Origin of the sequence: Hydrogenophaga sp., from assembly GCF_051860785.1 — a bacterium.
In the GTDB taxonomy this organism is placed as follows: domain Bacteria; phylum Pseudomonadota; class Gammaproteobacteria; order Burkholderiales; family Burkholderiaceae_C; genus Hydrogenophaga.
The window spans coordinates 1-55,005 of record NZ_JBIMLB010000024.1 but is presented as its reverse complement, the minus strand read 5'-3'; the positions used below and the strand labels follow the sequence as shown (position 1 = coordinate 55,005).

The following is a 55,005-nucleotide window of genomic DNA, read 5'->3' as shown; positions in this document are numbered from 1 at the left end:
CGGCGACACCATCGAGATCGGCTTCAACGTGACCTACCTGATCGACGCGCTGCAAAACATGTCGCAAGAGATGGTGCGCGTCGAGCTTTCCGACGGCAACAGCTCTGCGCTGGTGACCAACCCCGACGACAACGCCTTCAAATACGTTGTCATGCCGATGCGGATCTGAAGCCAGCCACCCTGGTTGCTACCGCCTTCCAAACCCGCGAACACCGCGGGTTTGGCGCTTACTGAGATCGAGAAACTTCAACATGTCCGACGCCAACAAGCCCGCCGATTCCGTCAACACCGGCGCGGCCCAAGCCGAAAGCTCCAATTTCCAGCCCGTCATCGACGCCCACCAGGTCGGCGCAAGCGAGGGTTATGGCGAGGGTTCGATCCAGATCCTGGAAGGTCTGGAAGCCGTGCGCAAGCGCCCAGGCATGTACATCGGCGACACGTCCGACGGCACCGGCCTGCACCACCTGGTGTTCGAGGTGGTCGACAACTCCATCGACGAAGCGCTGGCCGGCCATTGCGACGACATCGTGGTCACCATCCACACCGACAACTCCATCAGCGTGGTGGACAACGGCCGCGGCATTCCCACCGGCGTGAAGATGGACGACAAACACGAGCCCAAGCGCTCGGCGGCCGAGATCGCGCTGACCGAGCTGCACGCCGGCGGCAAGTTCAACCAGAACAGCTACAAGGTTTCGGGCGGTCTGCACGGCGTGGGCGTGTCCTGCGTGAACGCCCTCAGCCAGTGGCTGCGCCTGACGGTGCGCCGCGAAGGCCACGTGCACCAGCTCGAGTTCGCGCGCGGCTTCGTGCAGAACCGCATCGTCGAAGCCACGCCCACCGGCGTGGAACTCTCGCCCATGCGCGTGACCGGCGCCACCGAGAAGCGCGGCACCGAGGTGCACTTCCTGCCCGACTACGAAATCTTCCGTGAGAACGCCGACTTCCACTACGAGATCCTCTCCAAGCGCCTGCGCGAACTCAGCTTCCTGAACAACGGCGTGCGCATCCGCCTGAAGGACGAGCGCAGCGGCAAGGAAGACGACTTCTCGGGCGCCGGCGGCGTCAAGGGCTTCGTCGACTTCATCAACAAGGGCAAGACCGTCCTGCACCCCAACGTGTTCCACGCACTGGGCGACCGCGCGAGCGACCAGGGCACCAACATCGGCGTGGAAGTGGCGATGCAGTGGAACAGCGGCTACAACGAACAGGTGCTGTGCTTCACCAACAACATCCCGCAGCGCGACGGCGGCACCCACCTCACCGGCCTGCGCGCGGCCATGACGCGGGTGATCAACAAGTACATCGAAGAGCACGAGCTTGCCAAGAAGGCCAAGGTGGAAGTGACCGGTGACGACATGCGCGAAGGCCTGTGCTGCGTGCTGAGCGTGAAGGTGCCCGAGCCCAAGTTCAGCAGCCAGACCAAGGACAAGCTGGTCTCCAGCGAAGTGCGCGGTCCGGTCGAAGACATCGTGAGCCGGCTGCTGACCGACTACCTGCAGGAGCGCCCGAACGACGCCAAGATCATCTGCGGCAAGATCGTGGAAGCCGCGCGCGCCCGCGAAGCCGCGCGCAAGGCCCGCGAGATGACGCGCCGCAAGGGCGTGCTTGACGGCATGGGCCTGCCCGGCAAACTGGCCGACTGCCAGGAAAAAGATCCCGCGCTGTGCGAGATCTACATCGTGGAGGGCGACTCCGCTGGTGGCTCGGCCAAACAAGGCCGCGACCGCAAGTTCCAGGCGATCCTGCCGCTGCGCGGCAAGATCCTGAACGTTGAAAAAGCGCGCTACGAGAAGCTGCTGACCAGCAACGAAATCCTGACGCTCATCACCGCGCTGGGCACCGGCATCGGCAAGGCCACGGGCGCGGGTGGCACGGCCGGCGTGGACGACTTCAACGTCGCCAAGCTGCGCTACCACCGCATCATCATCATGACCGACGCCGACGTGGACGGCGCCCACATCCGCACCCTGCTGCTCACCTTCTTCTACCGCCAGATGCCCGAGCTGGTGGAACGCGGCCACATCTACATCGCACAGCCGCCGCTGTACAAGGTGAAGGCCGGCAAGGAAGAGCTGTACCTCAAGGACGCTTCGGCGCTCGATGGCTTCCTGCTGCGCATTGCACTGAAGGACGCTTCCGTGTTCACCGGCGGCGTCACTCAGACCACACTGAACGGTGACACGCTGGGCGAACTCGCGCGCAAGCACCAGATCGCCGAGAGCGTGATCGCACGCCTCTCCAGCTTCATGGACGCCGAAGCCCTGCGCGCGATTGCCGACGGCGTGTCGCTCAACCTCGACAGCGTGGAACAGGCCGAAGCCAGTGCCATCGCGCTCCAAGCCAAGCTGCGCGAACTCAGCACCACTGGCGTGCCCGCCGAAGTGGCCTCCGAGTTCGACGTGCGCACCGACAAACCCATCCTGCGCATCAGCCGTCGGCACCACGGCAACGTCAAGAGCAGCGTGCTCACCCAGGACTTCGTGCACGGCGCCGACTACGCGGCGCTGGCCACCGCCGCCGACACCTTCCGCGGCCTGCTCGGCGAAGGCGCCAAGGTCATGCGCGGTGAAGGCGACAAGCAGCGCGAGGAAAAAGTGACCGATTTCCGCCTCGCCATGCGCTGGCTCATCAGCGAAGCCGAACGCACCACCAGCCGCCAGCGCTACAAAGGCCTCGGTGAAATGAACCCCGAGCAGCTGTGGGAAACCACCATGGACCCAACCGTGCGCCGACTCCTGCGCGTACAGATCGACGACGCCATCGAGGCCGACCGCGTGTTCACCATGCTGATGGGCGACGAGGTGGAACCACGTCGTGACTTCATCGAGACAAACGCGCTGCGGGCGGGGAACATCGACGTCTGAGCCCCGCGGCCTCTGGCCGCAGCGGATGTCGTAGTTTCGAACGACGCAGGGAGGCCGAAGCCGCCCGTACGCTGTGGTGCATGAACAGCACCAACCCCCGCGCGTACGGCGCCAGCTCGCCCCGCCACATCGCTTTCCTTGGTCTCGGCGTCATGGGCTTTCCCATGGCGGGTCACCTGGCACGCGCAGGTCACCAGGTCTGCGTGTTCAACCGGACGACCGAGAAGGCGCAGCGCTGGTGCGACGAGTTCGGAGGGCGCGCCGCACCCAGCGTGCGCGAGGCGGTGGCCGGGGCCGACCTGGTGATGAGCTGCGTGGGCAACGACGACGACCTGCGCAGCGTGACGCTGGGTGAGCAGGGCGCCTTTGCCGCCATGAAGCCCGGCGCCGTGTTCGTCGACCACACGACGGCATCCGCCGAGGTGGCGCGCGAGCTGGCACGGCAGGCCAGCGCTGGGGGCCTGCACTTCATCGATGCGCCAGTGTCGGGCGGCCAGCTGGGTGCTCGCAACGGCATGCTCACCGTGATGTGCGGCGGCGACGCGCAGGCCTTCGAACAGATGCGGGCGGTCGTGAGCGACTTCGCGCGCGCGGTCACCCTCATGGGCCCCAGTGGCGCGGGCCAATTGGCGAAGATGGTCAACCAGGTGTGTCTGGCCGGGCTGGTGCAGGCGCTCTCCGAGGGCATCGCCTTCGGCCAGCGGGCCGGGCTGGACATGGTGCAGGTGCTCGAAGCGATCGGCAAAGGCGCGGCGCAAAGCTGGCAGATGGACAACCGCGGCAAAGCCATGATCGCCGACGACCTCGGCTCCGGCTTCGCCATCGACCTGCTGCGCAAGGACCTGGGCCTGGCCCTGGGCGAAGCGCGGCGCAACGGTGCGCAGCTGCCGGTGACCGCGCTGGTGGACCAGTTCTACGCCGACCTGCAACGGCAGGGCGCGGGCAAGCGCGACAGCGCCAGCCTCATCAACCGCCTGCGCTAGATCCCCGCAAAAGCGTTTCCCTCAACACGGTCACATGCAACCGCAGGCCGTCATCCCACTGGAGGTTTTTTCATGAACCGTCGCCTTGCCCTGGCGCTCGCCGCCGCCCTGTTGCCCTTGCCGTCGTTCGCTGCGGACCCGAACTATCCGAGCCGACCCATCCGCCTGGTGGTGGGCTTCCCGCCCGGTGGCGGCGCGGACGGCATCGCGCGCCTGCTCGCCGACCACATGTCGCAAACCCTCAAGCAGCCGGTGGTGGTAGAGAACAAACCCGGCGCCAACACCACGCTGGCGCCGGCCTTCGTCGCTACAGCCCCGGCCGATGGTTACACCTTGCTGCTGGGGCCGGACTCGGTGCTGGGCACCGACAAGCTCTTGTTCGCTTCCACCGTCAAGTACGACGAGAGCAACTTCACGCCGATCAACCGCGTGGCGAGCACCTTCTTCGTGCTGGCCGCCAACAAGGACCTGGGCATCCGTCGCTTTTCGGACGTGGTGGCGAAGTCGAGCCAGCAGCCGCTGTTCCTGGCCTCGCCGGGCGGCCCTTACCTGCAGATCATCCTGTCCGAGGTGCGCCGCCAGTCGAGCGCCAAGCTCGACGAAGTGCTCTACCGCGGCGGTGCGCAAGGCGCGCTGGCCGTCATGTCGGGCGAGTCGGCCCTCACGCTGATGGGCCCAGGTGCGCTGCTGCCCCTGGTGCGCGACGGCAAGCTGGTGGCCGTGGCCACCACGAACGACCGCGTCTCCAGCCTGGCGCCGGGTGTGCCTACGCTGGCCGACGATGGCGTGACCGGCTTCAAGCTGAACTTCTGGTACGGGATCATGGGCCCGGCCGGACTGCCCGACGACGTGGTGCGCAAGATCTTCGATGCCAGCTCAGCTGCAGCCGCAGACCCGGCCGTGAAGCAGAAGCTCGCGTTGCTGGGCTACGAAGCCGTGCCAGCGGCGAGCCCCGAGGCGTTTCGCGCGTCGGCCCTGCAGGACGGTGCCACCTTGAAGAGCCGCGCGCAGGCGGCCGGCATCAAGCCGCAGTGAAGACCGGTCTGGCCTGCGCGCTCAGCCGCGCACGGCCAGGGTCGCGGTGGCGCGCGCCCACACCTGCGACAGATCGACCGGCCCCAGCTCGGCCGAGGCAAAGGCGAGGCTGCCGCCCAGGCGGTCGATGCGGGCGCGCATCGCTACCTCGCCACGCGGCGCGGGCCGCTCGAAATGCACGTTGAGCGCCACGGTCGCGGCGGACCGGGGCGGCGCCAGCACGGCCATCACCACGAAGGCCAGGCCGAAGTCCAGCAGGGTGGCGACCACGCCGCCTTGCACGACGCCGTTGCCCTGCACATGCTGCTCGCCGGGGCAGGCCGACATGCTCAGCACGCGCGCGTCGGCGTCCCAGCCGGTGAGACGCAGGCCCAGGTCAGCGGCCAGGCGGTTGCTGTCCATGGCCAGGGGCTGCGTGGCCTGCGCCAGGAAGCGGAGGATCAGCGCGTGATCGGGGTTGGTCGGCGGCTGCATGCTCAGATGCGCTTGCTGCGGCCGGCCCAGTGCGGCGCGCGCAGTTCGTTCTTGAGCACCTTGCCTGCGCCCGACAGCGGCAGGCGCTGCGCGCTGATGTGCACGCTGCGCGGCACCTTGTAGCCGGCGATCTTCTCGCGCGCCCAGGCCGTCACCGCCTCGGGCGTGAGCGTGGCGCCCTCGCGCGGCACCACGATGGCGTGCACCCGCTCGCCCCACTTGTCGTCGGGGATGCCGATCACCGCCACCTCGGCCACGCCGGGCATGAGCGACAGGGCGTTCTCGACCTCGGTGGAGTAGATGTTCTCGCCGCCACTGATGATCATGTCCTTGATGCGGTCGACGATGTAGACGTAGCCTTCCTCGTCCATCACCGCCGCGTCGCCGGTGTGCAGCCAGCCGTCGCGCAGCGCGGCCGCCGTCTCGACCGGCTTGTTCCAGTAGCCCTGCATCACCGTCGGACCCCGCACCACGATCTCGCCGGTCTGACCGCGCGGCACTTCCTGACCCGCCTCGTCCACCACGCGCACATCCAGGTTGGGCATGGCCTGACCGCAGGAGCGCAGCCGGTCGCCGGCCACGCTGGGCTTGCGCATGGACATGGGCAGCATGGTGCCGATGGGCGCGAGTTCGGTCATGCCCCAGCCGTGCAGGAACAGCATGTCGGGCCAGATCTCCACGGCGCGGCGCAGGGTGGCGTCGGGCATGGGCGCCGAGCCGAACATGAACTGGCGCAGGCTGGAGAGCTGCATGGTTTCGATGCCCGGAACCTCCAGCAGCATGGCGATCATGGTCGGCACCAGGGTGACGTTGGTCACCGCGTGCGCCTGCACCTGCGCCAGCACCTGCTGCGCGTCGAATTTCGGGATGAAGACGTGCGTGCCAGCGGCCATGGTGATGGCCACGGTGGACATGCCGTCGGTGAGGTGGCACATGGGCGCCGCGTGCAGGAAGATGCTCGAGGCGTCGTAGCCGATCATGTAGATGGCGTTGACCGCGTTGGACACCAGGTTGCCGTGCGAGAGCATCACGCCCTTGGGCCGCCCGGTGCTGCCGCCGGTGTAGAAGATGCCGGCCAGGTCCTCGCCGTGGCGGCCGGCGTCTTCCATCGGCTCGCCGCTGTCCACCAGCGCGTCCCAGGTGATGAGGCCTTCGGCGTGCGCCGCATCCTGGCCCAGGTGGATCAGGTGCTGGAGTTGCGGGCACTGCGCGCGCAGCTGCGGCAGCAGGTGGGTAAAGGCCTCGTCCACCGCGATGGCGCAGGCGCCGGCTTCGTTGAGCATGTACACCACGTCGTCGGCCGTCAGCCGCGTGTTCAGCGGCAGCACCACGGCACCGCACCAGGGCACCGCGTAGTAGGCCTCGAAGTAGCGGTCGCTGTTGTGGGCCAGGATGGCCACCCGGTCACCCGCCACCACGCCACGCGCGCGCAAGGCGCCCGCGCCCTGGGCCACGCGCCGTGCGCTCTCGCGCCAGGTGCGGCGGCGCTCGCCATCGATCGTGGCCAGGCCCTCGGGCCGCACCTGCGCGGCGCGGCGCAGACCCTGAGTCAGCCGTTCGTTCATGCTCGTTCTCCTTGCCTCTGCATGTCTGCTGCTGTTGCTCAGCGGCCGCTGAAGGCCGGTGGGCGCTTGTCCTTGAAGGCGCTCACCGCCTCCATGAAGTCCTCGGTTTGTACCAGCCGCGCCTGCGCATCGCGTTCGCAGTCGAGCTGCGCGTCGAAATCGTTGTGCAGCGCGGCCGCCATCACGCCCGGCAGTTCGGCCAGCGCGCGGGGTGCGCTGGCGGCCAGGCGCCGGGCGATGCTGCGCGCCGCGTCCGCCAGTGCCTCATCGGCCACGCATTGCCACACCAGGCCCCAGGCTTCGGCCTGCTCGCCGCTGATGCGCTCGCCCAACAGGGTGGCGCCCATGGCGCGTGCAGGGCCGAGCCGGCGCATCAGTTGCCAGCTGCCGCCCATGTCGGGCACCAGACCCAGCTGTGCGGTGAAGGGTTGCTGGAAGTAGGCCGAGCGCGCGACCAGCACGATGTCCGCCGCCAGCGCCAGCGAGGCGCCCCCACCGACGGCCGGTCCGTTCACTGCGGCCACGCGCGGCTTGCCCAGGTGGGCCAGGGCGCGCGCCAGCGCATGCACGCCCTGGTCGGCTGACTGCAGAAATCGGCGGCCCCGCTCGGTGGGCGGCAGGTCCAGGCCCATCATGGGATCGCGCAGGTCGGCGCCGGCGCAGAACGCCCGGCCACGACCGGTGAGCAGGAGCACGCGGGCGTCCGGGTTCGCCTGGATGTCGGCCAGCGCCGAGAGCAGCGCGTCGATCAGCGGGCCGCTCAGGGCATTCAATGCCTCAGGCCGGTTCAGGGCCAGCGTGGCCACGCCGTCGTCGGCGATGTCGAGTTCAAGCATCGCGTCGGGCTCAGCCCATCTCCACACAAACCTTGCCGAACTGCTGACCGCTCTCCACGTGCTTCAGCGCGGCGCCCAGATCGGCGAGCGGGAAGCTGCGGTCGATCACCGGCCGAATGGCATTGGTGGCGCAGGCGGCGAGCACCTGCTCCAGGTGCTCGCGGTTGCCGACCGCGATGCCGTGCACGCGCAGACTGCCCATGGCCACCAGCGGCAGGTTCACCTCGGCCGTGGGGCCACTGACCATGCCGATCATGGCGATCATGCCGCCCAGGCGCGCGGCCCGGATCGATTGCTTGAGCGTGGCTGCACCCGCGGTCTCCACCACCAGGTCCACGCCGCGGCCTGCAGTGAGCTTGCGCGCCGCCTTGCCCCATTCCGCGTCTTCGCGGTAGTTGATGCCGTGCTGCGCACCCAGCTCGCCCAGGCGCGCCAGCCGCTCGGCCGTGGACGAGATGGCGATCACGCGCGCACCGGCCGCGCGCGCGAACTGCAAAGCGAACAAGGCGACGCCGCCCGAGCCCTGCGTGAGCACCACGTGCTCAGGGCCGGTGGCGGCATGGGCGCGCACCGCGTTCCACGCCGTCACGGCGGCGCAGGGCAGGGTGGCGGCTTCGAGAAAGCTCATGCTGGCGGGGATGGGCAACACCGCGTCTTCGGAGAACACGCGCAGCTCGCAGGCCACGCCGTCCTCCATGCCGCCCAGGTCCTGCTGCAGGAAACGTTCGTCGGGCGGGCCGCTCAGCCAGCCGGGAAAGAAGGTGTTCACCACGCGATCGCCCGCCTTGAAGCGGCGCACGCCGGCACCCACCTCGACGACCTCGCCAGCGCCGTCGGACAGCGGAATCAGGCCCGCCTGCTTCTGCCGCGAGCCGTAGCCGCCGCGCAGCGCCAGCACGTCGCGGAAATTCAGCGAGGCCGCGCGCAGGCGCACCAGCACCTGGCCCGGGCCGGGTGTCGGGTCGGGCAGTTCCTTCAGGCGCAGGTTGTCGGTGCCCAGCGCTTCCATGACCATGGCTTTCATTGCCGGTCTCCTCTCTTGTGCGGTTGTCGTTCAGTCGTAGAAAGTCTCGCCTTGCGCGGCCATGCGGCGCAGGCGATCGGGTGGGGTGAAGCGCGCGCCGAAGCGCTGCGCGAGCGCGTCGCACTCGGCCACGAAGCGGGCCGCGCCGATGCGGTCGACGTAGGCAAACGGCCCGCCGAGGTGGCTGGGGTAACCCCAGCCCAGCACGGCGGCCACGTCGCCGTCGATGGGGTCGGCCAGCACGCCTTCGTCCAGGCAGCGCACGGCCTCCAGCGATTGCACGTGAAACAGCCGCTGCCGCAAGGTCTCCACGTCCGGTTGCCCGGTGGTGGGGAAGGCCTCGGCCAGGCCGGGCCAGAGATCGCGGCCTTCCGGCACGTAGTCGTAGAGGCCCTTGCCGGCCGCCTTGCCCACGCGACCGAGTTCCAGCAGCCGCGCCACCGTGGGCTCGGCAATGTTGCCGGCGTTGGCGATGCGCTGGCCGTCGCCGCGCATGGACTTCAGGATGTCCTGCAGCAGCGGCAGCGTGGTCAACTCGATCAGCGAGGCGCCGCCGATGGCGAAACCACCACCCACCGCAGCGTTGTCGATCCATTGCGGTGAGACGCCTTCGCCGATCAGGTTGATCGTCTCGCTGGTGTAGGTGGTGACGATGCGGCTGGTGAAGAAGCCCAGGCCGTCGTTGACCACCACCGGTGTCTTGCCCAGCTGCTTCATGAAGTCCAGCGCCCGTGCCAGCGTGGCGTCGTCCGTGCCACGGGCGCGGATCACCTCCACCAGCGGCATGCGATCCACCGGCGAGAAGAAGTGCAGCCCGATCACGCGCTGCGGGTTCGGCACCGCCTCGGCCAGACCACCGATCGGCATGGTGGAGGTGTTGCTGGCCATGGGCACATCGGCGCCCAGCACCGCGGCGGCACGCGTCAGCACCTCGCGCTTCACGTCGGCCTGCTCGAACACCGCCTCCAGCACGAAGTCGGCGGCGCGGATGGCCTCGTAGTCGCTGGTGGGCTGGATGCGCGCCATCAGCTGGTCCACCGTGCCCTTGAGGCGGCCCTTTCCGGCCTCCTTCTCCGCGTAGGCACGGATCGCCCCGACGCTCTTGTGCGCGGCCTCGTCGCTGACATCGATCAGTGTGACCTGGATACCGGCCTGCGCCGCGACCTGCGCGATGCCGCGGCCCATCACACCGCCGCCCAGCACCGCGAGGTGGCGCACGCTGGAGGACGGCTGGCCGGCCGGGCGCATCTTCATCGAGCGCGCCCGGTTCACGCCGTTGAAGAGCGTGCGGATGCGGTTCTTGGCTGCGTTGCTGCTGGCCAGGCGCGCGAAGTGGCGCGTCTCGATGGCGATGCCGGCGTCGAGACCGCGCTCCAGGCCCTGTTGCAGCACCTGCAGGATGGTCTCGGCCGCCGCGTTGTGGCCGCCTGCGGCTTTTTTCACGCGCGCCCAGGAGCCGAGAAAGAAGTGCCGGCCCTGCTGCGACTGCACCGCGAAGCCGGGCAGCACATAGCCCTTGCGGTCCCAGGGCTGCGAGGCCTCGGGATGCGCCAGCGCCCAGGCCTTGGCCGCCGCCATCAGTTCGGCGGCCGGCACCACGGCGTCGATGAGGCCGAGCGCTTGCGCGTCCTTCAGCGCCAGCCGCTTGCCCTCGAGCAGCAACGGCGTGGCGGCGGCGATGCCCACCAGGCGCGGCAGGCGCTGGGTACCCCCGGCACCGGGCATCAGGCCCAGCGTGGCTTCCGGGAAGCCAAAGCGCGCCTGTGGGTTGTCGGCCGCGATGCGGTGATGGCACGCCAGGGCGAGCTCCAGCCCGCCCCCGAGGGCGCTGCCGGGCAACGCGGCCACCACGGGCTTGCCGCCCTTCTCGAGCTGGCGCAAAGCCTTGAGGAACGGCGCCACGATGGCCTGCACCGCCTGCGGATCGCGTGCGTTCTGCAGCTCCTTGAGGTCGCCGCCGGCGATGAAGTCGCTCTTCGCGGAGCCGATGACGATGCCGCGCACCGTCGGGTCCGAGAGAAGGGTGGTCATGCGTTCGCCGAGCTCGCGGTTGAGCGCGCCATCCAGTGTGTTCACTGCGCCTTCGCTGGCGTAGATGAGGGCGGCGATGCCGTCGCCCAGGTCCTGCTGTCGAATCATGTTGTGTTGCCGTTGCCGTTGTTCAGATCCGTTCGACCAGCGTGGCCACGCCCATGCCCAGGCCCACGCACAGCGTCACGATGCCGCGGCGCGCGTCGCGCCGCTCCAGTTCGTCGAGCAGCGTGCCGACCAGCATGCCGCCGGTGGCACCGATGGGGTGCCCCATGGCGATGGCGCCGCCGTTGACGTTGATGCGCTCGTGCCCCACGCCGGTGTCGCTCATGAAGCGCAGCACCACCGAGGCAAAGGCCTCGTTGACCTCGAACAGATCGATGTCATCGAGTGAATAGCCGCCGCGTGCGGCAGCGGCGCGTGCGGCGTCGGCCGGTGCCACCAGCATCAGGCAGGGGTCGCAGGCGGCGGTGGCGGTGGCGGTGATGCGAGCGCGCGGCTTCAGGCGGAGCCGCTCGCCCGCCGCGGCGGAGCCGATCAGCAACGCGCTCGCCCCATCCACCACGCCAGAGGAATTGCCGCCGGTGTGCAGGTGGCGCAGGCGGTCGATCTGCGGGTAGCGATGTTTCACCGTCTCCCCGAAGCCGCCCTTGATGGCCATGTCGGCGAACGCCGGCTTGAGCTTGCCAAGCGCCTCGGTCGTCGTGCCCGGGCGCATGTGCTCATCGCGATCCAGGCACAAGGCGCCATTGAAATCGTGCACCGGCACCACCGAGCGAGCAAAGCGGCCTTCGTTCCAGGCGCGCTCGGCGCGCGCCTGCGATTCGGCGGCAAAGGCGTCCACCTGCTCGCGCGAGTGGCCTTCCAGCGTGCCCAGCAGGTCGGCCGCCACGCCCAGCGGCGTGAAGTTGCTGGTGGTGTTGAACCCCGCGTCGCTGCCCCAGGGACCGCCCGTACCCGCGATGGGAATGAGCGACATCATCTCCACGCCACCGGCGATCATCAGTTCGCCATGGCCAGCCGCGACCTTGGCCGCAGCGAGGTTGACCGCGTCCAGGCCCGAGGCGCAGAAGCGGCTGATGACCGAGCCCGGCGTGGCCACGTCCAGGCCGGCGTGCAGCACGGACGAGCGCGCCAGGTTGGCACCCTGGTCGTCCACCGCGTCACCGACGCCGAAGATGACGTCCTCGACCGGCAGGCGGTCGAAACCGGTGCGCTCGCGCAGGGCCAGCAGCACCGTGGCGCCGAGGTCGATGGGTGAAAGGGTGTGGAGTGAGCCGCTCGGGCGGCCCGCGCCGCGCGGTGTGCGCACGGCGTCGTAGATGTATGCGTCAGCCATGCGGCAAGCTTAGGCAGATGGGGCGTTGCAGGCTGTCATCCACAACTACGACACCCCTCGCGCGGCACGCGCGCTTGTCCTGCTTGTGCACGACAACGCAGGTCGATGCGTCTGCGCAAAATCGGGGTGGCAGAGGTGGAGCCGTGCATCCACCCACACTCCTAGGAGACAAGACATGAAATCGATCTGGATCAAGGCGCTGGGTCTGGGCCTGGCCACGTGCACGGCCTTCGCCGCCGCGCAGGATGCGTATCCCTCGCGGGCGGTCCGCCTGGTCGTCGGCTTTCCGCCCGGCGGCGGCGGTGATGGTGTGGCGCGCATCATGGGCGAGCACATGGCGCGCACGCTCAAGCAGCCCGTCATTGTCGACAACCGGCCCGGCGCGGGCACCACACTGGCGCCCGGCTTCGTCGCCACGGCCCCGGCCGACGGCTACACGCTGCTGCTGGCGCCCGACTCGGTGTTCGGCGCCGACAAGGCCATGTACCAGCCCAACGTGAAGTACGACGAGACCAGCTTCACGCCCATCAGCAAGTGGGTCAGCACCTTCTTCGTGATGGCGGCCAACAAGAACTTCGGCGTGAAGAACCTGGCCGAGCTCAAGGCCAAGGCCGCGGCCACGAACGGCCCGATCCTGGTCGGTTCGACGCAGGGCCCGTACCCGGCCATGATCTTCGAGAACTTCAACCGCCTCGCCGGCTTCAAGCTCGAAATGGTTCCCTACAAGGGTGGCGCACCGGCCGTCATGGCCGCCGTGGGCGGCGAGGTGCCGCTGACCTTCTCGGTCCCCAGTTCCATCATGCCCATGGCCAAGGACGGCAAGCTGGTGGCCATTGCCACCACCAGCCCGAAGCGTTCGACGCTGGCCGATGGCGTGCCGACCCTGGCCGACGAAGGCCTCAAGGGCTTCGACGTTGGTTACTGGTTCGGGCTGGCCGCCCCGGCGGGCCTGCCGGCCGACGTGGCGCAGAAGCTGTTCGACGCCAGTGCCAGGGCATTGGCCGACCCCGAGGTACAAAACAAGCTGCACGCGCTGGGCTACGAACTGGCGCCATCGAAATCCCTGGCCGAGTTCCGCACGCAAGCGGTCGAAGAAGGCACGGTGCTGCGCAAGACGGTCGAGCGCCTGGGCATCAAGGGCAACTGAAGCGGAAGGGCTCCTGCCGAACGGCCGGGGCCCCTTGCCGTTCAGATCTGCAGGGCTGAAAGATCGCTGGCCGTGTGCAGCCCAGCGATGGCGGTGGCGGCGCGGCGCGCCGCATCGGGCGCCATGGCTTGCACGCCGTAGCGCGCACAGTCCACAAACTTGTCGAGCAAGGCCTCGTCGGACAGCGGGCGCTCCGGATCGCCCAGCGGCTGCGACACCGAGTGTGTCCATTGGCGGCCATCGCGCAGCGTGAGCGTGAGTCTGCCTTTCAAGGCGTCGGCGATCGGGCCCGGTGGCCGCACGCGGCACTGCACGCGGCGCGCCACGGCCCGCACCGCCTCGTCGCCCAGGGCCTCGGGCAGGAACTCGGCGAGCCCCAGCCGGCCGCGCACCAACGCCATGGCGGTGGTGAACGGCAGGCTGAACTTGGCGTCGTTGGCGGTCTGCGGCGCGCACTTCTGTTCGAAGGGCTGGCACAGCACACCGAACATGTCGCTGACGTCAAGTTCCACGCGCTCGATGCCGTCGGGCGTGAAGCCCGCTTCGCCGCGCACCACCAGCGCGGCTTCCACGAACGGGTGCGTGCCACGGCACGAGGGCCAGGGCTTGAAGCTCAACCGCTCGCCCTCAAAGACCTCACCCAGGCCCGCCAGCAGACGCTGCGCGTCGTACTCGCCGCCGGCGTACAGCGCGTACACGCCGTGTCGACCTTCGATCGGCTGGTCATAGCAGCGCACGCCGCGCTGCGCCAGCAGGGCCGCCGTGACCGCCGCCTGCGCGCCAAACGCATCGCGCACCTCGCGCATGTGCGAGGGTGCATAGCTGAAGAAACCGGCGCTGCAGGTCGCCTGGTTGAAGGCCAGCGCGAAGGCTTCCACCATCTGCGCCGCATCAAGACCGAGCAGACGGCCCGCCGCGGCGGTGGCGCCGTAGGTGCCCAGCAGCGGCCGGATCGACCAGCCGCGCGGCGTGTCGACATTGCCCATGGCCACGCCCAGGCGGCAGGTGATGTCGGCGGCCACCGCCATGGCGGTGATGAACTCGGGCCCCGTCACGCCACCGCGCAACTGGGCGATGGCCAGCGCGGCGGGCAGCGCCGTGCCATTGGGGTGCACCAGGCCAGCGTCGTGCGTGTCCTCGTAGTCCAGCGCGTGGGACAGCGCGCCGTTGGCCAGTGCAGCGACCGGGGGCGCGGCCGTGAGGTCCAGGCCGATCAGTTTGCAGGGGCCGGGGCCGCAGGCGCGTGCCATGTCGACGAAGGCGGCGGCCGCCTGGCCGAGACCGCCGCCGGCCAGGGCCACGCCGAAGGCATCGACCAGGCAACGGCGCACCGCGTGGATGGCGGCGGGCGGCAGGGATTCGTAACGCGCACCGACCGCGTGCGCGGCCAGCGTGTGGGAGAGGCCCATCGCTGGTGGCTCAGCTCAGAAGCTGTTTCAGGATGCGCATCAGCGTGGCGCGGTCCGCGTCGTCCAGTGAGGCGCAGATGCGCGCCTCGTGCGCCACCACCGCGCGCTCGTACGCCTTGAGCTTCTCTTCCCCCTTGGCCGACAGTGCCAGGGCGCCGATGCGCTTGTCGCTCGGGATGGGGTGGGCCTCCACCAGGCCGAGCGAGATGAGCTGGTTGACCACCTTGAGCGCCGCAGGCCGCGCCACCTCGAGCGCGCGCGCGATGTCGACCTGTCGCACGCCGGGGTTGGCGCCGATGATGGACAGGGCCGTGAAGCGCGCGGGCGTGATTTCCTCGTCGGCCAGCACGGCGATGAAGCCGGAGCAGATGCGGTTGTCCAGTCGGCGCACCAGGTAGCCCACGTAGTCGTCCATGTGCGCGGTGTGCAGCACGTCGGGTGCCATGTAGGCGTGCAGGTCGATCACGCCGCCGTGGCCGACCATCTCTCGTTCGGGCGCCTCGACGGCGGCCTTGTCGTCGGCGGGCTGGCGAGCGGCGTTGCTGGGGTTCATGTCGGCACAGATGTGAAGGATGAAAGGCGGCCTCAGGCCGTGTGGAGCGCGGGCATCGGCTGCGGGACATTGTGGCGGCGCGGGGACGCCGACGCCATCATGCCCGGCGAGGGATCGTTGCTGGCGCGGTTGCGCAGCACGGTGGCAAACAGTTCCTGGCGCGACGCCACCCCAAGCTTCTCATAGGCACGCAGCCGGTAGGTGGCCACCGTGGTGGGACGCAGCTTGAGGTCTTCGGCGATGCGGTTGACGGTGACGCCGTCGAGGATGCGGGTCAGCACCTCGCGTTCCCGCTCGGTCAGGCGCGGGCCGAGGTCCAGCACGCCTTCGGTGACGACGCTGCGCAGCGAGGCGACGCCATCCACGTCGCAGGCGTAGTGGCGAACGGTGCAGCGCGCAATCAGGCGCGCCACGCCGGCCAGGGCCTCGATCGCGTCCATCTCGAACGGGCCCTGTGCGGCGCCGCGGTAGAGATGCACGGCCAGCCAGCTCGACTCGCCGCTGCGCGCCAGCACCGTCAGCCGATCGACCAGCCCCGTGTCCAGGCAGTCGCTGCGCAGGCTGCCCTCGGCCATGTCGGCCACGCGCTGGCGGCAGACCAGGATCGCACCCACCGGGCCCGCAGCCGGGCGGCGCTCCAGCACATCGCGCAGGGCATCCTGGGCCGCGAACTCGCGGGCGTGCAGCGCCCCGGTGCGAAAGGCAATCCATGGGCCGTCGACCGAGGCGCCGGACAGCAGGCGCGGGTTGCGCTGGGATTCGTGGGCGAACACCGTGCACTGCTGCGCGCCCACCAGGGGCCGCACCGCGTTCAGGATGCACGCGGCCAGCGTCTCGGGTTCGCGCGTCCCGATGGCATCCACCAGGCCAGCAACCGCGGCGGCATCGATCAGCCGGTGGGGGGTTGAATTCTCGACAAGCCAAGTCTGCATGCGATGTCTCCTGGTGTTCTGGGGTCGCTCTCGATCGTTAACGAGGATTACAGTTAACTTGGTTAACAATATCGCCATTCCCCTGTTCATCGATCAGGAAAAACCCTTGGTCGACGAAAAAAGCCGCTGCCCCGCGTGCCGGCCAGATCGGCCCCGCGGCATGTCCTACTGCCACAGGACGCGAGGTCGCGCGGTCCCGGCCTAGCATCGGCGCATGCTTGTCCCCGACCGATCCGAAGCCGCCGCGGCGCCGCACCGGCGCATCCCGCTGGGCAGCACCGACGTCCACCTCGAGCGCCGCCCCGACGGCAGCCTGCTCCTGCACTCCCGCGAAGCCTTGCAGCCTTACCCGCGCCTGCTCACGCAGCACCTGCGTGACGCTGCCGGGCAGCACCCGCAACGCGTGTTCCTGGCCGAGCGCGGACCGGCGCCCGAGGGGGCGTGGCGCGAGCTGCGCTATGGCGAAGCCTGGGCGCGGGTGCAGCGCATCGCGCAGAGCTTGCTGGCGCGCGGCCTGTCGGCAGAGCGGCCGGTGGCCATCCTCTCGGGCAGCGGCATCGAGCACGCGCTGCTGGCCCTGGCCTGCCTGCACGTGGGCATTCCGCACTGCGCGGTGACGCCGGCCTATTCGCTGCTGTCGGATGACCACGCCAAGCTGCGCCATGTGCTGGGCCTGTTGCGTCCCGGCCTGGTGTTCGCCGACGATGCCGCCGCCTTCGAGACTGCGCTCGAGCGCGCGGTGCCGGCGGACGTGGAACTGGTGTACACGCGCTCGCCCGCGGCCCGCCGCGCGGGCACACCGTTCGGCGCGCTGGAGGCTGCCGAGGCCAGCACCGCCGTGCAGGCCGCCAGCGATGCGGTGGCTCCGGACAGCGTGGCCAGGGTGCTCTTCACGTCGGGTTCCACCGGCCTGCCCAAGGGCGTCATCAACACGCAGCGCATGCTGGCCTGCAACCAGCAGATGATGGTGCAGGCCATTCCCGCCATCGCGGCGCAGCCCCTGGTCATCCTGAGCTGGCTGCCCTGGCACCACACCTCGGGCGGCAACCAGATGCTGGGCCTGACCCTGCGCTGTGCCGGCAGCTTCTACATCGACGACGGCAAACCCGCCCCGGGCGAGGTCGAGAAGACGGTGCGAAACCTGCGCGAGATCGCGCCCACCGTCTACTTCAGCGTGCCGCGCGGCTTCGCCATGCTGATTCCCTACCTGCGCGCCGACGCGGCGCTGCGCGAGCGCTTCTTCTCTCGCCTGTCGCTGCTTTACTACTCAGGCTCGGCCCTGGGCCGCTCGCTCGTGCAGTCGCTCGACGCCCTGGCCGTGCAGGCCTGTGGCGAACGCATTCCCATGATGTCGGGCTACGGCGCCACGGAGTCGGCGCCGGCCGCGGTGGCCGCCAACTGGGTGGGCGGCGAAAGCGGCCTGGCCGGCCTGCCCATTCCCGGTTGCGAGCTCAAGCTGGCGCCCCTGGGCAACGGCAAATACGAGGCGCGCCTGCGCGGCCCGAATGTCACACCAGGCTACTGGGCCCAACCCGAGTTGAGCGCGGCCCTGTTCGACGAGGAAGGTTTTGCCCGGATGGGCGACGCCCTGAGCTTCGTCGACCCGAACGACCTCTCGCAAGGGCTCGCCTTCGATGGACGGGTGGCGGAAGACTTCAAGCTCAGCACAGGCACCTGGGTGGGCGTGGGCACACTGCGCGCACGCCTGATCCAGGAGAGCGACGGCCTCTTCCTCGACGCCGTGATCGCCGGCGAAAGCCAGGACGCGGTAGGTGCCTTCGTCGTCGTCGATCGAACGGCCGCCACGCTCGCCTGCGGCCTGCCGCCCGAGACGCCACTGCCCACGCTGGTGGCGAACCCGAAGCTCGTGGCACGCGCCCAGGCGGTGCTCGACGCGCTGGCGCAGCGCGGCACCGGCAGTTCCACCTTCATTGCGCGCGCGATGTTGCTGAGTGAACCGCCCGACGCGGCGGCGGGCGAACTGACCGACAAGGGCTCGATCAACCAGCGCGCCTTCCTGACGAACCGCGCGCCCTTGCTGGCGCAGCTCTACGCGACGCCTGCGGACGCCGCAGTGCTGGTGGCCTCGACGACCGCGTGAGCTCGCGCCCACGGGCTGGTGGGCGCCACCGCCCTCAGACGACCTGCCAGAAACGGAAGATGGAGTGGTCCGCCTGGCGGTTGGCGGTGCCGACGAACACGGTGCGGTTCATCCAGTCGTGCGGGCCTGCGGGTGCTTCGAAGAAGGGCGACAGGCGCATGTAGTACTCGCTCGGGTCCACCGGGTCCAGCCGCTCCATGCGCGCCGTGACCTCGGGCGAGGCGAAGCGAAAGCCCCGGTTCTTGATGACGATGTGCGTGCCGTCGTCGGCCTTGAGGATGTACTGCGCGCTGAACTCCACCGCGCCGTTGGGCCAGTAGGCCGGCCAGTCGCCGCCGCTGTGGGGCACCACCGTGCCATTGAGCTTGGGACCGCTCACCTCGCCACCCGTGACGCCGGTGTAGCCGCGCATGAAGCCGCTGGGCTGCACGCCCATTTTCATGCGTTGGCCGAAAGAGAGGCGCATGGCGAAGGCGAACTCGAGTTGGGGGGCGGGTTGAAGCTCGGGGTTGAAACCCATGGTGATGTCCTTTGCGATGAAACAGGGGAGAGAAAAAGATGGCGACTACAGCACCGTGTAGTAGCGGATGACGTTGCCGGTTTCGAGCCGCGCGCCAACGCCGATGAAGAGGTGGCGCGTGAGCCAGTCGTGTTTGCCCGGCGGCGTCTCGAAGGTCGGCGAGCAGCGGAAGTAGTAGCTGGCCGGGTCCACCTGCATGCCGGGCGCGAGCTTGTAGAGTTTTTCCATCACCTCGGGCGGACCGTGGCGATAGCCGCGGTTCTGCAGGTAGATGAGCGTGCCATCGTCCTCCTGCATGAAGTAGCGCGCATCGAAGCAGAACACGCCGTCGGTGCGCAGGTGCGGGAATTCGCCGCCGTGGTCGAGCACGCGGCCCTTCAGGCGCGGGCCCTCGAAGTGCCCCCCGCCCACCGGCACCGAGAGGCGGCTGCCGCCCATCGGAGGATCGTCCAGGCGCAGCCGGGGGGCCAGCACCAGCCGGGTTTCGAAAGCGAACTCGAGCCGGGGAAACAGCGCATCGTGCGGTGGGGTGGGAGCAGCGTTCATGAAGCCAGCGTACCGGCAAGCGCCCGCCGTGCCTGTCCTACGCTGCAACGACAGCGGCTGTCGTCTTTGCATAGGACACGACCGCGCGCCGGGGGTCGTTATGGTGGCGTGAAGAATACCCGTTGGAGACACGCCATGCCCCTGCACCGCCGCGCCTTGCTGGCGCTTGCCATTGCCACTGCGATCACCGCGCCCGCCAAGGCGCAGAAGCTGCCCGCGGGCAAGCCGATCCGCATCGTCGTGCCCTATGCGGCGGGCGGCACCACCGACGTGCTGGCGCGCGTCGTCGCGACGCGCCTGGCCGAGGTGCTCGGCCAAGCCGTGATCGTGGAGAACAAGCCGGGCGGTGGCGGCACCATCGCCGGAGCCCAGGTCGCGGCGGCGCCCGCCGATGGCCTCACCCTGTTGCTGGGCGGCATGGAGCTGGCCACCGCGCCCAGCCTGGTGGCGCAGAAAAATTTCGTGCCGACCCGGGACCTGGCTGCGGTGGCGTCGCTGTCGCTGGGGCCGCTGGTGCTGGTGGTCAACCCGCAGCACACACCCGTGAACTCGCTGGCCGAACTGATCGCGCTGGCCAGGTCCAGGCCCGACGGCCTGACCTTCGCTTCTGCCGGCAACGGCAACGTGACCCACCTCTTTGGCGAGATCTTCAAGCGCAGCGCGCGGCTCGACATGCGCCACGTGCCCTACCGCGGCGCGGCACCCGCGTTGACGGATCTGCAAGGCGGGCAGGTGACGATGATGGTCGCCGGCACCGCAGGTGTGCGCCAGCTGGTGGCGGCGGGCACCTTGCGCGCGCTGGCCGTCACGGGGCGCGACGCCGCGGGCGCGGGGGTGCCGGGCGTGCCCACCTTCCTGGAAGCCGGGCTGGCCATGCCCGAGACCGACGCGGGCGCATGGACCGCGCTGTTCGCGCCCAAGGACACGCCGCGTGAGACCATCACCCAGCTCAGCGAGGCCGTGCGCACGGTGCTCTCGCTGCCGGAACTGCGCACCCAGTTCGCGGGCGCCGGCCTGGTGCCGCAGGCCATGACGCCGCAGGCACTGCAGGCGCACCTGGTGGCCCAGACTGCGGTGTGGACCCAGGTGATCACGCAAGCTGGCATCAAGACGGAATAAGGACGGGACATGGGCCAAGTCAACCTGCACATCGAAGCCGGCATCGCGCACCTGGTGCTGGACGCACCGCCCATGAACGCGCTGGACCGCGCGATGATCCAGCAACTGGAGGCCCACCTGCAGGCCTGCCGGCTCGACGACGCGGTGCGTGTGGTCTTGCTGCACGGCAACGGACCGCGTGCGTTCAGCGCCGGTTCCCATCTCGGCGAAGTGCGCAGCCTCATCGCTGCGGGGCGCGATGCCCTGCAGGGCAAGTTCGATCAGGACCAGCGGGTGTTCGGCGCGCTCGCGCACTTTCCCAAGCCCACGCTGGCGGCGATTGAAGGCACCGCGATGGGCGGCGGACTCGAGCTCGCGGTGTGCTGCGACGTCATCGTCGCCGCGAGGGGCGCGCGGCTGGCGCTGCCGGAGATCCTCCTCGGCGTGTTCCCCGGCAGTGGTGGCACGGTGCGCGTGACACGGCGCATCGGTGCCGCACGGGCGCGGCGCATGATGCTGCTCGGCGATCCGCTGGACGTCGCCACGGCCTTGCAATGGGGACTGGTCGACGACATGTGCGACGACGGTGCCGCGGTCGCGACGGCGCAGGCCCTGGCGCAGCGGCTGGTCCAGGGCCCGCAACAGGCGCAGCAGGCCTGCAAGGCCTGCATCGCGGCAGCCATCGACGAAGACGAAGCCACGGCGCTCGCGCTGTCGAACCACCACGCCGTCGAACTCGGTTTCTCCGCGGACCTGGCCGAGGGCCTGGCCGCCTTCGATGCCAGACGCAAGCCGGTGTTTGGTGCGGGGAAGACGCCCGCGCCCTGAGGCTCGCGCGGCGCTGCAAGGCGCGGCTGTCGTACTGCGACACGACAGACCTCCGCGTTCACAAGGCCTAACTTCAGCATGCCAGGACAACCTGGCCGCACCGCGCGGTGCATTCCCGCGCGGACGCCCTTTCACAAGAACAACGGAGACTTCATGACGGTACCCGCTTCCACGTCACTCGACCTGAAAGGCCAGGTCGCCTTGATCACCGGCGCTGCAGGCGCCCTGGGCAGCATGGCGGCCCGCACGTTTGCCAAGGCCGGCGCGAAGCTGGTGCTGGTGGACCTGGACCCGGCCCGCCTGAACGCGTGCGCGCAAGCCCTGCGCGACGAGACCGGTGCGGATGTGCTGGCATGCCCCGCCAGCGTGACCGACCCCGAGGCCATTGCCGCCGTGGTGGCTCAAGCGGTCACGGCCTTCGGCACCGTGAGCATCCTGCTCAACAACGCCGGTATCGGCATGTCCAAGACCTTGATGGAATCCACGCCCGACGACTGGCGCCGCGTGTACGAGGTCAACGTGATCGGCACCGTGGTGCCGACCCAGGCCTGCGCGCCCGTGATGATGAAGCAGCGCTACGGCCGCATCGTCAACGTGTCTTCCGTCACCGCGCGCACCTCGGTGCCCCAGCGCTGCGCGTACGGCGCGACCAAGGCGGCGGTGTCGAACCTGACCCAGAGCTTCGCCGTCGAGCTCGGGCCCCACGGCATCAACGTCAACGCCATCGCGCCCAGCGCGGTGGTGACCGACATGAACCGCGAACTCCTGGTGACGCAGCCCCACATCTACCGCGACCTGATGGAACACACGCCCGTGGGCCGCATGTGCGACGCCGACGACCTCGCGGGCGTGCTCACGTTGCTGGCCTCGCCGGCCGCCGGCTTCATCACCGCGCAGACCATCTTCATCGATGGCGGCTTCACGGTGATGTGAACACAACTCTGGAGACACCGATGAGCGACCCCTATCAGAACGGCGACTTCCTGCGCATCCAGGCCTTGATGTCGCGCTACGTCTGGACCCTGGACATGGGCGACATGGACGCCCTCATGGCCCTGTTCGACGACCCCTCCGTCTTCCAGGACACGGCGGGCAACGAGTACACCACGAAGGCGGCGATCCGCGGCTACTTCAGCGCGCTCACCGCGTCCGAGCCATTTCGCGGGCGACAGCACCACATCGACAGCATGCTGCTGAGCGCCACCGCCGACGGCTACGCGCTGCAGTCCTACTGGACCGTCACCAAGTGGCGCGCCAGCGATGGGCAGAAGTTCGTCGACGTGGTAGGCCGTGCCTACGACCGCTTCCGCGCCACGCCGCAGGGCTTTCTGATCGCAGAGCGGCGCGTCTACCACTGGCGCACCGCCGACTGCCCGTGGGCGCCGGCCGGCACCGCTGTGCCGATCTGAGCTGCCGCTTTTCGAATCGGAGGGCCCTCCCGTGTTCACGAAAAGGTTCATCTTCTCGGTCGAGACCGTGGCGGCCCTGCTGCTCGGCCTCGTCGTGCTCGTGACGATCGCCGAAGCGGTGCTGCGCTACGCGTTCGACACCTCGATACCCGATGCCTTCACACTGAGTGGCTATGCGCAGGGCATTGCCATTGCGTGGGGCATCGGCAGCGCGACCTACAGCAACCGCCACATCAATGTCGACATCGTCGCGGACGCGCTCGGCGACACCGGCCGGCGCCGCATGGACATCGTGGCCACCACGCTGTCCACCATGCTGCTTGCCCTGATGGCCTGGATGCTGGTGCGCCGCACGCTGCGGGCCCATGGGTCCTTCGAGATGACCAACGACCTGCAATGGCCCGTGTGGTGGTTTCTTTCGGTGGCGGCCGCCGGCCTGATCGCCGCCACGGTGTTCGGTCTGCTGCGGCTCGTCCGCCTGATCCGTCGCCAGCCCATCGACGCCGCGCCCTGAGGATTTTTCATGTCGAGCACACTCATTCCAGTCGGCGGTTTCGTCCTGCTGTTCGTTCTGATGCTGGCGCGCGTGCCGATCGGCTTCGCCATGGCCATTGCCGGTGTGGCCGGCTTCTGGGTGCTCAACGGCACCTGGCCGGCGCTCAACCTCTTGATGAACTCGCCTTTCGCGACGATGAGCGACTACTCGCTGTCGGTGATCCCGCTGTTCATCCTGATGGGCGTCTTCGCCAGCCGCGGCGGCATGAGCCAGGAGCTGTTCCGCGCCGGCAAGGCCTGGCTGGGTCACCTGCCTGGCGGTGCCGCCGTCTCCACCATCGCCGCCTGCGGCGGCTTCGCGGCCATCAACGGCTCCTCCGTGGCCACCGCCGCGACCATGTCCACCGTCGCCCTGCCCGAGATGCGCAAGCAGGGCTACGCGCCCGGCCTCGCGGCGGGCACCATCGCGGTCGGCGGCACCCTGGGCATCATGATCCCGCCTTCGGGCGCCATGCTGATCTACGCCATCCTCACCGAACAGGACGTCGGCCAGCTCTTCGCCGCCGGCATCCTGCCCGGCTTGCTCGGCATGCTGATGTACGTGGTGGTCATCGCGATCATCGCGCGCCGTTCGCCAGCGCTCTTCCCGCAGGGCAACCGCGCTTCCTGGTCGGAGCGCTTCGCTTCGCTGCGCGGCATCTGGGCCGTCTTCGCGCTTTTCGGGCTGGTGGTCGCAACGCTTTACGGTGGCTTCGTGACGGTGACCGAAGCAGCTTCCGTGGGTTGCCTGGGTGCCCTGCTGATTGGCGTTCTGCGCAAGCGCCTGAGCGCGGCGGACACGCTGGCCTGTCTGATCGAAGCCCTGCGCACCTCGTCGGCCATCTTCGTGGTCGCGATCGGCTCCTTCATCTTCGGCTACTTCCTCACCGTGACGCAGGCGGCGCAGGCGATGACGGACTGGCTGGTGCACCTGCCCATCGGCCCCTACGGCGTGCTCACGCTCATCCTGGTCGCCTACATCATCATGGGCGCGCTCATGGACGAGCTGGCCATGATCCTGTTGACCGTGCCCATCGTGTTTCCCGCGATCGTGCAGCTCGGCTTCGACCCGATCTGGTTCGGCGTGATCATCGTGATGGTCATGACCCTGGGCATGGTCATGCCCCCGGTCGGCATCAACGTCTTCGTCATCAACTCGATCGCGCGGGACATACCGCTGACCCACATCTACCGCGGCGTGATGCCCTTCGTGCTCGCCGACCTGTTGCGCCTGGCCCTGCTGGTCGCCTTCCCGGTGATCTCGCTGGCACTGCCCCAGATGATCAAGTAGCAGGCGCCCGTGCCCGATGTTCCGTCCCTGCCCAGCGCAGGTTTTCCCAGTCGTCGTTCCACAAAACCAGGAGACAGCTCATGCGCATCCAACGACCCAAGACCTTGCTCGCCGCCGCCCTGCTGGCGTGCGCGTCGATCGCCAGTGCCCAGCAGGCACCGGCGAAGACGCTGAAGCTTTCGTTCTTCCCGCCCGCCACCCACCCCATGGTCCCGGCCCTGGAGGCCTGGGGCAAGTCCTTGCAGCAGGCCTCTGGTGGCACGATCACCACGCAGCTCTACACCTCGGAGCAGCTGGGCCGCGCGGTCGACCACTACGACATGGTCAAGGACGGCATCGCCGAGATGGTGATGGCCGGGCCGGGCTTCTCGCCGGGGCGCTTCCCCATCATCACGCTGGTGGAGTTGCCGTTCTCGGTCCCGGCGAAAGCGGTCGGCACCGGTGCATTCCACCGCTGGTACCAGAAGTACGCGGGTGTGGAGATGGCCGACGTGAAGCTGTGCATGGCCATCCTCCACGATCCAGGCACGCTGCACAACTCGGCGCGCGAGGTCAAGACCCCTGCCGACGTCAAGGGCCTGAAGCTGCGTCCGCCAAATGGCACCATGGCCAACTACGTGGTGAGCATGGGCGCCACCACCTTGCGCGCCTCCATCGGCGAAGTGCGCGAACTGGTCGACCGCGGCGTCATGAACTCCATCCTCTGGCCGTGGCACACCCTGTTCCTGACGAAGGCCGAGGACAAGATCATCTACCACCTCGACGCCGACATGTACACGGCGTCAAACGTCTTCGCCATCAACAAGCGTTTCTACGACGGCCTGAGCGCGACGCAGAAACAGGCGGTCGATTCGCATTGCACACCCGAGTGGTCCGGCAAGATCGAGACGGCGTGGGCGGCGTGGGAACGCGAAGGCCGGACCAAGGTCGCCGCGATGCCCAACCACAAGATCCACAAGATGACGGACGCCGAGCGCGCGCAGTGGCTCAAGGCCGCAGAGCCGCAGGCAGAGAAGCTCTATGAAGGTGTCAAGCGCTTCCAGCTCGATGGCGCCACGTTGATGGGCGAACTGCGCCAGGAACTGGCCAAGTAAGGCACCGGCCCGATGCCCAAACCCGCAAGCGGATCCAACACCCGCTTGCGAATCTGAGCCTACGCTGCCAGCCGATCGGCTGCCGCCTGCAAACCTTCCAGTACGCTGCTGGCCAGCGCTGCTGGGAACTCCGCTGGCAAGCGTTCGCGCACCTGCTCGATGACGCATGGAGTCTGCGCCACCAGCGCATCGACCACGAACGATGCAGGTCGCCCATCGGGCGTCACGACGCCGTGGCGCGAGCCCACTTCCAGCCAGTGGCGGCGCAGGATTTCCTTCATCTTCCAGTGCGGATTGGTGGCGCGCACGGCCATGGCCATTCGCGCCTTGTGGGGGGACAGCTTTCCCGGCCCCGCGCCCAGGATCGGGTAAGCCGAAAGCACGTCGTACAGCGGCGTGAGGCGGTAGCTGCCATGCGGACCGATGAACAGGCTGAAGTTCTTGGCGTGTCCGTCGGTGGCACACAGCATCCAGAACAGCACTTGCGCCTGGAAGCACGTGCGCTTGTCCTGATCGCGGTCCGCCGAGCCATTCAGTATCGTCATGATGGCGTCCATACCAGGGCCTCCGTCCGACTCGTATTTCAGGTGCGGCGGCATGCCGGTGGCCTGGCACATGTCTTCCTGAGGCAAGCGCAAGAGCCCGGTTTTTTCGCTTCCTTCGATCCACCGGCGGTCGAAGCGCTCCACGACCAGCACCTTCATGTCCTCGAACGTCTGCACGTCGCATGAGGCCACCGGTAGTCCATACGCCTGCAGGATCACCGAGCACAGCCACTCGTTCTCAACCGACTCGCGCAAGTCGTATTGCAGGTTCCCCACCAAGCCCAGGGGCAGCTTGAAGATGTGCGTCGTAGGCGTTTCGCCTCGGGGCTTGCACCACTGGCCATCCAGGTTCAGGAGCGCAGTCTTTTCCTGCGCGCCGGCAATCGAGATTCGGAAGTCATCGTTGTCGTCGTCGCGGTCCAGCGCGTTCAGCGGGGCCACCGTGCCGCGCAGAAGCCTGGCCACCTCGACATCGGTCAGCGGCGTGCCCTCGGCTCTCAGGGTGCCACCGGGGCTTGCGCCGGCCGGCAACAGCTGAAGCGCGCCCACGCAATCGCGGCCGATCTGCTCGAGCAGGTCGAAGGCATCGGTGGAGCCGGCCTTGTACCGGCGTGCCACCCGCTCGCGAATCTCCTTGCTGTCGGGCAGCAGGTTCTCGAACCAGGCCTCCACGGCGGCGCCCCGGTGGGGCTGGTTGCCAGGCGTGAACGGCAGCGAGAGCGACAGCGGGCGACCGAATTCGGAACCCGACCAGGCGTCGTCGTATTGCAGGGTCTCGCCCTGGGGAGAAAGGGTCCAGGTGCCGACGAACTGGTGGTTCATCCACAGGCCGAGCGCGCGGGAATGTGAGCGACGTCCCATGGCGTCACCAGTTCGCGTCGGACGGGTCGTTTTGCGTGGCGACAGGTCTGGGTGAGCCCGTCTTGCGCAGCACCAGGTCCACACCGAGGATGCCGAGCAGCCGCAGCAGGCGCGCCGCACCCACCGTGTCCGCGTTGCGCTCCAGTGCCGAATAGGTTTGCTGCGTCACACCCAGGCGCATCGCCACTTCCTTCTGCGTCAGGCCGGCTTCCTTGCGAAAGGCCTGGAGCAAGATCGGTAGCTGGTCTGCCGTGCGGGTCGTGAATTCATTCATACACATGAAAGGCTGTTTATCGGGTTTACGCATTGTAATATGTAAACCCGATAAACATACTAAAGGCTGTGAGAAAACAGCCTCAGGGCAGTAAAAGCAAAAAACAGCTTGTGAGCTGTTTAAAGGGTCTCGCGCTGTTCCTCCGGCAAATCAATCCGTTCGACCGCCGCGTCGACAGACCCCGCGCGCAGCGCACTCCACCGTGCGCGCGCGCTGGCCACGCTCGCCGCCTTCACATGTCCGTAGCCGCGGATCGACTCGGGCACGCGCGCCACGGCCAGAGCACGGTCCATGCTCGCCTCGCTCAGGGCCTTGATCTCACCTTCGACCAGGCCGATGTACTCCGCGATCAAGGCACGCTCCATGCGCCGCTCCTGCGTGCGACCAAAGGGATCGAAGGGCGTGTTTCGCAAGAACTTCAGGCGCGCGAGCAGGGGAAACACCGAACCCATCCAGGCCCCGAATCGCCGCTTGCGCGGCGCCCCACCGGCGGCATCCAGCGTGGGCGGTGCGAGGTGGTAGGTCAGCTTCGGTGAACCCTGGAACGCCGCGTCCATCTGCGCCTTGAACGCTGGCGTGCTGAAGAGGCGTGCCACCTCGTACTCGTCCTTGTAGGCCATGAGTTTGTAGAGGTTGCTGGCCACCACCTTGCTCAGCCGATCGCCTCCGACGGCCTTGTCTTCGGCTTCCCGCACGCGTTCGACAAAGGCCGCGTAGCGCGCCGCGTACGCTTCGTTCTGGTAGGCGGTGAGCAGCCCGACGCGATGCTCGACCAGTTTCCGCAGGCTCTGCGGCAGATGCACCGCGACCGCTTGTGTGGGTTGGGCCAGACGCTGCACGCGCTCAGGATCGATGGCGGCCAGTCGTCCCCATTGAAAGGCCTGCACATTCGCGGCCACGGCCACGCCGTTGAGTTCGATCGCGCGCAGCAGCGCATCCAGCGACAGGGGCAAGGCCCCGCGCTGGAACGCCAGACCCAGCAGGAACAGGTTGGCGCCGATGGCATCGCCCAGCAAAGCGGTGGCCAGGGCGGTGGCATCGTGGAACTCGGCGCGTTGGCCGGTGGCATCGCGGATCAGCTCTTGCAGGTCTCCTGCGGGAAACTGCCAGTCGGGGTTGCGTGCGAACGGGCCTGCAGGTTGTTCGTGGCTGTTCACCAGCGCCAGGGTGCGGCCGGGTCGCATCTTGCTCACCGCATCGGCGGCGCCGGCGGTGAGCATGTCGCAGGCGAGGATCAGGTCGGCCTCGCCGGTAGCGATGCGCTGCGCGTGCAACTGGCTGGCTCGCGTGGCCAGGCGCACGTGCGAGGTAACGGCGCCGTTCTTCTGGCTCATGCCGGTCATGTCGAGCACGCTCGCGCCCTTGCGTTCCAGGTGCGCCGCCATGCCCAGCATCGCACCGATGGTGATGACGCCCGTGCCACCGATGCCGGTGATGAGAATGTTGAAGGGTTGTGCAAGCGCTGGCGCACTGGGCAGCGGCAGCGCTGAAAAGTCCGGTACTTCCCGCTCTGGCTTGTTCGCCGCCGCGCGGCGCGGGTTCGCACCCGTCACGGTGACAAAACTGGGGCAGAAGCCCTTCAGACAGGACAGGTCGACGTTGCAGGACGACTGGTCGATCACGCGCTTTCGCCCCAGCGGCGTTTCCCTGGGCAGGATCGCCGTGCAGTTCGACTGCTGGCCGCAGTCACCGCAACCTTCGCACACCGCTTCGTTGATGAACACGCGCTCGGTGGCCTGTGGCATTTCCTTCTTCTTGCGCCGACGCCGCTTCTCGGCCGCGCAGGTCTGGTCGTAGATGATCACGCTCACCCCTGGCTCTTCGCGCAGCGCGCGCTGCACCGCGTCGAGCTCGGCGCGGTCGTGCAGCGTGGCCTGGGGTGGCAGGCCGTCGCGGTGGTCGTAGCGGCCGAGCTCTTCGGTCACGATGGCAATGCGGCCCACGCCCTCGGCGCTCAATTGCCGCGCGATCTCGCGCACGCCGATCGGGCCGTCCACCGGTTGGCCGCCGGTCATGGCCACGGCGTCGTTGTAGAGAATCTTGTAGGTCATGCGCACCGGCATCGTGCGGTTGGCCGCCACCGCGGCGCGGATCGCCAGGCTGCCCGAGTGGTAGTAGGTGCCGTCGCCGAGGTTGGCAAACACGTGCGGCACCTTGCTGAAGGCCGATGCGCCGATCCACGGCGTGCCCTCGCCACCCATCTGCGTGGTGAGCTTGTTGAACTCCGGGTAGATGGCGGTGGCCATCACGTGGCAGCCAATGCCGGCGAGCGCGAAGCTGCCTTCAGGCACGCGTGTGCTGGTGTTGTGGGGACAACCCGAGCAGTACCAGGCCGGCCGCGTCGGGGTGGACACGGTGCGCAGCAGCAACCGGTCCTTGTCCTCCAGAAAATCCAGCCGGGACTGGATCAGGCCTTCGGTGTGGGTCTCGAGTCCGAGCCGGCGGATGCGCGCCGCGATCACGCGCGCCACCTGCGCCACAGAGAAATCGGTTTTCGTCGACAGCAGCCAGTCACCACGGCCCTGGGCGTTGTGCACGTCCCATTCACCGCGCTCGTCGAACTTGCCGATCACGCGCGGCCGCACGTCTTCGCGCCAGTTGTAGAGCTGCTCCTTCAGCTGGTACTCCACCACCTGACGCTTTTCCTCGACCACCAGGATTTCCTCCAGACCGCGCGCGAACTCGCGAATGCCTTCGGGCTCCAGCGGCCAGGGCATGGACACCTTGAACAGGCGGATGCCGATGTCGGCAGCCAGCGCTTCGTCGATACCGAGTTCTTCCAGCGCTTCAAGCACATCGAGGTAACTCTTGCCCGAGGCCACGATGCCCAACCGCGCCTGCGGGGCGTCGATGGTCACGCGGTTGAGCCGGTTCTCGCGCGCGTAGGCCATGGCGGCGTAGATCTTGTGGTCCTGCATCAGCGCTTCCTGCTTGCGCGCCTGCACACCCAGCGTGTCGGTGGAAAGCCGGTTGTTCAAGCCGCCCTCGGGCAGGACGAACTCCCTGGGCAGGCGCGTCTGCACCGCGAACGGATCGGCGCTGATGGATGCGCTGGACTCCACCGTGTCGGCCAGCGCCTTGAAACCCACGGCACAGCCGGAGAAGCGCGACATGGCCCAGCCGTGCAGGCCAAGCTCGATGTACTCCTGCACGTTGCAGGGGTAGAGCACCGGGATCATGGAGGCGGCGAACACATGGTCGCTCTGGTGCGGCAGGGTGGACGAGTAGGCGCCGTGGTCGTCGCCCGCCACCAGCAGCACACCGCCGTGGCGCGAGCTGCCCGCGTGGTTCATGTGCTTGAACACGTCGATGCTGCGGTCCACGCCCGGGCCTTTGCCGTACCAGAGGCCGAACACGCCGTCGTACTCGCTTTCGCCGAGCAGGTGCACCTGCTGGCTGCCCCACACCGACGTCGCGGCAAGTTCCTCGTTCACGCCGGGCACGAAGCGCACATGGTGTGCGTCCAGCTGCGGCCGTGCCTTCCACAATGCTTCGTCCAGCCCGCCCAGTGGCGATCCCCGGTAGCCGGAAATGAACCCTCCCGTGTGCAGGCCGGCGGCCTGGTCGCGCAGGCGCTGCATGAGCGGCAGTCTCACCAGGGCCTGGATGCCACTGAGGTAGATCTCGCCCGTGGTGGCGGTGTATTTGTCGTCCAGTGACACCTGGCGCAAGGCAGGTTCGCTGGGGGCAGGGGCGTGCAGCGCATCGACGCGAGCGTTCATCGTGGGTCTCTCTCCGTCCTCGTGGGATCGGCTTGGGCAGTGGCAGACAGCGGTGGCGGGATCGCCGCCTCGCGCCGTCGGAACGGTGCACGCGCGGCGGGTGGGCCGTGCGTGCACCTCGGAATTATCGATCGTCGCAATACCAGCGGTCGTCGGCGAGCATCACTTCGTGATGGCCACGTCCGGCGGGCATCATGGGGTAGCAGTTCTCCTGCGCGGCAACGCGCACATCCAGAAAGAAGGGACCGTCATGGGCCAGGCACTGGGCCAGTGCCGCGTCCAGTTCGTGCGGCTGGTCCACGCGCAGCGCCCCCCAGCCGAAGGCGGCTGCCAGCGCCACGAAGTCGGGCAGTGCCGCGTTCCAGCTGTGGCTCAGGCGATTGCCATGGATGAGTTGCTGCCACTGGCGCACCATGCCCATGTAGCCGTTGTTGCACAGCACCAGCTTCACCGGTGTGGCGTGCTGCACGGCGGTGGACAGTTCTTGGATGTTCATGAGCACGGAAGCGTCGCCGCTCACACAGACCACCGTCTTGTCGGGGTGCGCGATCTGCGCACCGATCGCGGCAGGCAGTCCATACCCCATCGTGCCCGCGCCGCCCGAGGTCAGCCAGCGCCGTGGCTTCTCGATGCGCAGGTGCTGGGCGGCCCACATCTGGTGCTGGCCCACATCGGTCGACACGATGGCATCGCGACCTTGCAGTTGCCGTTGCAGGGCGCACATCAATTGCTGCGGCAGGATGGTGGTGTCCCCAGGGGTGAAGGCCAGGCAATCCGCGGCGCGCCAATGCCGGATGCGTGCCCACCAGGGGTCCAGCGTGTCCGCTGGCGGGGGCGGCGGCAGCAGTGCGGCCAGCGCTTCGAGCACCGCACCGCAGTCGCCCGCCAGCGCCACGTCCACCGGGATCACCCGACCGATGTTGGCAGGATGAATGTCGATGTGGATCTTGCGCGCACCGGGTGCGAAGTCGCTCAGGCGCCCGGTGATGCGGTCGTCGAAGCGCGCGCCCACGCAGACGATCAGGTCGGCGTTGTGCATGGCCAGGTTGGCCTCCACCGTGCCGTGCATGCCCAGCATGCCGAGGAAGTTCGGGTCCGACGCCGGCATCGCGCCCAGGCCCATGAGCGTGAGCGTGGTGGGCAGATGCCACTGGCGCGCCAGCGTGGTGAAACGGTCGCAGGCGGGTTCGCCCGCGTTGATCAGACCCCCGCCGCCATACAGCACGGGCCGCTTCGCCTGCGCGATCAACGTGGCAGCGGCTTGCAAGGCGTCGTGTGCGGGCAGTGCCGGCGCACTGGCCACCACTGCGGCGGTCGGTGATGTCTTCGCGTCGACGCGCTGCAACTGCACGTCCTTGGGCAGGTCCAGCAACACCGGGCCGGGCCGCCCGCCCAGCGCGATGCGCACGGCTTCGCGCACCGCTTCGGCGATGTCGTTCGCATCGCGCGGCTGGTGGTTCCACTTGGTCACCGGCCGCGTGAGGCTGAGGGCATCGCACTCCTGAAACGCCTGCGTGCCGATCACGTTGCTGGCCACCTGGCCGCTGATGCAGAGCACGGGCACCGAATCGCTGATGGCATCGAGCAGGCCGGAGATGGTGTTGCCCACGCCCGGCCCGGAGGTGACCAGCACCACGCCGAGGCGGCCGGTGGTGCGCGCATACCCTTCGGCGGCGTGCACGGCCGCCTGCTCGTGGCGCACCAGCACGTGGCGGATCGCCGGCTGGCCATGCAGCGCGTCGTACAGCGGCAATGCCGCACCGCCGGGGTAGCCAAAAATGGTGTCGACGCCACAAGCCACCAGCGTGTCCAGCAGGGTCTCTGCGCCATTGCGCGCGGTGCGGGCGTCGGCGGCAGACGGTTTTTCGATGGATGCGACATTCATGCGCAGATTTTTCTCAATTCCGGACAAAATAGGCTTCTTTGTTCGGAGGCCAAACCATGGCAAAGTCGAAAAATATTCGGGAAAGTGACCCTGAAGAAGAAAAAGCACCGGTCCAGTTCGACAAACATGATCTGGCGATCCTGCGCGAGCTGCTGGAAGACTCGCGCCGCACGCTGCAGGAGATCGGCGCGTCGGTGAAGCTCTCGCCCACCACCTGCTGGAGCCGCATCAAGCGCCTGGAAGCCGAGGGCGTGATCCGGCAGTACCGCATCGAGCTCGACCGCACCCGCCTGGGCTACCGCGACACCGTCATCGTGCAGCTCACGCTGGAGAGCCACACCGATGAGACGCTGTTCGAGTTCGGCCGCGTGCTGGCCGAGATCCCCGAGGTGCTGGAGGCCTACCTGGTCTCGGGCGACTACGACTACGTCATCCGCATCGCCGTGAAGGACACGCGCGACTACGAGCGCCTGCTGCGCGAAAAGCTCTACCGGATTCCGGGCATCCGCCACAGCAAGTCCAGCTTCGTGTTGCGTGTGCTCAAGGACGCCCAGGCGCCGGTGGGTCTGCTCTCCTAACGCTCCACGATCGACGACAGGAAGCGCAACACCTCGTTGCCCACATCCTGCTGCGGCGAACCCAGGCTCTGTACCGTCGACACGTGGTTGTGCGCGCGGCTGAACAGAAAGGGCGGGCTCTTGCCATTGGCGCGCGTGAGCGCCGCTGCCAGAAGGTAGGTGTGCTCGGCGATCCAGGCGGGGTCGAGCTCGGCCACGGCGAGCCAGACGGGGAGCGCACCCAGCGTGCGCACATGCGTGATCGGCGAGCGCTGTGGGTACAGCGAAGGGTCGTCGCCAAAGTAGGCCTTGGGGCCTGCGGGCAGCGGGGCCTCGGCACGGTACAGCCCACTCATGAGCAGCACGCCGTCCACCGCCACCGCCGGCGGCGCGCCACGGGCGACGTCGTCAAACAGCCAGGACGCCACGTGACTGGCCCCCGCAGACTGGCCCCACAGCACCAGAGGCGTGGCGTCGCCGCTCGCCTGCCGGTCCTGATGCACCCACTGCAACACCGATTGAAGGTCCTGCGTGCCGGCGGGCCAGCCATGCGATGGTGCGAGCCGGTAGTTCGGCAGCACGGCGGTGAAACCCTGGCGCGCCAGCCAGCAACCGATGTTGCGGTAGTAGACCCCGTCCCCGTTCTTGTCGCCCGCGACGAAGCCACCGCCGTGCACATACACCACGGTGGCACGGCTCTGGCCCACCGGCCGGTACACATCGAGCCGATGGCGCTCATGCGGCCCATAGACCTGATCCTTCTGTTCCTCACCCACGGGCGAGAGATCCAGCAGCGGGCGGTACAGCGCGCGCGTGGCGGCGAGCACGTCGCCATCGAAGTTGGTCCCGAAAACGGCCAGTTGCCGCTCGATATCGGCGACGGTGTCTTGTGAAGCCTTCATGAGGCGTTTCCTTTCAAGGGTGATTGGGAGGCGGCCACATCCAGGTCGCGCAAGTACTCGAGTCCGCGCCGCTCGCTCTCGGCGCCCGGCTGCGCCCAACCGTGTTCGAGTTCGACCAGGCCCGGGTAGCCGCGCTGTGCGAGCACGTTCAGAACACCCGCAAAGTCGACCTGCCCCGTGCCCGGTTCCAGGCGGCCCGGGCAGTCGGCAAGTTGCACGATCTCGATGTGATCCCATGCCACGTCGAGATGGGTGAGCACGTCGCCGTCCATGGCCTGCACGTGCGCGGTGTCGAAGATCAGCCGGACCGCAGGGTGGTCCACCGCGCGCAACACGGCCAGCGCGTCGGGCAGGTGGTGCAGCAACATGCCGGGCACGGTCTGGCTGTTCAAGGTCTCCAGGCACAGCACGAATCCGTCGCGCGCCACGCTGTCGGCGGCGCGGCGCAGGTTCTGCACGAAGGCCTCGCGCTGCGGGCCGATCGGCTGTTGCGCGTACGCCCCACCGAGCACGGCCAGTTGCCGGGCGCCCACGCGCCGCGCCGCGGCCGTGGCCTGTGCCAGCTCGGCCGCGATCCAGCGGCGGGCGTCTTCGCTGTCGGTGGCCCAACTGGTGTTCTTCAACTGGTCGAAGGTGGTGTAGAGCAGGCAACCGGCTTGCAGTCCGTGTTGCGCAATGGCCTGGCCCACGCGTGCCTGTTCTTCGGGTGGGCGTGCACGCGCTGCGGCGTAGAGCACGCCGGCAAAGCCGTGTTCGGCAGCGAAGGCCACGTGCGCCACCGGATCGTGGCTGCCCACCAGCGCGCCGAACATGGGCTCGAAAGGGGGCCGGTATCCGATGTGGGGGGCGTAGCGCAATGTCCAGCTCATGGCCTTGTGGCGGTTTCGGCAGTCCGCATGGGAAACACATCGGGGTTGAGGCAATTCGCCGGCCGCTGCTGGTTCAGCAGGAACGCCTGCAGCGCTTCCACCGCCAGGCGGCCCATGCCGTTGCGCGCGTCGTGCGTGGCGCTGCCGATGTGCGGCAGCAGGGTGGTGCGCGGAAGTTCAAGAAAACGCGGGTCGATGGTGGGCTCGTTGCGGTACACGTCCAAGCCGGCAGCGCCCACTTGTCCGGAAGTGATCGCCTCGATCAGCGCGTCTTCATCGATCAGGTCACCACGCGCAATGTTGACGAACACCGCGCCGTGCGGCAGCAGCGCCAGCCGCTCGGCGTTGATGGCACCGCGCGTCTGCGGCGTGGAGGGCGCACAGACGCAGAACACGTCGCTGTGGGCCATGAGCGATTCGAGCGATGGGTGGTACACGAAGCCGTTGGCGTCCGGGTGAACGGTGCGGTTGTGGTACTGCACCTGCATGCCGAAGCCCAGCGCGCGTTGCGCAATGCCAAGGCCGATGCGGCCCATGCCGTAGATGCCCAGCCGCTGGCCTGTGAGCTGCCGGCCCAGAAAGCGCGTGGGCGACCAGGGGCCCCAGCGCCTTTCGCGCAGCGTGGTTTCGGCCGCGGAGGCGTCGCGCGCGGCCGAGAGCATCAGCAACAACGCGGTCTCGGCCACTGCGTCGCTCAGCACGTCGGGCGTGTTGAAGACCGGCACACCGCGCGCGGTGGCGGCGGTCAGATCGATGTGGTCGTGGCCCACGGAGTAGGTGGACACCGCCTGCACGGTGGGCGGCAGTTGTTGCCACAGGGCGGCATCCAGGCGGTCGGTGGCCATCACCAGCAGGGCGTGGCAGCCTTGCGCCCAGGGCAGCAGTTGCACACCGATGGGTTCGTCGTGCGGCCACAGCTTCACGTCGAACGCGGCTCGGGCCAACGCCAGCACCGGCTCGGGCAGGCGGCGTGTGATCAGCAGGGCCGGGTGGTTCATGGGCGCGCCTCGCGGGGCTGGAGCAGGGACGCATCGATGTCCGCAATCCTTGGCGTGCCACACAACTGCATCGCGCGGCGCAGCTCTTCGGTGAGGATCTGAAGGGCACGCTCCGCCCCGGCTTCGCCACCCGCCGCTGCGCCATACAGCGTGGCGCGACCGATGGCCACGGCCTGCGCGCCAAGCGCCAGGGCCTTGACGATGTCGGTGCCACGTCGCACGCCCGAATCCAGCAGCACCGGCACCCGGCCCTGCACGGCAGCGACCACCTCGGGAAGGGCGTCCGCCGTTGCCACTGCGCCATCGAGCTGGCGGCCCCCGTGGTTGGACACCCAGATCGCGTCCACGCCCAGCGAGGCCAGGCGAGCCGCATCGTCAGCGCGCGAAACCCCTTTGACCATGAAGCGGCCCGGCCAGAGTTCGCGCAAGCGCTGCAGCGCGGCCCAATCGAAGGACGCATCCAGGCTCTGTCCGACCTTGGCCGCGATCGACGCGCGCGGGTCGGCGTTGCCTTCGAATCCCGCCAGGTTCTTGAAGCGGGGCTGGCCGTGGCGCAGCATCTGCAGGCACCAGCGCGGGTGCGCGGCAAAGTCGAGCACGGTGCGCGGATTCGGGCGCAGCGGCACGGTGAAGCGGTTGCGCAGATCGCGCTCGCGCTTGCCCCCGGTGACGAGATCGAGCGTGACCACGAGCGCTTCGTAGCCTGCCTGCTGGGCACGCTGCAGCAAGCTTCGCGCAAAGGCCTGGTCGCGCAACACGTACAACTGGAACCACAAGCGCCCACCCACCGCCGCCACCTCTTCGATCGAAGAGGTGGCCATGGTGGACAAGGTGTACGGAATGCCCAGCCGCGCGGCCACCCGGGCGATGGCCAGGTCGGCGCCCGGCCAGCCCGCACCAATCGCCCCGGTGGGCGCGATCACCAGCGGGGCTGCGGACGCAGAGCCGGCGATGGTGGTGGACAGATCGGGTCGATGCACGTCCACCAGCACGCGCGGGCGCAGGCGCAGTCGGTCGAAGCCCTCGCGGTTGGCGCGCAGGGTGATCTCGTCGTCGGCACCGCCATCGAAGAAATCGAACACGCCGCGCGGCAGGCGCCGCCGCGCGAGGCCGCGCAGGTCCTCGATCGAGCAGGCGTTCGACAACCGTTCCTGGAGACCCGGCATCGTCAGGGAGTGGGTGTCTTCGCCGGACCGAAGGTCACATCCGGGAACGCCGCGACCGCACCCGCCCCGCCGTCCACCGCCATCACCTCGCCGGTGATGTGCGCGCTCAGGTCGGAAGCGAGGAACAGCAGCGGGCCGGCGATCTCGGCCGGGGTCGCGGGCCGGCCGATCGGGATGACCTTGCCGATGGCATTCCAGGCGTCCTCGCCCAGCCGCTGGTTCAGGCGCGGCGTGCGCACGTAACCCGGTGCCACCGCATTGATGCGCACACCGCGGCTCGCGTACTCCACGCCGGCGCAACGCACCAGGTGGTGCAATGCCGCCTTGGAGGTGGAGTAGGCGGTCTGATTGGGCACCGCACGGTTGCCGCCCAGAGACCCAACGAACGCCATGCTGCCGCCACCGTCGGCGGCCATCATCTCGCCACCGATCTGGATCGCCAGGTACGCATGGCGCAGCACGATGTCGAACTGCTGCGCCCAGCCGGCGTCGTCCACCGCCGAGAACGGCTTGATGCCCGCCACACCGATGATGTCCACCACGCCGTGCACGCGGCCGAAGGCCTGGCGCGCGGTGTCGAAGATGCGCTGCATGTCGGCGCGCGAGGTCACGTCCGCCGCGCAGGGCACGCCGCCCACGGCCCGCGCGATCTGCTGCGCGAGCGCTTCCTCTCGGTCCACGCAGAGCACGCGCGCACCGGCCTGCGACAGCGCGTGGGTCACCTGTTCGCCGATGCCCTGGCCGGCACCGAGCACGACGAAGCCGCGCCCCTTCAGACTCAGCATCGAGAGGTAGTCGGGCACGCCGTCGCGGTTCATTTCGCTCATGGGCTGGTCCTTCACGCTGCAGCGGTGGCGCGGTGCGTGGGCACCAGGTCCTGCCAGAGCGCGCCGTCGTTCAACTGCACATCGCAGGCGCTCACGCCGCGCAGGTCCAGACCCACCGCAGGCGGCGTTCCATTCTCCGCAGCGACTTTCACGGCGCTGAGCAGCGCGCGGCGCACACGCACCACGCCCTGGTCGGCCGGCACCAGGTGTTCCTTGGAGCGGTCGTAGAGCGCGCCTTGCGACAGCGCAATGGTGGCGTCCTCCACCTCCACGCCGCGCAAGCCCGTCCAGTTGTCCTTCATGAGCTCGCGATCCTGGCCGAAGTTGTCGACCCAGGTCGAGGTGTAGGCGCAGGACTTGCGGTTGTAGTAACGCGTGTCGTCCAGGCCCAGCAGCTCGATGATCTTGTCCTCGGTCACGGGTGCGTTTCCATGCACCACGATGTAGGTGGCGGTGTGCGTGTCGTCCTCCGGCACCTCGAACACGGTGAACAGGAAGGCCGGGGCCGGGATGATGCGGCCGTAGGGCACGATGAAGGGCACGACGCGCGCGTTCTTCACGCCCGGCTCGTTGGTCTTGCGCAGGGCCACGTACTGGAAGCCGAACGCCGTCTCCTCGATCTTGAGGGAGGGCTCGAGGTCGTTGGACACCAGCGCGGCGGGGTTCACCACGTCGGGGTTCGGCACGAAGCTGTCGTCGATCCAGCCGGGACGCGCCATGTTGGTGTGCAACACGCCCACGTGCGAGCTGTCCTCGCCGCCTTCCACCAGCTGCAGGTAGTTGCAGTTCACGTTCACGCGCAAGGCCACGCGGTGTTCGGGGGCCGCCTCCATGAAGGCGTACCGCGAGAACTCGGGTTGCAGTTCCTTCGGCCCCACATAGGCCCACACCAGCCCACCCGCTTCGCGCACGGGGTAGGCGGGCGCCTTCATGCGTTCGCGGTACTTCGGGTCGGCGTGGTTGGGCGTTTCCAGCACGGCGCCGGACACGTTGAATTTCCAGCCGTGGTAGAGGCAGCGCAGGCCGCCTTCTTCGACCCGTCCGAGCGCCAGCGAGGCACCCCGGTGCATGCAGAGCTCATCCAGCATGCCGACGCGGCCTTCGCTGTCGCGAAACGCCACGTAGTCTTCGCCCAGCAGGCGCACGCGCAGCGGCGGTGAATCGGGAGTGGGCAGTTGTACGGACGTGCACACCGGGTGCCAGTAGCGACGCATCAGAACGCCCATAGGGGTTCCGGGGCCGACGCGGCAGATCGTTTCGTTGTCTTTGCTGTTCAACATGGGAAAGCTCCTGTCTTGGTGCAAAAGGCCGGCGGTTCAGTGGGTTCGGCCGGTGGGTTGGGCAGCGCGGGTGGGCTTGACGATGCGGTGCTGCGGCACCAGGCTTCGCCAGTCCTCGTCCTTGCCGATTTCGGCGGAAGTGCCCACGACGTGGCTCACGTCCACGCGCAGCGAGGGCGGCTCCTGTCCTTCGCGCACAGATCGGGCACAGGCCAGCAGGACGCGGTAGAGGCGGCTGATGGCGATATCGGCCGTCGACAGCATTTCCTGCGAGCGGTCGCGGATCGGACCGCCAGAGACGCTGCAGGCAGCGTCTTCCTGCGTGAAACTGGCCAGCCCTGTGAAATGGCCGCTGCGTTGCAGGGCGCGATCCTGGTGGTAGCCGTTCTGCCACCCCATCGCGGTGGGGCCGTCGCAGGTGGCGGCGGTCATGCCGTGTTTCGTCAAGGTTTCGTCGTCCAGACCCACGAAAGACAACTGCTGCGTGCGCAGTGGCTCCTGGCCGATCGGCTTCTCGGCGTTCCACCACACGTGATAGAAGTTGCAGCGCTCGTCGTTCACGGGCACCACGGCGAACCACAGGTCACCATTCGGATTGGCGACGAAGCACGGCGCAATGAACGAAGCCACTCGCGCCATGCGGCGGCCTTCCCCGGCACCGCGCATCGCAACGTAATGGAAACCGAAATCGGTTTCGTCCGCCTCGATCTGCGGCGAGGCGTCGAACTGCATGTGTGTGGTCTTCTTCGCAAAGTCCAGGTCCACGCCTGCGGTCTTGGCCAGGCCCGACGCGTGCAGCACAGTCAGGTGCGACGAATCCACCAAGCCTTCAATGACCTGCACGAAGTTGCAGTTGACCACCGCGTAAGCGTTGATACGGTGGTCGTCGTCCAGGTCCATGAAGGGAAGCTGCGGGAAGGCCGGCTCCTGGTCTCGCGGGCCAAGGTAGGCCCAGAGGAAACCACCGGCCTCGCGCACCGGGTAGGTGCGGCCCTTGATGCGTTCCCTGAATTTCGGATCGGCCACGTTGGGCGTCTCCAGCACCTGGCCATCCACCGCGAACTTCCAGCCGTGGTAGATGCAGCGCAGGCCATCACCTTCGGCGCGCGCGAGCTGCATGGACGCACCGCGGTGCAGACAGAACTCGGCAAACAGGCCTGGACGTCCGCTTTCGTCGCGCCAGGCCACGAAGCGCTCCCCCAGGAGTTCGATCGTCTTCGGGTCGGCGCCGGAGGCGGGCATCTCGCTCAGTTGCATCGCCGGCAACCAGAAGCGTCGCATGGCATCGCCCATGGCGGTTCCGGGATGGGTTCGACACATCAGTTCGTTGTCTTGTTTGCTCAGCATGGGGCTTCCTTTCGCGGTCGGTAAAAAGGGGTCAGAGATCAAGCACCAGACAAGGCGTACGGGCACGAGAGCAGCAGGGCATGAAGCTGTCGCGATGCTCCTCTTCGGTGAGGTAGAGATCGCGGTGGTCGGGCTCACCCTCCAGCACACGGGTCAGACAGGTGCCGCACACGCCCTGCTCGCAAGACAGGGACAAGGGCACGCCCGCATCGAGCAGCGCCTGCGCCGCCGACTGGTCCGCGGCCACCCGGATTCGACGACCACTGCGCCGGAGTTCCAGCTCGAAAGGGCCATCGGAGGAATGGTCGATCGGTGCTGCGGCAAAGTACTCGCGATGCAGTTGCGCTTCCGCCCAACCCAGTTCGCGGGCGGTGGCCAGCACATGGTCCATGAAGCCTGTGGGTCCACAGACATACAGCTGGCGGTCTGAGGTCGGTGGACCGATCGCCGCCCTGGCATCCAGTCGCTGTTCTGCGGCACCATCGTCGGCATGCACCTGAACCCGGTCGGCAAAGGGTGCCTGGCGCAGTTGGTCAAGAAAGGCCATGCGCGAGGGCGTGCGACCGCAGTAATGCAGTTCGAACGAACGGCCCTCACGTGCGAGTTGTTCGGCCATGCACAGGATGGGCGTGATGCCGATGCCACCGGCAAAGAGCAATGCGTGGGCCGGACCGCTGTGCAAGGCGAAGTGGTTGCGGGGGGCAGACACCGACAGCACATCCCCTTCGTTCACTTGATCGATCAGGCGCGCCGAGCCCCCGCGCGACTGCGGATCGCGCAGCACACCGATGCGATAGCGCCGAGAACTGTCCGGCAGCTGGAGCAGCGAATACTGGCGCACCGGGCCACCGGGCACGTGGACGTCGATGTGCGCGCCGGCTTCGTAGCCCGGCAGCTCCGCACCATCCAGCGTGGCGAACTCATACGCGGTGATGTCTTCGGCCACTCGTTGCTTGGCCGCGACCCGCACTTGCAAAAGCGTTTCCATCAGAATCTCACTTCATCTTCCATGGAAGACAAGAGGTCAAAAAAAATGTCGTTCAAGCCCATTCGGCCGCAGAGCGCTTCCGTTTCTGGATCAGCACGGGCGAGCCGCCCAGCCGACGCTGGTTGAGCCAGCGCGCCAGGCCCAGATCCATCACCTCCGCGTGACGCGGAAACCAGTCGGCCAGCGCGAGCGCAAAACTTCGCACCACGTCATGCCGGCCTTGCGCGAGCGCGGCACGCACCTCGTCGAGCGATTTCAGTACGGCCGTGTGTTCATCGACATGGCACCCGGCAGAGCCGTATTCGCTCTCGCGCATGGCGTCGTCTTCCTCGCGGAAGTGGCGCACCGCATGCTCGGCAAAGGCTTCGAGCGCCACGCCTTGCTGTGCGTCCGTGGTGCACAGCAAGGCGTCCACGCAGGCGACGAACTCTCGGTGCGTGTCGTCCATTTCGCCATGACCGACCAGGAAATCTTCGTCCCAGTGGAAGCGGTGGGTGAAGGGCGCGTTCATGCGGTTTCCTTCGTTTCAGCCAGGCGCCGGGCCGGGATCAGTTCACGCCAGTCGTCGCTGCGCACAACGCCGTGGGTGCCTTGCACGCGCGACCAGTCGACATCCCGCCCAATGCCCAGCGGCAGCTTGCCCTGTTCGACGGCTTCGGCGCAGCTCAGCAAGGTGCGGTAGAGGCGGGTGATGCCCACGTCGGCGATCGACAAGGTCTCGTGAGCGCGGTCGCGCACGGCACCCGCCGAAACCGATGCCGCCACGTCCTCCTCGATGAGACCGGGCAGTCCACTCCAGCTCTCGCCACGGCGCATGGCCTCGCGGTCCTGGTGAAAGTTGTTGCGCGGGTTGGGGCGGTCGGCACGGCCCAGCGTCTCATCGGTCAATCCGAATCCGTCCAGCACTTCGGGTGTCAGGCCAATGAATTCCAGGTGGCGGCTGCGAAGGGGATCCCGGTTGAGCTCCAGGGATTCGCTCCAGAACACATGGATGAAGCTGGTGCGTCCATCGTCCAGCGGCACCACGAAGGTGGCGATGTCGCCATTGGGGTTGAGCACGCAGCAAGGCGCCACAAAGGCCGCCACGCGCGCCTCGGTGTGCCGCCCCTGCGCGTCGTCGATCTCTCGCAGTGCCGCGTAGTAGAAGCCGAAGTCGGTCTCCTGCACATCAAGGCGGGGCGCCAGGTTGCGCTGCATGGAGTTCACTTTCTGCGCGAAACCCAGGTCCACCTCGCCCGATTTCTGCAGCCCGTTCATGTGCAGCAGACCCAGGTGAGACGAGTCCACCAGCCCTTCGATGACCTGAACGAAGTTGCACTCTTCGACATGGCGGGTGATCAGGCGCTTCTCATCGGGCAGATCCATCCATGGCCAGTGCGGGAACGCAGGCTCCTGTTCGCGCGGGCCCAGGTAGGCCCACAGCAGGCCACCGGCCTCGCGCACCGGGAACGTGCGGCCCTTGATGCGGGTCTTGAAGTTCGGGTCGGCCACATTGGGCGTATCGATCACCGTGCCGTCCACCGCGAATTTCCAGCCGTGGTAGATGCAGCGCAGACCATCGCCTTCGGCGCGCGCCAGGCGCATGGAAGCGCCCCTGTGCAGGCAGGACTCGTGGAAGAGGCCGGCGCGACCACCGTCATCGCGCCAGGCGACGAAGCGCTCCCCCAGCAACTCCACCCCACGCGGTTCATCGCCCGTGGCGAGGTCGGCGGCGCTCATGAAAGGCAGCCAGTAGCGGCGCATGGTCTGGCCCATGGCGTCGTCGGGACCTACGCGGCACAGGCGTTGATTGGTTTCGTGGTTCAACATGGTTTCGCCTTTCAGTGATAGACGGAGCCACCGTCCACGGCCAGGATCTGGCCGGAGATGAACGACGCGTCACTGCTCGCCAGAAACGCCACGGCGCCGACGATGTCGACCGGCCAGCCGTCGCGCGGCACGGCACGCGTCTGGATCGCGGCCTCGCGGTAGGTGGCGAGAAATTCCTTGTTGGCCAGGTTGCCTTCGCTCAACGTGTAGCCCGGCGACACGGCGTTGACGGTGATGAAGTCCTTGCCGAGTTCGCGCGCCAGCGAACGTGTCATGGTCATCAAAGCGCCTTTGCTGGCCACGTACTCGAGCATGAACGGCGCGCCCTTGAAGGCCGTGCCCGAGGTGATGTTGACGATGCGACCCTGTTGCTGCGCGCGCATGTGCAGCGCGACCGCGCGGATGCACAGGAACGGCCCCATGGCGTTGACGTCCTGCATGCGCCGCCATTCGGCCACGGAGATCTGCTCGAAGGGCCGCAGCTCGATGGTGGCGGCGATGGCCGCGTTGTTCACCAGGATGTCGACGCGACCGAAGGCCTGCACGGTCTGCTCGACCATGTTCGCCACCGAGGCCTCGTCGGACACGTCGGTCCGCACGGCGAGCGCACGCGCACCCGTCGTGCGGATCTGCTCGGCCACAGGCTCGGCGTCGACCACATCGGCCAGGACCACGGCCGCGCCTTCGGACGCAAGCCGCTCGGCGATGGCGCGGCCGATACCGGTTTGTGCGCCGGTGACGATGGCTACTTGCTGGTCGAATCTCATGCCGTTTTCTTCCTGTTCAATGCCCAAGGCCCATGAGCGCCGCAAGTTGTGTTTCGTCGCGCGCGAGTGTTGCCGACACGCCTTCGTGCACGCAGCGGCCCCGATCCATCACGATGCAGCGGTCCGACAGGTCGAGCGCAATGTCGACGCGCTGCTCCACCAGCAGCAAGGCGATCGAGCCGGACTGCACGATCTTGCGGATGCTGTTCACCAGGTGTTCCACGATGATGGGCGCGAGGCCTTCGAACGGCTCGTCCATCAGCAAGGCGCGCGGGTTGCCCAGCAACGCGCGCGCGATCGACAGCATCTGCTGCTCGCCGCCCGAGAGCTGGTTTCCGTGGCTGCCCAGGCGCTCGCCCAGACGGGGAAACAGTTCCAGCACGCGCGCCTGCGTCCAGTGGCCCGGGCGCGCCGCAACCTGAAGGTGCTCGGCCACGGTGAGGCTGGGAAACACCTCACGGCCCTGCGGCACATAGCCCAGGCCGCTCTTCGAGCGCTGGTGCACCGCTTGTGCCGTGATGTCATTGCCATCGAGCGCGATGCCACCGCTGCGGCGCTGCGCACGGCCCACGATGAGTTCGAGCAACGTGCTCTTGCCAACGCCGTTGCGCCCGATGATGGCCACCGTCTCTCCGCTGGCCACACGCAGGCTCACATCTTCGTTGACCAGCGTGGGGCCCCAGCCACCGCTGAGTTTGTGGGTTTCAAGCATGAACCGGCGCTCCATCGAAACGTTTCTTGCCGGCGGTGCCGAGGTAGACCGATTGCACCTCGGGGTGCGACATGACATCGCCCGGTTTGCCTGTCATCAGCATCGCGCCGCTCACCAGCACCGAGACGTCGGTGGCGAAGCGACGCACCATCTCCATGTCGTGCTCGATCATGAGCACCGCGATTTCGCGAGGCAGGGTGTCGATCGCGCCGTGCAACAAGTCGAGTTCGTTGCTCGGGATGCCGGCCGCCGGTTCGTCGAGCAACAGAACGCGCGGGGTGAGCGCCAGCGCCAGTGCGATTTCCACCAGACGCTGGCGGCCATACGCGATCTCGCTCACCTTGTTGTGGCGGTCGGATTGCAGCTTGAGCTGTTCGACCAGCTTCTCCGTGCGCTCGAGCAGATCGCGTTGCCTGCCTGCGGGACGCCAGATCGAGAAGCCGCGGCCAGCCGCTTGCGCCACCGCGATGTAGATGTTCTCGAACACGGTCAGCTGCGCGAACAGGCTGGAGATCTGGAAGGTGCGCACCAGCCCCTTGCGTGTGCGCGCCGCGGCCGATGACGAAGTGACCTCTTCGCCGAAGAGGCGCAACTGACCCCGATCGGGCCGCACCACTCCCGTGAGGAGGTTCACCAGCGTGGTCTTGCCGGCGCCGTTGGGCCCGATCAGCGCGGTGCGCGCGCCCACCGGCAGCGACAGGCTCACGTCCTGCGTGACGTGCAGCGCGCCGAAGTGCTTGCACAAGCCGCTGGCCTCCAGTGCGAGCGTGGCTGTCGTGCTCATGCTGCATCCTTGCGCGCGCGGCGCATCAAAGACCTGAGCATGCCGAGCAGGCCGCCGCGCCCCATCAGCACGACCAGGATCAGCAACACGCCGATGATCAGCATCCAGTAGAAGGGATTCCATTGCGATGAAAAGTGTTTGAGCAGCATGTACACCGGTGCCCCCACGAGCGCCCCGTGCAGGCCACCGATGCCGCCGAGCACCAGCATCACGAGCGCGTCGATCGAGGTGTCGACAGCCAGAACACCCAGCCCGACAAAGGCATTGGCCTGCGTGAACAGGGCGCCCGCCATGCCGGCCACCGCACCGCTGATGACATAGGCCAGCGTCAGATGAGGCAGCACACGGTTGCCGATCAGGCGCATGCGGGCCGGGTTCTCCCTGACGCCCTGCAACATCACGCCGAAGGGCGACGACACGACCCGTTTGAGCAGTACAAAGATGACGCACAGCCACGCCAGCGTGTACAGGTAGGCCGTGGCGCCACCCAGGCCCCATTCAAAGAGGCCGAGGATGGGGGCGAACTGAATGCCCGCCAGGCCATCGTCGCCACCAGTGATGGTGGTGGCCTTGTGGGCGGCCTCGAACACCAGCACGCCAAGTGCCAGCGTCACCATCATGAGCGGCAGACCGGTGAGGCGCAGCAGAAATGGGCCGATCACCGCGGCCAGTGCAGCCGACGCGATGCCCGCCACGACCACTGCGCTCACCGGCTCAGTCCATCCCGCCAGCGAAAGCCAGCCCGCCGCGAACGCACCCAGGCCGAAGAACACCGCATGCCCGAGCGACAACACACCCGAGAAGCCGAGCAGCAGGTCGAACGAAAGCACCAGCACCACCATGACGAGGACGGAAGTGCCCAGCGCGAGATACTGCGGAAAGACGAAGTAGCAGGCCAGCGCGGCCAGCACCCACGCCACTTCGCCGACACGCCAGTGGTGGCGGCTGAGGATGGAATCTCGGGGAAGCGTGGTCATGGTCAGATCGTCTGTCGACGCACGAGAAGTCCGTTCGGACGCCACACCATCAGGCCGATGAGCAGCAGGTAGATGAAGAACGCGCCGAACTGCGGAAAGAGGTAGCGCCCCGCCGTCTCGACCACGCCCACGATGATGGCCACCGCCACCGAGGCGGTGACTTGCCCATGACCCGCCAGTGCAACGATGACCAGCATCAGCACCAGGTACTTCATGGGCCACATGGGTTCCATGGGCAGCATGGGAGCGGCCAGGATGCCACCCAGCGCTGCCAGGCCGCAGCCCAGCGCGAAGGTGGCTGCAAACAGCAGGGGCACGTTCATGCCCATGGCTTGCGCCATTCCACGGTTGTCCACCGCTGCGCGCAAGCGGGCCCCCGTGCTGGTGCGTTCAAACACCCACCAGAGCGCTCCGATGATGACGATGCAGATGCCGGAGGCGACCACGCGGTAGAGCTCGAACTCCCGGATGCCCAGGTCGATGTTCCCCCGCAGGTAGGCCGGCAGTTCCATGCGCACGATGTTCGGGCCGAACAGCATGGTGATGATGGCAATCACCACAAAGTTGAAGCCGATCGTCACCAGCACCTGGTCGAGGTGGCTGCGCTTGTAGAGGCGAACGTACAGCAGGCGCTCCGCCAGCACACCGAAGGCCGCCACCGCCATCACGGCAGCAGGCACCGCCAGCGCATAGGGCCAGCCTTGCTGCTGCATCAGGCTGATGGCGAGATAGCCACCCATGGCCGCAAACGCACCGTGACCGAGGTTGATCACATGCATGAGGCCCATGGTGATGACCAGGCCGAGCGCAATCAGGCACAGGACCAGGCCGTACGACAGGCCGTACAGAAGAATGAACGCAACAGTGGACACGGCAATCGCCTGGGTGGACTGGCAGTGGGGTCGGAAGGATGCTGGCTGGCGCTTCAGTTCAGCGGTGCAGCCTTGACCTGTTCCCAGGTCTTGATCACGCGGTTGCTCTTGACCCCGTCGGCGGACTTGACCACCTCACGCAGATAGAAGTTCTGGATCGGCTCACGCGTGACGGGGTCGATGGTGATCGGTCCGCGCGGGCTTTTCCAGGTGTAGCCGAGCATGGTCTTCATGGCGGCCTCGCCGTTGAAGGGTTTGCCGGCCTGGTCATTCAGCATCTTGTAGGCCAGGTGCATGGCGTCAAACGCGCCAATGCTGAAGGAGTTCGGGCGCACGGTGGGGCCGGCGTTCTTCTTCAACCAGTCGGAGAAGGCCAGGTTCTCGGCGTTCCTGGCGTTGGCGTCGATGTAGATGATGGACTTGAAGCCGACGATGGAGTCGTCGAACAGCGGGAGATCGCTGTCTTCGGCTTCGCCCTGGCCAATGATCAACACCTTCTGGGTCAGCCCCCGCGCCGCCAGCGCTTTGCTGAACGCCACCGAGGCCGCGCCGGGTGGAATGAACACCTGCAGCACGTCGGGGTTGGCGTTGGCGATGCGCTCGGCAAACGGCGCAAAGTCGGCGGTGTTGAGCGGAATGCGCACGTTGCCCACCATCTGCCCGCCCTCGGCGGTGAACTTGGTCATGAACGACTGCTCGACGATATGGCCTGGTCCATAGTCGCCAACGGCCACGTAGCCACGCGACTTGCCCGACTGGCGGGCGTGCATGGCGGCCAGCTCTGCAGGCAGGTTGATCGGCTGACCCATGCGGACGAAATACGGCGACATCTTCATGAGCGCAGGCGTGGCCGCGTTGACGATGAACAGCGGCACCTTGGCCGCATTCACCACCGGCGCCGTGGCCGCCACCTCGGGGCTGAGGTAGAAGCCGCCGAGCATGGACACCTTGTCCTTGACCACCAGCTCTTCGGCCAGGCGCTTGGCCAGCGTGGGGTCAGCGCCCGCGCTGTCGCGGTAGATCACCTCCACCTTGCGGCCACCGGCTTCGTTGCCGTGCAGCGCCTGATAAGCCTCCACACCATGGCGGAACGATTGCCCGGCGACGGCAAACGGCCCGGTGTAGGGGCCGACAAAGCCGACCTTGATGGAGTCCTGGGCCTGGGCGGTCGCCGCCAGTGTGGCAGCGGTGCCCATGGCCACCAGGAACCGTGTCGCGAATTTCAGCATGTTGTCTCCTTCGAATCGTCGTGGGTCGGATGTGCCTTCATCGGGCACGGAAATCACTATTCGTCTTCCGTGGAAGATAATTGCGTTGTCTAAAACTGTGCACAGGGTTACTACCTAGTCTCGAGGGAATTCGACGTCTGCCGGCCTCGTTTTGCCGATTCGACTGCTGGATTCGGCTACCATGAAAGCTTCCAGAGAAGAGGTTTTTTTATGGGCAAGAAAGAACAAACCTCCCACCGGGCGAAATCCCTTCCGGTGCCGGCAGCGAAGAGCGGCGGCAACGGGGCCAGCCTGAGCGAACTGATCACCCTCCAGTGGCAGGCCGAACGCGGCGACCTGGACCTGCGCGACTTCCTGCTGGCGATCTACTTCATGCGGCTGGGCACCATCGTCGACCGCGCCTACGACCGAATGTGCAAGACCCGCTACGGTGTGAGCGGCGGCGACATGCGGGTGCTCCTGGCGCTGCGGCGCAGCGGGCCGCCCTACGTTCGTCGTCCCACCGACCTTTTCCGCGCCTTGCTGGTCACCTCGGGCGCGATCACCAAGAAGGTGGATCGGCTGGTGGAAGCCGGCCTGGCGGAGCGACTGCCGGACCCCAGCCACAACGGCGGGTTTCTCGTCCATCTGACCAAACGAGGGCTGCAGTTTGTGGAAGAGACGGTCGAGAGCCTGGCCAGCGAGCCCATTCTTGCGCCCGCCATGCGCCAGTTCAGCAGCGCCGAGCGTGACGAAATCAACCGCTATGCGCTGCGCATCCTGTCTGCGCTGGAACACAGCGGAGGCATCGACCTCGACGCCGACGCCGACCAGTGACCCGCTAGTTCTCCACACGGCTCGGGCCCTGGTATTCGATCCGCTGCGCCGGAAATGCGTCGTCCAGATCGGGGCCACGCCAGTTCAGTTCCACCGGATGCGAGGCTTCGAAGTAGGCCAGCGCCAGCCGGTACAGGCGCCGGGTGTCGGGCGGCAAGGCGGCGATGTCGTTGGCAGGGTAGGTCTGCAGATGCTGCAGGATGGCATCCATGCGCGGGAAGATCGCGTCATAGAAATCCCGAATCTCCTCCATCGACGTACCCAGTCGCTTTGAATAACGCGCCTGCTCGGTCGGCAGCGCCCAGTCGCCCACGCGCGGCTGAAGGTCTTCGAAGCCTGCCGGCAGGGACGCCTCGTGCGGCACGGCGCTCATGGCGACACCTCAAGCATGGCCTGGCGCACGCGGAAGTGGTGGGCGAGCGCCATCTCCTGGCGCGACAGCACCACGTGTTCCATCACCCCGGTGGCCAGCGCGGCATGCTGCGCTTCCAGCAGGCTCAGGTCCTCGCGCACCACCTCTTTTTCCCGTATGCGAAACAGCTCCTGGCTGGCGCGCTCCGCCAGGTTGTCGGGCTGGTACACGAAGGTTTCGTTGATGACCACCGTGCGCGAAGCGGACACTGGAAGAAAGCGAAGCTCGATGCGGTAGTGCTGCCCGAGCAACATGACCACATTGGGGAACAGTTCGATCACATCGAACAACCAATGCTCCGCCCGAGACGGATTCACCGCAGGAGGCAAGCCATCGTTGTCGAAGCAGGCCGCCGGCAACAGCTTGCGGCCAAAGCGGTAGGCGATGGCCTCCGAGGGCGCCAGCCGGTGGTCTGGGTTGGCCGGGGCCGAGTAGCGCGTGTGCCTGCGCATGAACTGCATGAATGGGCGATGGCGCTGGGGGTTGCTGGCGCCGCCCTGGTAGTCGCCCGCGGTGTTGCGGTGGATGAACATCGTGTGGTAGCCCTCGGTGAAGGCATTCACCGCCAGGTTCCAGTTGGCTTCAATCTCGAACCGATGGCTGGACAGCCGCTGCTGACTTTGAAAGTAGTCGCCATAGCCCGGCGCGAGTTCGCCGAGCCACTCCTCCAGCGTCTCTTCCGGAAAGCGTGCGAAGTTCAGGAACACCAGGCCGTTCCATTCCTCGCAATGCACCGGCAGCAGACCCAGCTCGTCCTTGTCGATGCCGCTGAACTGCCCCTCATCGGTCACGCCCTTCAGCGCACCTTCGCACGACCAGGTCCAGCCATGGAAGCTGCATGAAAACCGCCGCTTGTTGCCCGTGCTGCCGACATCCACCAGTCGATTGCCCCGATGGCGGCAGATGTTGTGAAAGGCACGGATTCGTCCATCGGTGCCGCGCACGATCAGCACGGACGCCTTGGGCACATCGAACGAGCGCTCGACGTAATCGCCGGGCGCAGACAGATCGCTGGCATGCGCCGCCAGCAACCATGCGCGCGAAAAAATGCGCTCGCGTTCCAGTTCGAAGGATGCCGGTGAGATGTACTCCGCCAACGGCAGGACGAGGTTCGGCGGGGCAGCGTGAGCTGCCTGGATCTTGGTTTCAAGGACTGCGGCCATGGTGCGACTCTTCAGGCCATGGCGGAGGAGGCTTTGTCCGCCGGCGCAGACGCATCCTGATCCGTCATCGTCTGCCACCGGGTACCCGCCCCGATCACGCCGTTGCGCCCTTTCACCTGGCTCAGGTCGGCGCTCAGCCCCAGTGGTTCCCGGCCTTCCCGTATGGCCTTCGGCAGCGAGAGCAGGGTTCGATACAGGCGCGAGATGGCCACATCCGCCGGGGCCAGCACCTCCTTGCTCCGGTCTCGAATCTCGCCTGAAGAAGTCAACACGGCGGCGTCTTCCGGGAAGAACACATGAAGGCCGGAATACTGCCCGTTGCGCATGGCGGTCCTGTCCTGGTGGAAATTGTTCTCGCGGCTGGGCTTGCCGGGCAGGTGCCAGGTGTCCGGGTGGAGGCCGCACTTGTGCAGCGTGTCCTCGTCCAGGCCCGTGAATCGAAGCAGATCGGCGCTGTGCGGCTCCTTGGAAATCTCCTTGGTGTCGCTCCACCACACGAAGTGATGAAGCGTCCGGTGGTCGTCGATCGGCACGATCAGGCCGAGCAGGTCGCCATTGGCGTTGACGCAGTAGAACGGCGCGACATAGCCCGTCACCCGGGCCGTGACGTTGTCGCCCTCGGGCGTGGAGGCGGCGCGCAAGGCTGCGTAGTAGAAGCCGAAGTCGGTGTCCTCCACCTCCACCTTCGGGTCGGACACCGCCGCGGTGGTGCTGCTGTTGACGCTGGAGACGAAATCGATGCTGGACCCGCGCTTGAACGCGTCCTGGTGCAGGATGGTCAGGTGCGACGAATCCAGCAAGGCCTCCTGCAGCTGCACGTAGTTGCAGGGCACGACGAGTGTCACCGTCAACACGCGCTCGGGCGGCTGATCGAAGAAGCTCCAGTGGGGAAAGGCCGGCTCCAGCTCGGCAGGCCCCACATAGGCCCAGACCATCGACCCCGCTTCACGAACCGGGTAGGCCTTGGCCTTGATGCGGGAGCGGAACCGGGGGTCCGAGACATTCGGGGTTTCCAGGACCGCACCGTCCACGGAGAAATGCCAGCCGTGGAAGAGGCAGCGAATCCCCCCCTTCTCGACGCGCCCCAGCGCCAGCGAAGCCGAGCGATGGAGGCACAACTCGTCCAGCAGGCCCACGCGGCCCTCGCTGTCCCGAAACGCCACGAAGCGCTCGCCAAACAGCTCGACCTTCACCGGGTCGCAGTCGGGCGCGGGCAACTGGTAGCTCGACAGGATGGGCACCCAGTAGCGGCGCAAGGCCTCGCCCATGGGGGTACCCGGGCCGACCCGGCACATCAATTCATTGTCTTCGCGTGATAGCATCTTTTGCCTCTCATGGGGGGTGGATAAAATTCTTCCCGGGAAGAATTGCATTTCTTCCCGGGAAGATATTTCGCCCGGCATCACCTGTCCATAGGGATAACCATGAGTGCCGCCCAAAGGCGAGCGGTTTCGGCAGCCTCCCTGGAACAAGGAAACACTGAAGATGACGGTAGACACGAGTGGCCACCCCTTATCGGAACTGGTGCATCAATGGGAAGAGCAGCGCCCCGACCTCGACCTCACCGCCTTTCGTCTCGTGGGCGTCGTCATGCAACTGGCGCAGGTGCTGGAGACGGAGTTTCGAGACCTCGCTCAGAGCCGTTTCGGCATCGGCTCGGGTGATCTGCGCATCCTCATGGCGCTGCGTCGGGTCGGCGAGCCTTACACCCTGCGCCCCACCGACCTGTTTCAGTCGCTGCTGGTGAGTTCGGGCGCGATCACCAAACAGGTGGATCGTCTGGCCGAGGCCGGCTTTGTCAAGAAGGTGCTGCCCAAGGGCGCCAAGCGCCGGCGCGTGATCATGCTCACCGCCAAAGGCCTGCGCGCAGCCGACTACGCGCAGGAAGAAATCGCCACATCACTGGCGGGTGTCGCGCCCACCTTTTCGCTGCTGCGCCAGAAGGACATCGAGACCACGCTGCGCTGTCTTGAACAGATCAACGACGCCGCATTTGCCCGCCAGAATCCACCGGCGGACAACGAGGAAGAGCCCGACGAATAGCGCTGTGGTTGTCGAAGTCGGTGTTCTTTGATATCTTCCTTGGAAACTTTCAAAGAGGATATCCATGGACAGCAACGACGTACTGGTGGTGGTCGAGATCCGCTCGGTTCACGACCCGGAGGCGCTCAAGGCCTACCAGACAGGCGCACGGCAGCAGATCGCTGAATACGGCGCTTCGGTGATTGCCCGTGGCGGCACCACGCTGGAAGGCGCACCCGCCTTCGGCCCATTGATGGTGCAGCGCTGGCCGTCCGAGGCGGCGTTTCGCACCTGGCAGAGCAGCGAAAACTACCGCCCGCTGCGCGCCATTCGAGAGGCAAGCGCCGACTTGCGGATCGCCGTGATTCCGCTGGTCTGAATCGCCGCTAGTAGAAGAACACCAGACTCGCCCGGTCCTTGAACACCTGCCGCGCCAGTTCGCGCGCCTGGCTGGGCTTCTGGTCGGCCACGGCGCGGGCGTAGGCCAGCTTCTCGGCGCTCAGCCCCGGGCATTTCTGCGCCAGGTCGTCGCCGTTGTTGCGCACCGCCAGCCGCACGGCGTGGCCATACGTCCAGCGCAGCGTGTTGCACAACTCGCGCAGTTGTTCCGCGTCCACCGCGCTGGGCAGACGAAGGCCATGGAATTCGAGGTACTGCACCAGCCGGAACTCGTCGTCCGGCGCAATCACCGCCGCGCCCCCATCGGCTTCCACGCGAATGGCCAGAAAGAAATCCTGGTGCGTCAGCTCGTCCACCGCCTCGGCATCGAGGGCGGGGGCGATCTGCTGTGGGATGTGGCGAGACGCGAACGCAGAGGAAGCGCTGTCACCTGACGGCTGTCGGGGTGACGACGGAAAAGGAATGACGGTCATCGCTGAAAAGTTTTGTTACTTCCAGAATTCTGCCCACGCCCCCCTTTCCGCGTCCGTGAGGGAATCGTCACCTTCCGCGAATCAATCCACCTCTGCCCCCCGCGCCGCACCCTGAAGGAATACGAACTCATCACAAGCTGCCACAAAAGCCGGCGACGCCTGCGGGTGCCCGAAGCCCAGCACCGTGAGCCCAGCCTCCTGAATGCGGCCCGCCAGACCGACGAAATCGCTGTCGCAAGAGACGATGCAGAAGCCATCGACCCGGCGCGAGAGCAGCAGCTCCATGGCGTCCATGATCAGCGTGGCATCGCTCGCGTTCTTGCCCTGCGAGTAGTGGAACTGCTGCACCGGCCGAATGCCCAGCCCGTGCAGGCACTTCTTCCACGAAGCCAGCGTGCTGTTGGTCCAGTCGCCATACGCCCGGCACACCGTGGGCCGGCCGCGCTCGTTCACCAACTGCATGAGCTGCGCGGCGCGGTGGCCGCTCACGTTCTCGGCATCGATCAGCACCGCCAGGCGCGGGCGGGCGATGAAGTGAGCTGGGTTGCGCGTGGGCGCTGGTGATGGTGGTGGTGATTGCTGTTGCATGTGCCGTCCCTGTCGGTTGGTTGCTTCACCACCGCCGCCCTTTGTGAGGGTGGCGGTGGCCCGAGGCGGGATGCGAAGGGACTTCCCACTTTCAGGTAGCGGCATCGGAGTGCCAAGATTGATTTTGCGAAGCTCAATCTGCAAC

General features: G+C 67.4%; 53 protein-coding genes (1 of these 53 only partly in view). 17 read left to right on the top strand and 36 right to left on the bottom strand.

The window, feature by feature from the left end; translation table 11 throughout:
- The 4 genes from dnaN to ACTIF6_RS23230 all read left to right on the top strand — a co-directional run.
- Nucleotides 1-169, top strand: the 3' end of a protein-coding gene (dnaN, locus tag ACTIF6_RS23245; protein ID WP_439590124.1) for a DNA polymerase III subunit beta. The gene continues 938 nt to the left of window position 1, outside the view; only the last 169 of its 1,107 coding nucleotides appear in the window; its start codon lies off the left edge, out of view; it ends in the stop codon at nucleotides 167-169.
- A gap of 82 nt (nucleotides 170-251) precedes the next feature.
- Complete coding sequence (gyrB, locus tag ACTIF6_RS23240) at nucleotides 252-2,867, top strand: DNA topoisomerase (ATP-hydrolyzing) subunit B (RefSeq protein ID WP_439590123.1); 2,616 nt, start codon at nucleotides 252-254, stop codon at nucleotides 2,865-2,867.
- Between the two features lie 80 nt (nucleotides 2,868-2,947).
- A complete protein-coding gene (locus ACTIF6_RS23235; RefSeq protein ID WP_439590122.1) occupies nucleotides 2,948-3,850 on the top strand; it encodes an NAD(P)-dependent oxidoreductase in 903 nt (300 codons plus the stop codon).
- A gap of 72 nt (nucleotides 3,851-3,922) precedes the next feature.
- The gene (locus tag ACTIF6_RS23230) at nucleotides 3,923-4,885 is read left to right on the top strand and encodes a Bug family tripartite tricarboxylate transporter substrate binding protein (RefSeq protein ID WP_439590121.1); all 963 of its coding nucleotides are present in this window, start codon (nucleotides 3,923-3,925) and stop codon (nucleotides 4,883-4,885) included.
- 21 nt (nucleotides 4,886-4,906) lie between these two features.
- Here ACTIF6_RS23230 and ACTIF6_RS23225 read toward each other — a convergent pair whose 3' ends face one another.
- Genes ACTIF6_RS23225 through ACTIF6_RS23200 form a run of 6 tightly spaced genes read right to left on the bottom strand, consistent with a single transcriptional unit; the run spans nucleotide 4,907 to nucleotide 12,154 of the window.
- Nucleotides 4,907-5,359, bottom strand: coding sequence for a PaaI family thioesterase (locus tag ACTIF6_RS23225; RefSeq protein ID WP_439590120.1), 453 nt, complete (start codon nucleotides 5,357-5,359; stop codon nucleotides 4,907-4,909).
- Between the two features lie 2 nt (nucleotides 5,360-5,361).
- On the bottom strand, nucleotides 5,362-6,924 hold the full coding sequence (locus ACTIF6_RS23220) for a class I adenylate-forming enzyme family protein (RefSeq protein ID WP_439590119.1): 1,563 nt from the start codon (nucleotides 6,922-6,924) through the stop codon (nucleotides 5,362-5,364).
- A gap of 38 nt (nucleotides 6,925-6,962) precedes the next feature.
- On the bottom strand, nucleotides 6,963-7,760 hold the full coding sequence (locus ACTIF6_RS23215) for an enoyl-CoA hydratase-related protein (RefSeq protein WP_439590118.1): 798 nt from the start codon (nucleotides 7,758-7,760) through the stop codon (nucleotides 6,963-6,965).
- A 10-nt stretch (nucleotides 7,761-7,770) separates the two neighbouring features.
- Nucleotides 7,771-8,784: a zinc-dependent alcohol dehydrogenase family protein gene (locus tag ACTIF6_RS23210; RefSeq protein WP_439590117.1), complete on the bottom strand. Its 1,014-nt coding sequence runs from the start codon at nucleotides 8,782-8,784 to the stop codon at nucleotides 7,771-7,773.
- Between the two features lie 30 nt (nucleotides 8,785-8,814).
- Complete coding sequence (locus tag ACTIF6_RS23205; RefSeq protein ID WP_439590116.1) at nucleotides 8,815-10,923, bottom strand: 3-hydroxyacyl-CoA dehydrogenase NAD-binding domain-containing protein; 2,109 nt, start codon at nucleotides 10,921-10,923, stop codon at nucleotides 8,815-8,817.
- A gap of 22 nt (nucleotides 10,924-10,945) precedes the next feature.
- Nucleotides 10,946-12,154, bottom strand: coding sequence for an acetyl-CoA C-acetyltransferase (locus tag ACTIF6_RS23200; RefSeq protein ID WP_439590115.1), 1,209 nt, complete (start codon nucleotides 12,152-12,154; stop codon nucleotides 10,946-10,948).
- Nucleotides 12,155-12,329: 175 nt separating this feature from the next.
- Between ACTIF6_RS23200 and ACTIF6_RS23195 the strand changes: the two genes are divergently transcribed.
- The gene (locus ACTIF6_RS23195; RefSeq protein ID WP_439590114.1) at nucleotides 12,330-13,301 is read left to right on the top strand and encodes a Bug family tripartite tricarboxylate transporter substrate binding protein; all 972 of its coding nucleotides are present in this window, start codon (nucleotides 12,330-12,332) and stop codon (nucleotides 13,299-13,301) included.
- A 41-nt stretch (nucleotides 13,302-13,342) separates the two neighbouring features.
- Here ACTIF6_RS23195 and ACTIF6_RS23190 read toward each other — a convergent pair whose 3' ends face one another.
- From ACTIF6_RS23190 to ACTIF6_RS23180, 3 genes are read right to left on the bottom strand one after another with little or no spacing between them, the layout of a single operon-like run.
- Complete coding sequence (locus tag ACTIF6_RS23190; RefSeq protein ID WP_439590113.1) at nucleotides 13,343-14,710, bottom strand: MmgE/PrpD family protein; 1,368 nt, start codon at nucleotides 14,708-14,710, stop codon at nucleotides 13,343-13,345.
- A 10-nt stretch (nucleotides 14,711-14,720) separates the two neighbouring features.
- Complete coding sequence (locus ACTIF6_RS23185) at nucleotides 14,721-15,263, bottom strand: MarR family winged helix-turn-helix transcriptional regulator (RefSeq protein WP_439590112.1); 543 nt, start codon at nucleotides 15,261-15,263, stop codon at nucleotides 14,721-14,723.
- Between the two features lie 32 nt (nucleotides 15,264-15,295).
- Nucleotides 15,296-16,195: a helix-turn-helix transcriptional regulator gene (locus tag ACTIF6_RS23180; protein WP_439590111.1), complete on the bottom strand. Its 900-nt coding sequence runs from the start codon at nucleotides 16,193-16,195 to the stop codon at nucleotides 15,296-15,298.
- A 214-nt stretch (nucleotides 16,196-16,409) separates the two neighbouring features.
- Here ACTIF6_RS23180 and ACTIF6_RS23175 point away from each other — a divergent pair, with 214 nt between their 5' ends.
- A complete protein-coding gene (locus ACTIF6_RS23175) occupies nucleotides 16,410-18,296 on the top strand; it encodes a feruloyl-CoA synthase (RefSeq protein WP_439590110.1) in 1,887 nt (628 codons plus the stop codon).
- A gap of 34 nt (nucleotides 18,297-18,330) precedes the next feature.
- On the opposite strand, the gene ACTIF6_RS23170 is transcribed toward ACTIF6_RS23175, so the two are convergent.
- Nucleotides 18,331-18,816 carry a DUF3237 family protein gene (locus ACTIF6_RS23170; RefSeq protein ID WP_439590109.1) on the bottom strand — a complete coding sequence of 162 codons (486 nt, stop codon included), beginning with the start codon at nucleotides 18,814-18,816 and terminating at the stop codon, nucleotides 18,331-18,333.
- Nucleotides 18,817-18,861: 45 nt separating this feature from the next.
- The gene (locus ACTIF6_RS23165) at nucleotides 18,862-19,362 is read right to left on the bottom strand and encodes a DUF3237 domain-containing protein (protein ID WP_439590108.1); all 501 of its coding nucleotides are present in this window, start codon (nucleotides 19,360-19,362) and stop codon (nucleotides 18,862-18,864) included.
- Nucleotides 19,363-19,497: 135 nt separating this feature from the next.
- Between ACTIF6_RS23165 and ACTIF6_RS23160 the strand changes: the two genes are divergently transcribed.
- The 7 genes from ACTIF6_RS23160 to ACTIF6_RS23130 all read left to right on the top strand — a co-directional run bounded on the left by ACTIF6_RS23160 (nucleotide 19,498) and on the right by ACTIF6_RS23130 (nucleotide 25,616).
- A complete protein-coding gene (locus ACTIF6_RS23160) occupies nucleotides 19,498-20,481 on the top strand; it encodes a Bug family tripartite tricarboxylate transporter substrate binding protein (RefSeq protein ID WP_439590107.1) in 984 nt (327 codons plus the stop codon).
- Between the two features lie 9 nt (nucleotides 20,482-20,490).
- A complete protein-coding gene (locus ACTIF6_RS23155) occupies nucleotides 20,491-21,288 on the top strand; it encodes an enoyl-CoA hydratase/isomerase family protein (RefSeq protein ID WP_439590106.1) in 798 nt (265 codons plus the stop codon).
- 153 nt (nucleotides 21,289-21,441) lie between these two features.
- Entirely contained in the window at nucleotides 21,442-22,221 is a 780-nt protein-coding gene (locus ACTIF6_RS23150) for an SDR family NAD(P)-dependent oxidoreductase (RefSeq protein WP_439590105.1), read from the top strand.
- Between the two features lie 20 nt (nucleotides 22,222-22,241).
- Entirely contained in the window at nucleotides 22,242-22,697 is a 456-nt protein-coding gene (locus ACTIF6_RS23145) for a nuclear transport factor 2 family protein (RefSeq protein WP_439590104.1), read from the top strand.
- A 31-nt stretch (nucleotides 22,698-22,728) separates the two neighbouring features.
- Entirely contained in the window at nucleotides 22,729-23,211 is a 483-nt protein-coding gene (locus ACTIF6_RS23140) for a TRAP transporter small permease (protein WP_439590103.1), read from the top strand.
- A 9-nt stretch (nucleotides 23,212-23,220) separates the two neighbouring features.
- Nucleotides 23,221-24,522 (top strand): TRAP transporter large permease, encoded by a 1,302-nt coding sequence (locus ACTIF6_RS23135; protein ID WP_439590102.1) that lies wholly within the window; start codon nucleotides 23,221-23,223, stop codon nucleotides 24,520-24,522.
- 80 nt (nucleotides 24,523-24,602) lie between these two features.
- Nucleotides 24,603-25,616, top strand: a complete 1,014-nt coding sequence (locus ACTIF6_RS23130; protein WP_439590101.1) for a TRAP transporter substrate-binding protein — start codon at nucleotides 24,603-24,605, stop codon at nucleotides 25,614-25,616.
- Nucleotides 25,617-25,675: 59 nt separating this feature from the next.
- On the opposite strand, the gene ACTIF6_RS23125 is transcribed toward ACTIF6_RS23130, so the two are convergent.
- From ACTIF6_RS23125 to ilvB, 4 genes are all read right to left on the bottom strand, one after another.
- The gene (locus ACTIF6_RS23125; protein WP_439590100.1) at nucleotides 25,676-27,022 is read right to left on the bottom strand and encodes a type II toxin-antitoxin system HipA family toxin; all 1,347 of its coding nucleotides are present in this window, start codon (nucleotides 27,020-27,022) and stop codon (nucleotides 25,676-25,678) included.
- Nucleotides 27,023-27,026: 4 nt separating this feature from the next.
- Entirely contained in the window at nucleotides 27,027-27,296 is a 270-nt protein-coding gene (locus ACTIF6_RS23120) for a helix-turn-helix domain-containing protein (protein ID WP_439590099.1), read from the bottom strand.
- Nucleotides 27,297-27,415: 119 nt separating this feature from the next.
- Nucleotides 27,416-31,018, bottom strand: a complete 3,603-nt coding sequence (locus ACTIF6_RS23115) for an indolepyruvate ferredoxin oxidoreductase family protein (RefSeq protein WP_439590098.1) — start codon at nucleotides 31,016-31,018, stop codon at nucleotides 27,416-27,418.
- A gap of 124 nt (nucleotides 31,019-31,142) precedes the next feature.
- Nucleotides 31,143-32,903, bottom strand: a complete 1,761-nt coding sequence (gene ilvB / locus ACTIF6_RS23110; RefSeq protein WP_439590097.1) for a biosynthetic-type acetolactate synthase large subunit — start codon at nucleotides 32,901-32,903, stop codon at nucleotides 31,143-31,145.
- A 56-nt stretch (nucleotides 32,904-32,959) separates the two neighbouring features.
- On the opposite strand from ilvB, the gene ACTIF6_RS23105 reads away from it, so the two are divergent.
- Complete coding sequence (locus tag ACTIF6_RS23105; RefSeq protein WP_439590096.1) at nucleotides 32,960-33,481, top strand: Lrp/AsnC family transcriptional regulator; 522 nt, start codon at nucleotides 32,960-32,962, stop codon at nucleotides 33,479-33,481.
- Here the strand turns inward: ACTIF6_RS23105 and ACTIF6_RS23100 are convergent.
- From ACTIF6_RS23100 to ACTIF6_RS23025, 16 genes are read right to left on the bottom strand one after another with little or no spacing between them, the layout of a single operon-like run.
- Nucleotides 33,478-34,362: an alpha/beta hydrolase gene (locus ACTIF6_RS23100; RefSeq protein ID WP_439590095.1), complete on the bottom strand. Its 885-nt coding sequence runs from the start codon at nucleotides 34,360-34,362 to the stop codon at nucleotides 33,478-33,480. The two genes, ACTIF6_RS23105 and ACTIF6_RS23100, sit on opposite strands and share 4 nt — an antisense overlap.
- Nucleotides 34,359-35,231 carry a TIM barrel protein gene (locus tag ACTIF6_RS23095; RefSeq protein ID WP_439590094.1) on the bottom strand — a complete coding sequence of 291 codons (873 nt, stop codon included), beginning with the start codon at nucleotides 35,229-35,231 and terminating at the stop codon, nucleotides 34,359-34,361. Before ACTIF6_RS23095 ends, ACTIF6_RS23100 begins: the two co-directional genes overlap by 4 nt.
- Nucleotides 35,228-36,229 carry a 2-hydroxyacid dehydrogenase gene (locus tag ACTIF6_RS23090; RefSeq protein ID WP_439590093.1) on the bottom strand — a complete coding sequence of 334 codons (1,002 nt, stop codon included), beginning with the start codon at nucleotides 36,227-36,229 and terminating at the stop codon, nucleotides 35,228-35,230. Before ACTIF6_RS23090 ends, ACTIF6_RS23095 begins: the two co-directional genes overlap by 4 nt.
- Complete coding sequence (locus ACTIF6_RS23085) at nucleotides 36,226-37,395, bottom strand: alpha-hydroxy acid oxidase (RefSeq protein WP_439590092.1); 1,170 nt, start codon at nucleotides 37,393-37,395, stop codon at nucleotides 36,226-36,228. The genes ACTIF6_RS23090 and ACTIF6_RS23085 overlap by 4 nt, the downstream gene beginning before the upstream one ends.
- A gap of 2 nt (nucleotides 37,396-37,397) precedes the next feature.
- Nucleotides 37,398-38,222: an SDR family NAD(P)-dependent oxidoreductase gene (locus tag ACTIF6_RS23080; protein ID WP_439590091.1), complete on the bottom strand. Its 825-nt coding sequence runs from the start codon at nucleotides 38,220-38,222 to the stop codon at nucleotides 37,398-37,400.
- Nucleotides 38,223-38,233: 11 nt separating this feature from the next.
- The gene (locus ACTIF6_RS23075; RefSeq protein ID WP_439590090.1) at nucleotides 38,234-39,502 is read right to left on the bottom strand and encodes a Rieske 2Fe-2S domain-containing protein; all 1,269 of its coding nucleotides are present in this window, start codon (nucleotides 39,500-39,502) and stop codon (nucleotides 38,234-38,236) included.
- 36 nt (nucleotides 39,503-39,538) lie between these two features.
- Nucleotides 39,539-40,849 (bottom strand): Rieske 2Fe-2S domain-containing protein, encoded by a 1,311-nt coding sequence (locus ACTIF6_RS23070; RefSeq protein WP_439590089.1) that lies wholly within the window; start codon nucleotides 40,847-40,849, stop codon nucleotides 39,539-39,541.
- A gap of 31 nt (nucleotides 40,850-40,880) precedes the next feature.
- Nucleotides 40,881-41,837 (bottom strand): PDR/VanB family oxidoreductase, encoded by a 957-nt coding sequence (locus tag ACTIF6_RS23065; RefSeq protein ID WP_439590088.1) that lies wholly within the window; start codon nucleotides 41,835-41,837, stop codon nucleotides 40,881-40,883.
- Between the two features lie 52 nt (nucleotides 41,838-41,889).
- Nucleotides 41,890-42,348, bottom strand: coding sequence for a bacteriohemerythrin (locus tag ACTIF6_RS23060; protein WP_439590087.1), 459 nt, complete (start codon nucleotides 42,346-42,348; stop codon nucleotides 41,890-41,892).
- Complete coding sequence (locus ACTIF6_RS23055; RefSeq protein ID WP_439590086.1) at nucleotides 42,345-43,646, bottom strand: Rieske 2Fe-2S domain-containing protein; 1,302 nt, start codon at nucleotides 43,644-43,646, stop codon at nucleotides 42,345-42,347. Before ACTIF6_RS23055 ends, ACTIF6_RS23060 begins: the two co-directional genes overlap by 4 nt.
- An 11-nt stretch (nucleotides 43,647-43,657) precedes the next feature.
- Complete coding sequence (locus ACTIF6_RS23050) at nucleotides 43,658-44,413, bottom strand: SDR family NAD(P)-dependent oxidoreductase (RefSeq protein WP_439590085.1); 756 nt, start codon at nucleotides 44,411-44,413, stop codon at nucleotides 43,658-43,660.
- 16 nt (nucleotides 44,414-44,429) lie between these two features.
- Nucleotides 44,430-45,125, bottom strand: a complete 696-nt coding sequence (locus ACTIF6_RS23045) for an ABC transporter ATP-binding protein (RefSeq protein ID WP_439590084.1) — start codon at nucleotides 45,123-45,125, stop codon at nucleotides 44,430-44,432.
- Entirely contained in the window at nucleotides 45,118-45,909 is a 792-nt protein-coding gene (locus tag ACTIF6_RS23040; RefSeq protein WP_439590083.1) for an ABC transporter ATP-binding protein, read from the bottom strand. The genes ACTIF6_RS23045 and ACTIF6_RS23040 overlap by 8 nt, the downstream gene beginning before the upstream one ends.
- Nucleotides 45,906-46,886, bottom strand: coding sequence for a branched-chain amino acid ABC transporter permease (locus ACTIF6_RS23035; protein WP_439590082.1), 981 nt, complete (start codon nucleotides 46,884-46,886; stop codon nucleotides 45,906-45,908). The genes ACTIF6_RS23040 and ACTIF6_RS23035 overlap by 4 nt, the downstream gene beginning before the upstream one ends.
- Before the next feature lie 2 nt (nucleotides 46,887-46,888).
- Entirely contained in the window at nucleotides 46,889-47,758 is an 870-nt protein-coding gene (locus ACTIF6_RS23030; RefSeq protein WP_439590081.1) for a branched-chain amino acid ABC transporter permease, read from the bottom strand.
- 53 nt (nucleotides 47,759-47,811) lie between these two features.
- Entirely contained in the window at nucleotides 47,812-48,987 is a 1,176-nt protein-coding gene (locus tag ACTIF6_RS23025; RefSeq protein WP_439590080.1) for an ABC transporter substrate-binding protein, read from the bottom strand.
- A gap of 210 nt (nucleotides 48,988-49,197) precedes the next feature.
- Here ACTIF6_RS23025 and ACTIF6_RS23020 point away from each other — a divergent pair, with 210 nt between their 5' ends.
- Nucleotides 49,198-49,803, top strand: a complete 606-nt coding sequence (locus ACTIF6_RS23020; RefSeq protein ID WP_439590079.1) for a MarR family winged helix-turn-helix transcriptional regulator — start codon at nucleotides 49,198-49,200, stop codon at nucleotides 49,801-49,803.
- 4 nt (nucleotides 49,804-49,807) lie between these two features.
- On the opposite strand, the gene ACTIF6_RS23015 is transcribed toward ACTIF6_RS23020, so the two are convergent.
- From ACTIF6_RS23015 to ACTIF6_RS23005, 3 genes are read right to left on the bottom strand one after another with little or no spacing between them, the layout of a single operon-like run.
- Nucleotides 49,808-50,176, bottom strand: coding sequence for a hypothetical protein (locus tag ACTIF6_RS23015; protein WP_439590078.1), 369 nt, complete (start codon nucleotides 50,174-50,176; stop codon nucleotides 49,808-49,810).
- A complete protein-coding gene (locus ACTIF6_RS23010; protein WP_439590077.1) occupies nucleotides 50,173-51,378 on the bottom strand; it encodes an aromatic ring-hydroxylating oxygenase subunit alpha in 1,206 nt (401 codons plus the stop codon). Before ACTIF6_RS23010 ends, ACTIF6_RS23015 begins: the two co-directional genes overlap by 4 nt.
- 11 nt (nucleotides 51,379-51,389) lie before the next feature.
- The gene (locus ACTIF6_RS23005; RefSeq protein ID WP_439590076.1) at nucleotides 51,390-52,700 is read right to left on the bottom strand and encodes a Rieske 2Fe-2S domain-containing protein; all 1,311 of its coding nucleotides are present in this window, start codon (nucleotides 52,698-52,700) and stop codon (nucleotides 51,390-51,392) included.
- Nucleotides 52,701-52,863: 163 nt separating this feature from the next.
- On the opposite strand from ACTIF6_RS23005, the gene ACTIF6_RS23000 reads away from it, so the two are divergent.
- Together ACTIF6_RS23000 and ACTIF6_RS22995 are read left to right on the top strand one after the other, a co-directional pair.
- Nucleotides 52,864-53,421, top strand: coding sequence for a MarR family winged helix-turn-helix transcriptional regulator (locus ACTIF6_RS23000; RefSeq protein ID WP_439590075.1), 558 nt, complete (start codon nucleotides 52,864-52,866; stop codon nucleotides 53,419-53,421).
- Between the two features lie 64 nt (nucleotides 53,422-53,485).
- Complete coding sequence (locus tag ACTIF6_RS22995) at nucleotides 53,486-53,779, top strand: DUF1330 domain-containing protein (protein ID WP_439590074.1); 294 nt, start codon at nucleotides 53,486-53,488, stop codon at nucleotides 53,777-53,779.
- A gap of 7 nt (nucleotides 53,780-53,786) precedes the next feature.
- Here ACTIF6_RS22995 and ACTIF6_RS22990 read toward each other — a convergent pair whose 3' ends face one another.
- The gene (locus ACTIF6_RS22990; protein ID WP_439590073.1) at nucleotides 53,787-54,272 is read right to left on the bottom strand and encodes a hypothetical protein; all 486 of its coding nucleotides are present in this window, start codon (nucleotides 54,270-54,272) and stop codon (nucleotides 53,787-53,789) included.
- An 81-nt stretch (nucleotides 54,273-54,353) separates the two neighbouring features.
- Nucleotides 54,354-54,860, bottom strand: coding sequence for an NYN domain-containing protein (locus ACTIF6_RS22985; protein WP_439590072.1), 507 nt, complete (start codon nucleotides 54,858-54,860; stop codon nucleotides 54,354-54,356).
- Between the last annotated feature and the right edge of the window lie 145 nt (nucleotides 54,861-55,005).

Coding starts and splice junctions, on each gene's coding strand:
- gyrB (WP_439590123.1), top strand. CDS start 252: ATGTCCGACGCCAACAAGCCCGCCGATTCCGTCAACACCGGCGCGGCC.
- ACTIF6_RS23235 (WP_439590122.1), top strand. CDS start 2,948: ATGAACAGCACCAACCCCCGCGCGTACGGCGCCAGCTCGCCCCGCCAC.
- ACTIF6_RS23230 (WP_439590121.1), top strand. CDS start 3,923: ATGAACCGTCGCCTTGCCCTGGCGCTCGCCGCCGCCCTGTTGCCCTTG.
- ACTIF6_RS23225 (WP_439590120.1), bottom strand. CDS start 5,359: ATGCAGCCGCCGACCAACCCCGATCACGCGCTGATCCTCCGCTTCCTG.
- ACTIF6_RS23220 (WP_439590119.1), bottom strand. CDS start 6,924: ATGAACGAACGGCTGACTCAGGGTCTGCGCCGCGCCGCGCAGGTGCGG.
- ACTIF6_RS23215 (WP_439590118.1), bottom strand. CDS start 7,760: ATGCTTGAACTCGACATCGCCGACGACGGCGTGGCCACGCTGGCCCTG.
- ACTIF6_RS23210 (WP_439590117.1), bottom strand. CDS start 8,784: ATGAAAGCCATGGTCATGGAAGCGCTGGGCACCGACAACCTGCGCCTG.
- ACTIF6_RS23205 (WP_439590116.1), bottom strand. CDS start 10,923: ATGATTCGACAGCAGGACCTGGGCGACGGCATCGCCGCCCTCATCTAC.
- ACTIF6_RS23200 (WP_439590115.1), bottom strand. CDS start 12,154: ATGGCTGACGCATACATCTACGACGCCGTGCGCACACCGCGCGGCGCG.
- ACTIF6_RS23195 (WP_439590114.1), top strand. CDS start 12,330: ATGAAATCGATCTGGATCAAGGCGCTGGGTCTGGGCCTGGCCACGTGC.
- ACTIF6_RS23190 (WP_439590113.1), bottom strand. CDS start 14,710: ATGGGCCTCTCCCACACGCTGGCCGCGCACGCGGTCGGTGCGCGTTAC.
- ACTIF6_RS23185 (WP_439590112.1), bottom strand. CDS start 15,263: ATGAACCCCAGCAACGCCGCTCGCCAGCCCGCCGACGACAAGGCCGCC.
- ACTIF6_RS23180 (WP_439590111.1), bottom strand. CDS start 16,195: ATGCAGACTTGGCTTGTCGAGAATTCAACCCCCCACCGGCTGATCGAT.
- ACTIF6_RS23175 (WP_439590110.1), top strand. CDS start 16,410: ATGCTTGTCCCCGACCGATCCGAAGCCGCCGCGGCGCCGCACCGGCGC.
- ACTIF6_RS23170 (WP_439590109.1), bottom strand. CDS start 18,816: ATGGGTTTCAACCCCGAGCTTCAACCCGCCCCCCAACTCGAGTTCGCC.
- ACTIF6_RS23165 (WP_439590108.1), bottom strand. CDS start 19,362: ATGAACGCTGCTCCCACCCCACCGCACGATGCGCTGTTTCCCCGGCTC.
- ACTIF6_RS23160 (WP_439590107.1), top strand. CDS start 19,498: ATGCCCCTGCACCGCCGCGCCTTGCTGGCGCTTGCCATTGCCACTGCG.
- ACTIF6_RS23155 (WP_439590106.1), top strand. CDS start 20,491: ATGGGCCAAGTCAACCTGCACATCGAAGCCGGCATCGCGCACCTGGTG.
- ACTIF6_RS23150 (WP_439590105.1), top strand. CDS start 21,442: ATGACGGTACCCGCTTCCACGTCACTCGACCTGAAAGGCCAGGTCGCC.
- ACTIF6_RS23145 (WP_439590104.1), top strand. CDS start 22,242: ATGAGCGACCCCTATCAGAACGGCGACTTCCTGCGCATCCAGGCCTTG.
- ACTIF6_RS23135 (WP_439590102.1), top strand. CDS start 23,221: ATGTCGAGCACACTCATTCCAGTCGGCGGTTTCGTCCTGCTGTTCGTT.
- ACTIF6_RS23130 (WP_439590101.1), top strand. CDS start 24,603: ATGCGCATCCAACGACCCAAGACCTTGCTCGCCGCCGCCCTGCTGGCG.
- ACTIF6_RS23125 (WP_439590100.1), bottom strand. CDS start 27,022: ATGGGACGTCGCTCACATTCCCGCGCGCTCGGCCTGTGGATGAACCAC.
- ACTIF6_RS23120 (WP_439590099.1), bottom strand. CDS start 27,296: ATGAATGAATTCACGACCCGCACGGCAGACCAGCTACCGATCTTGCTC.
- ACTIF6_RS23115 (WP_439590098.1), bottom strand. CDS start 31,018: ATGAACGCTCGCGTCGATGCGCTGCACGCCCCTGCCCCCAGCGAACCT.
- ilvB (WP_439590097.1), bottom strand. CDS start 32,903: ATGAATGTCGCATCCATCGAAAAACCGTCTGCCGCCGACGCCCGCACC.
- ACTIF6_RS23105 (WP_439590096.1), top strand. CDS start 32,960: ATGGCAAAGTCGAAAAATATTCGGGAAAGTGACCCTGAAGAAGAAAAA.
- ACTIF6_RS23100 (WP_439590095.1), bottom strand. CDS start 34,362: ATGAAGGCTTCACAAGACACCGTCGCCGATATCGAGCGGCAACTGGCC.
- ACTIF6_RS23095 (WP_439590094.1), bottom strand. CDS start 35,231: ATGAGCTGGACATTGCGCTACGCCCCCCACATCGGATACCGGCCCCCT.
- ACTIF6_RS23090 (WP_439590093.1), bottom strand. CDS start 36,229: ATGAACCACCCGGCCCTGCTGATCACACGCCGCCTGCCCGAGCCGGTG.
- ACTIF6_RS23085 (WP_439590092.1), bottom strand. CDS start 37,395: ATGCCGGGTCTCCAGGAACGGTTGTCGAACGCCTGCTCGATCGAGGAC.
- ACTIF6_RS23080 (WP_439590091.1), bottom strand. CDS start 38,222: ATGAGCGAAATGAACCGCGACGGCGTGCCCGACTACCTCTCGATGCTG.
- ACTIF6_RS23075 (WP_439590090.1), bottom strand. CDS start 39,502: ATGTTGAACAGCAAAGACAACGAAACGATCTGCCGCGTCGGCCCCGGA.
- ACTIF6_RS23070 (WP_439590089.1), bottom strand. CDS start 40,849: ATGCTGAGCAAACAAGACAACGAACTGATGTGTCGAACCCATCCCGGA.
- ACTIF6_RS23065 (WP_439590088.1), bottom strand. CDS start 41,837: ATGGAAACGCTTTTGCAAGTGCGGGTCGCGGCCAAGCAACGAGTGGCC.
- ACTIF6_RS23060 (WP_439590087.1), bottom strand. CDS start 42,348: ATGAACGCGCCCTTCACCCACCGCTTCCACTGGGACGAAGATTTCCTG.
- ACTIF6_RS23055 (WP_439590086.1), bottom strand. CDS start 43,646: ATGTTGAACCACGAAACCAATCAACGCCTGTGCCGCGTAGGTCCCGAC.
- ACTIF6_RS23050 (WP_439590085.1), bottom strand. CDS start 44,413: ATGAGATTCGACCAGCAAGTAGCCATCGTCACCGGCGCACAAACCGGT.
- ACTIF6_RS23045 (WP_439590084.1), bottom strand. CDS start 45,125: ATGCTTGAAACCCACAAACTCAGCGGTGGCTGGGGCCCCACGCTGGTC.
- ACTIF6_RS23040 (WP_439590083.1), bottom strand. CDS start 45,909: ATGAGCACGACAGCCACGCTCGCACTGGAGGCCAGCGGCTTGTGCAAG.
- ACTIF6_RS23035 (WP_439590082.1), bottom strand. CDS start 46,886: ATGACCACGCTTCCCCGAGATTCCATCCTCAGCCGCCACCACTGGCGT.
- ACTIF6_RS23025 (WP_439590080.1), bottom strand. CDS start 48,987: ATGCTGAAATTCGCGACACGGTTCCTGGTGGCCATGGGCACCGCTGCC.
- ACTIF6_RS23020 (WP_439590079.1), top strand. CDS start 49,198: ATGGGCAAGAAAGAACAAACCTCCCACCGGGCGAAATCCCTTCCGGTG.
- ACTIF6_RS23015 (WP_439590078.1), bottom strand. CDS start 50,176: ATGAGCGCCGTGCCGCACGAGGCGTCCCTGCCGGCAGGCTTCGAAGAC.
- ACTIF6_RS23010 (WP_439590077.1), bottom strand. CDS start 51,378: ATGGCCGCAGTCCTTGAAACCAAGATCCAGGCAGCTCACGCTGCCCCG.
- ACTIF6_RS23005 (WP_439590076.1), bottom strand. CDS start 52,700: ATGCTATCACGCGAAGACAATGAATTGATGTGCCGGGTCGGCCCGGGT.
- ACTIF6_RS23000 (WP_439590075.1), top strand. CDS start 52,864: ATGACGGTAGACACGAGTGGCCACCCCTTATCGGAACTGGTGCATCAA.
- ACTIF6_RS22995 (WP_439590074.1), top strand. CDS start 53,486: ATGGACAGCAACGACGTACTGGTGGTGGTCGAGATCCGCTCGGTTCAC.
- ACTIF6_RS22990 (WP_439590073.1), bottom strand. CDS start 54,272: ATGACCGTCATTCCTTTTCCGTCGTCACCCCGACAGCCGTCAGGTGAC.
- ACTIF6_RS22985 (WP_439590072.1), bottom strand. CDS start 54,860: ATGCAACAGCAATCACCACCACCATCACCAGCGCCCACGCGCAACCCA.